The 56,473-nt window shown below is 45.6% G+C and carries 60 protein-coding genes; 38 read left to right on the top strand and 22 right to left on the bottom strand.

What is annotated here, in order from left to right:
• Positions 1-30: 30 nt before the first annotated feature.
• From ICN36_RS02985 to ICN36_RS02955, 7 genes are all read left to right on the top strand, one after another.
• Entirely contained in the window at positions 31-732 is a 702-nt protein-coding gene (locus ICN36_RS02985) for a hypothetical protein (RefSeq protein ID WP_216226935.1), read from the top strand.
• On the top strand, positions 708-1,436 hold the full coding sequence (locus ICN36_RS02980; protein WP_216226934.1) for a hypothetical protein: 729 nt from the start codon (positions 708-710) through the stop codon (positions 1,434-1,436). The genes ICN36_RS02985 and ICN36_RS02980 overlap by 25 nt, the downstream gene beginning before the upstream one ends.
• Before the next feature lie 28 nt (positions 1,437-1,464).
• Entirely contained in the window at positions 1,465-2,118 is a 654-nt protein-coding gene (gene queE, locus ICN36_RS02975; protein WP_216226933.1) for a 7-carboxy-7-deazaguanine synthase, read from the top strand.
• A 16-nt stretch (positions 2,119-2,134) separates the two neighbouring features.
• Positions 2,135-2,599: a 6-carboxytetrahydropterin synthase QueD gene (queD, locus tag ICN36_RS02970; protein WP_216151896.1), complete on the top strand. Its 465-nt coding sequence runs from the start codon at positions 2,135-2,137 to the stop codon at positions 2,597-2,599.
• Positions 2,600-3,058, top strand: a complete 459-nt coding sequence (gene tadA, locus ICN36_RS02965; protein ID WP_216226932.1) for a tRNA adenosine(34) deaminase TadA — start codon at positions 2,600-2,602, stop codon at positions 3,056-3,058.
• Entirely contained in the window at positions 3,055-3,999 is a 945-nt protein-coding gene (locus tag ICN36_RS02960; RefSeq protein WP_216226931.1) for an LD-carboxypeptidase, read from the top strand. The genes tadA and ICN36_RS02960 overlap by 4 nt, the downstream gene beginning before the upstream one ends.
• Positions 4,000-4,079: 80 nt before the next feature.
• The gene (locus ICN36_RS02955) at positions 4,080-4,646 is read left to right on the top strand and encodes a heme-binding protein (RefSeq protein WP_216226930.1); all 567 of its coding nucleotides are present in this window, start codon (positions 4,080-4,082) and stop codon (positions 4,644-4,646) included.
• On the opposite strand, the gene ICN36_RS02950 is transcribed toward ICN36_RS02955, so the two are convergent.
• Genes ICN36_RS02950 through ICN36_RS02930 form a run of 5 tightly spaced genes read right to left on the bottom strand, consistent with a single transcriptional unit; the run spans position 4,643 to position 10,200 of the window.
• On the bottom strand, positions 4,643-5,530 hold the full coding sequence (locus ICN36_RS02950) for a 23S rRNA (adenine(2030)-N(6))-methyltransferase RlmJ (RefSeq protein ID WP_216226929.1): 888 nt from the start codon (positions 5,528-5,530) through the stop codon (positions 4,643-4,645). The genes ICN36_RS02955 and ICN36_RS02950 overlap by 4 nt on opposite strands.
• Positions 5,531-5,536: 6 nt before the next feature.
• Complete coding sequence (locus tag ICN36_RS02945; protein WP_216226928.1) at positions 5,537-6,328, bottom strand: phosphatase PAP2 family protein; 792 nt, start codon at positions 6,326-6,328, stop codon at positions 5,537-5,539.
• Between the two features lie 5 nt (positions 6,329-6,333).
• Positions 6,334-7,593, bottom strand: a complete 1,260-nt coding sequence (locus ICN36_RS02940; protein WP_216226927.1) for a glycosyltransferase family 9 protein — start codon at positions 7,591-7,593, stop codon at positions 6,334-6,336.
• 17 nt (positions 7,594-7,610) lie between these two features.
• Entirely contained in the window at positions 7,611-8,654 is a 1,044-nt protein-coding gene (locus ICN36_RS02935; RefSeq protein WP_216226926.1) for a lysylphosphatidylglycerol synthase transmembrane domain-containing protein, read from the bottom strand.
• A 49-nt stretch (positions 8,655-8,703) separates the two neighbouring features.
• On the bottom strand, positions 8,704-10,200 hold the full coding sequence (locus ICN36_RS02930) for a glycosyltransferase family 39 protein (RefSeq protein WP_216226925.1): 1,497 nt from the start codon (positions 10,198-10,200) through the stop codon (positions 8,704-8,706).
• Between the two features lie 47 nt (positions 10,201-10,247).
• On the opposite strand from ICN36_RS02930, the gene ICN36_RS02925 reads away from it, so the two are divergent.
• Entirely contained in the window at positions 10,248-11,045 is a 798-nt protein-coding gene (locus tag ICN36_RS02925) for a DUF3047 domain-containing protein (protein ID WP_216226924.1), read from the top strand.
• Positions 11,046-11,059: 14 nt separating this feature from the next.
• Here ICN36_RS02925 and ICN36_RS02920 read toward each other — a convergent pair whose 3' ends face one another.
• A complete protein-coding gene (locus ICN36_RS02920) occupies positions 11,060-13,348 on the bottom strand; it encodes a cation-translocating P-type ATPase (protein WP_216226923.1) in 2,289 nt (762 codons plus the stop codon).
• A 51-nt stretch (positions 13,349-13,399) separates the two neighbouring features.
• On the opposite strand from ICN36_RS02920, the gene ICN36_RS02915 reads away from it, so the two are divergent.
• From ICN36_RS02915 to ICN36_RS02860, 12 genes are all read left to right on the top strand, one after another.
• Positions 13,400-13,600, top strand: a complete 201-nt coding sequence (locus tag ICN36_RS02915; RefSeq protein ID WP_216226922.1) for a heavy-metal-associated domain-containing protein — start codon at positions 13,400-13,402, stop codon at positions 13,598-13,600.
• Positions 13,601-13,728: 128 nt separating this feature from the next.
• Entirely contained in the window at positions 13,729-14,817 is a 1,089-nt protein-coding gene (apbC, locus tag ICN36_RS02910; RefSeq protein WP_216226921.1) for an iron-sulfur cluster carrier protein ApbC, read from the top strand.
• Between the two features lie 32 nt (positions 14,818-14,849).
• Positions 14,850-15,365 carry a DUF3305 domain-containing protein gene (locus ICN36_RS02905; RefSeq protein ID WP_370623393.1) on the top strand — a complete coding sequence of 172 codons (516 nt, stop codon included), beginning with the start codon at positions 14,850-14,852 and terminating at the stop codon, positions 15,363-15,365.
• The gene (locus ICN36_RS02900) at positions 15,365-15,961 is read left to right on the top strand and encodes a DUF3306 domain-containing protein (RefSeq protein ID WP_216226919.1); all 597 of its coding nucleotides are present in this window, start codon (positions 15,365-15,367) and stop codon (positions 15,959-15,961) included. The genes ICN36_RS02905 and ICN36_RS02900 overlap by 1 nt, the downstream gene beginning before the upstream one ends.
• 11 nt (positions 15,962-15,972) lie before the next feature.
• Entirely contained in the window at positions 15,973-18,063 is a 2,091-nt protein-coding gene (locus tag ICN36_RS02895; RefSeq protein WP_216226918.1) for a 4Fe-4S binding protein, read from the top strand.
• A complete protein-coding gene (locus ICN36_RS02890) occupies positions 18,060-18,722 on the top strand; it encodes a molecular chaperone (protein ID WP_216226917.1) in 663 nt (220 codons plus the stop codon). Before ICN36_RS02895 ends, ICN36_RS02890 begins: the two co-directional genes overlap by 4 nt.
• Before the next feature lie 115 nt (positions 18,723-18,837).
• Positions 18,838-19,059 carry a formate dehydrogenase gene (locus ICN36_RS02885; protein ID WP_216226916.1) on the top strand — a complete coding sequence of 74 codons (222 nt, stop codon included), beginning with the start codon at positions 18,838-18,840 and terminating at the stop codon, positions 19,057-19,059.
• Positions 19,060-19,126: 67 nt separating this feature from the next.
• Positions 19,127-22,105 carry a formate dehydrogenase subunit alpha gene (locus ICN36_RS02880; protein ID WP_216226915.1) on the top strand — a complete coding sequence of 993 codons (2,979 nt, stop codon included), beginning with the start codon at positions 19,127-19,129 and terminating at the stop codon, positions 22,103-22,105.
• A gap of 27 nt (positions 22,106-22,132) precedes the next feature.
• On the top strand, positions 22,133-22,789 hold the full coding sequence (fdh3B, locus tag ICN36_RS02875; protein WP_216151914.1) for a formate dehydrogenase FDH3 subunit beta: 657 nt from the start codon (positions 22,133-22,135) through the stop codon (positions 22,787-22,789).
• Entirely contained in the window at positions 22,789-23,025 is a 237-nt protein-coding gene (locus tag ICN36_RS02870) for a hypothetical protein (RefSeq protein ID WP_216226914.1), read from the top strand. Before fdh3B ends, ICN36_RS02870 begins: the two co-directional genes overlap by 1 nt.
• Positions 23,026-23,072: 47 nt before the next feature.
• The gene (locus ICN36_RS02865; protein ID WP_216226913.1) at positions 23,073-24,128 is read left to right on the top strand and encodes a formate dehydrogenase subunit gamma; all 1,056 of its coding nucleotides are present in this window, start codon (positions 23,073-23,075) and stop codon (positions 24,126-24,128) included.
• A 9-nt stretch (positions 24,129-24,137) separates the two neighbouring features.
• Positions 24,138-24,452 (top strand): hypothetical protein, encoded by a 315-nt coding sequence (locus tag ICN36_RS02860; RefSeq protein WP_216226912.1) that lies wholly within the window; start codon positions 24,138-24,140, stop codon positions 24,450-24,452.
• Here the strand turns inward: ICN36_RS02860 and ICN36_RS02855 are convergent, their stop codons facing one another.
• Both ICN36_RS02855 and ICN36_RS02850 read right to left on the bottom strand, forming a co-directional pair.
• Positions 24,453-25,160, bottom strand: coding sequence for an ATP-binding cassette domain-containing protein (locus tag ICN36_RS02855; RefSeq protein ID WP_216226911.1), 708 nt, complete (start codon positions 25,158-25,160; stop codon positions 24,453-24,455). It abuts the gene before it with no gap.
• Positions 25,153-25,848: an ABC transporter permease gene (locus ICN36_RS02850; RefSeq protein ID WP_216226910.1), complete on the bottom strand. Its 696-nt coding sequence runs from the start codon at positions 25,846-25,848 to the stop codon at positions 25,153-25,155. Before ICN36_RS02850 ends, ICN36_RS02855 begins: the two co-directional genes overlap by 8 nt.
• A gap of 66 nt (positions 25,849-25,914) precedes the next feature.
• Here ICN36_RS02850 and ICN36_RS02845 point away from each other — a divergent pair, with 66 nt between their 5' ends.
• The 3 genes from ICN36_RS02845 to cls are packed head-to-tail and all read left to right on the top strand — an operon-like array spanning position 25,915 to position 28,342.
• Complete coding sequence (locus tag ICN36_RS02845) at positions 25,915-26,115, top strand: (2Fe-2S)-binding protein (RefSeq protein ID WP_068321724.1); 201 nt, start codon at positions 25,915-25,917, stop codon at positions 26,113-26,115.
• Positions 26,115-26,867, top strand: coding sequence for an endonuclease/exonuclease/phosphatase family protein (locus tag ICN36_RS02840; RefSeq protein ID WP_216226909.1), 753 nt, complete (start codon positions 26,115-26,117; stop codon positions 26,865-26,867). Before ICN36_RS02845 ends, ICN36_RS02840 begins: the two co-directional genes overlap by 1 nt.
• Positions 26,864-28,342 (top strand): cardiolipin synthase, encoded by a 1,479-nt coding sequence (cls, locus tag ICN36_RS02835; protein ID WP_216226908.1) that lies wholly within the window; start codon positions 26,864-26,866, stop codon positions 28,340-28,342. Before ICN36_RS02840 ends, cls begins: the two co-directional genes overlap by 4 nt.
• On the opposite strand, the gene ICN36_RS02830 is transcribed toward cls, so the two are convergent.
• Together ICN36_RS02830 and ICN36_RS02825 are read right to left on the bottom strand one after the other, a co-directional pair.
• Positions 28,339-29,523, bottom strand: coding sequence for a CaiB/BaiF CoA-transferase family protein (locus tag ICN36_RS02830; RefSeq protein WP_216226907.1), 1,185 nt, complete (start codon positions 29,521-29,523; stop codon positions 28,339-28,341). The two genes, cls and ICN36_RS02830, sit on opposite strands and share 4 nt — an antisense overlap.
• 9 nt (positions 29,524-29,532) lie before the next feature.
• Entirely contained in the window at positions 29,533-30,702 is a 1,170-nt protein-coding gene (locus ICN36_RS02825; RefSeq protein WP_215392306.1) for an acyl-CoA dehydrogenase family protein, read from the bottom strand.
• A gap of 160 nt (positions 30,703-30,862) precedes the next feature.
• On the opposite strand from ICN36_RS02825, the gene ICN36_RS02820 reads away from it, so the two are divergent.
• Positions 30,863-31,366 carry a YqaA family protein gene (locus ICN36_RS02820; RefSeq protein ID WP_216226906.1) on the top strand — a complete coding sequence of 168 codons (504 nt, stop codon included), beginning with the start codon at positions 30,863-30,865 and terminating at the stop codon, positions 31,364-31,366.
• Here ICN36_RS02820 and ICN36_RS02815 read toward each other — a convergent pair.
• The 8 genes from ICN36_RS02815 to ICN36_RS02780 all read right to left on the bottom strand — a co-directional run bounded on the left by ICN36_RS02815 (position 31,363) and on the right by ICN36_RS02780 (position 38,510).
• Positions 31,363-32,067 carry an ABC transporter ATP-binding protein gene (locus ICN36_RS02815; protein ID WP_216226905.1) on the bottom strand — a complete coding sequence of 235 codons (705 nt, stop codon included), beginning with the start codon at positions 32,065-32,067 and terminating at the stop codon, positions 31,363-31,365. The two genes, ICN36_RS02820 and ICN36_RS02815, sit on opposite strands and share 4 nt — an antisense overlap.
• 14 nt (positions 32,068-32,081) lie before the next feature.
• A complete protein-coding gene (locus tag ICN36_RS02810; RefSeq protein ID WP_216226904.1) occupies positions 32,082-32,837 on the bottom strand; it encodes an ABC transporter ATP-binding protein in 756 nt (251 codons plus the stop codon).
• Positions 32,837-33,796 (bottom strand): branched-chain amino acid ABC transporter permease, encoded by a 960-nt coding sequence (locus ICN36_RS02805; RefSeq protein WP_216226903.1) that lies wholly within the window; start codon positions 33,794-33,796, stop codon positions 32,837-32,839. The genes ICN36_RS02810 and ICN36_RS02805 overlap by 1 nt, the downstream gene beginning before the upstream one ends.
• A 14-nt stretch (positions 33,797-33,810) precedes the next feature.
• A complete protein-coding gene (locus ICN36_RS02800; RefSeq protein ID WP_255531215.1) occupies positions 33,811-34,665 on the bottom strand; it encodes a branched-chain amino acid ABC transporter permease in 855 nt (284 codons plus the stop codon).
• A 117-nt stretch (positions 34,666-34,782) separates the two neighbouring features.
• Complete coding sequence (locus ICN36_RS02795) at positions 34,783-36,018, bottom strand: ABC transporter substrate-binding protein (RefSeq protein WP_255531214.1); 1,236 nt, start codon at positions 36,016-36,018, stop codon at positions 34,783-34,785.
• Positions 36,019-36,093: 75 nt separating this feature from the next.
• Positions 36,094-37,335, bottom strand: coding sequence for an FAD binding domain-containing protein (locus ICN36_RS02790; protein ID WP_216226901.1), 1,242 nt, complete (start codon positions 37,333-37,335; stop codon positions 36,094-36,096).
• 9 nt (positions 37,336-37,344) lie between these two features.
• Entirely contained in the window at positions 37,345-37,803 is a 459-nt protein-coding gene (locus ICN36_RS02785; protein WP_216226900.1) for a VOC family protein, read from the bottom strand.
• 14 nt (positions 37,804-37,817) lie between these two features.
• Positions 37,818-38,510, bottom strand: a complete 693-nt coding sequence (locus ICN36_RS02780) for a TetR/AcrR family transcriptional regulator (protein WP_216226899.1) — start codon at positions 38,508-38,510, stop codon at positions 37,818-37,820.
• Between the two features lie 112 nt (positions 38,511-38,622).
• Between ICN36_RS02780 and ICN36_RS02775 the strand changes: the two genes are divergently transcribed.
• The 8 genes from ICN36_RS02775 to ICN36_RS02740 all read left to right on the top strand — a co-directional run bounded on the left by ICN36_RS02775 (position 38,623) and on the right by ICN36_RS02740 (position 46,019).
• Entirely contained in the window at positions 38,623-39,099 is a 477-nt protein-coding gene (locus tag ICN36_RS02775) for a CoxG family protein (RefSeq protein ID WP_216226898.1), read from the top strand.
• Between the two features lie 123 nt (positions 39,100-39,222).
• On the top strand, positions 39,223-40,077 hold the full coding sequence (locus ICN36_RS02770) for a xanthine dehydrogenase family protein subunit M (protein ID WP_216226897.1): 855 nt from the start codon (positions 39,223-39,225) through the stop codon (positions 40,075-40,077).
• A 31-nt stretch (positions 40,078-40,108) separates the two neighbouring features.
• Positions 40,109-40,618, top strand: a complete 510-nt coding sequence (locus ICN36_RS02765; protein ID WP_216226896.1) for a (2Fe-2S)-binding protein — start codon at positions 40,109-40,111, stop codon at positions 40,616-40,618.
• A gap of 20 nt (positions 40,619-40,638) precedes the next feature.
• Entirely contained in the window at positions 40,639-43,035 is a 2,397-nt protein-coding gene (locus tag ICN36_RS02760; protein ID WP_216226895.1) for a xanthine dehydrogenase family protein molybdopterin-binding subunit, read from the top strand.
• 124 nt (positions 43,036-43,159) lie between these two features.
• A complete protein-coding gene (locus ICN36_RS02755) occupies positions 43,160-43,936 on the top strand; it encodes a 3-hydroxybutyrate dehydrogenase (RefSeq protein WP_216226894.1) in 777 nt (258 codons plus the stop codon).
• 140 nt (positions 43,937-44,076) lie between these two features.
• Complete coding sequence (gene sodB / locus ICN36_RS02750; protein WP_216226893.1) at positions 44,077-44,655, top strand: superoxide dismutase; 579 nt, start codon at positions 44,077-44,079, stop codon at positions 44,653-44,655.
• Positions 44,656-44,684: 29 nt separating this feature from the next.
• Entirely contained in the window at positions 44,685-45,278 is a 594-nt protein-coding gene (locus tag ICN36_RS02745) for a urate hydroxylase PuuD (RefSeq protein ID WP_216226892.1), read from the top strand.
• Between the two features lie 117 nt (positions 45,279-45,395).
• Positions 45,396-46,019, top strand: a complete 624-nt coding sequence (locus ICN36_RS02740; protein ID WP_216226891.1) for a DUF1080 domain-containing protein — start codon at positions 45,396-45,398, stop codon at positions 46,017-46,019.
• Between the two features lie 23 nt (positions 46,020-46,042).
• Here the strand turns inward: ICN36_RS02740 and ICN36_RS02735 are convergent, their stop codons facing one another.
• A complete protein-coding gene (locus ICN36_RS02735) occupies positions 46,043-46,879 on the bottom strand; it encodes a DsbA family protein (protein WP_216226890.1) in 837 nt (278 codons plus the stop codon).
• Between the two features lie 247 nt (positions 46,880-47,126).
• Between ICN36_RS02735 and ICN36_RS02730 the strand changes: the two genes are divergently transcribed.
• The 4 genes from ICN36_RS02730 to ICN36_RS02715 all read left to right on the top strand — a co-directional run bounded on the left by ICN36_RS02730 (position 47,127) and on the right by ICN36_RS02715 (position 52,016).
• Positions 47,127-49,391 carry a type II and III secretion system protein gene (locus ICN36_RS02730; RefSeq protein WP_216226889.1) on the top strand — a complete coding sequence of 755 codons (2,265 nt, stop codon included), beginning with the start codon at positions 47,127-47,129 and terminating at the stop codon, positions 49,389-49,391.
• A gap of 70 nt (positions 49,392-49,461) precedes the next feature.
• Positions 49,462-50,244 carry a hypothetical protein gene (locus ICN36_RS02725; protein ID WP_216226888.1) on the top strand — a complete coding sequence of 261 codons (783 nt, stop codon included), beginning with the start codon at positions 49,462-49,464 and terminating at the stop codon, positions 50,242-50,244.
• A gap of 90 nt (positions 50,245-50,334) precedes the next feature.
• A complete protein-coding gene (locus tag ICN36_RS02720) occupies positions 50,335-51,111 on the top strand; it encodes a hypothetical protein (protein WP_216226887.1) in 777 nt (258 codons plus the stop codon).
• Positions 51,112-51,194: 83 nt separating this feature from the next.
• Complete coding sequence (locus tag ICN36_RS02715; protein ID WP_216226886.1) at positions 51,195-52,016, top strand: hypothetical protein; 822 nt, start codon at positions 51,195-51,197, stop codon at positions 52,014-52,016.
• A gap of 80 nt (positions 52,017-52,096) precedes the next feature.
• Here the strand turns inward: ICN36_RS02715 and ICN36_RS02710 are convergent, their stop codons facing one another.
• The 3 genes from ICN36_RS02710 to ICN36_RS02700 form a co-directional block, all read right to left on the bottom strand.
• Entirely contained in the window at positions 52,097-53,266 is a 1,170-nt protein-coding gene (locus ICN36_RS02710) for an NAD(P)/FAD-dependent oxidoreductase (protein ID WP_216226885.1), read from the bottom strand.
• Positions 53,267-53,335: 69 nt separating this feature from the next.
• On the bottom strand, positions 53,336-53,503 hold the full coding sequence (locus ICN36_RS02705; protein ID WP_216226884.1) for a rubredoxin: 168 nt from the start codon (positions 53,501-53,503) through the stop codon (positions 53,336-53,338).
• A gap of 61 nt (positions 53,504-53,564) precedes the next feature.
• Positions 53,565-54,050, bottom strand: a complete 486-nt coding sequence (locus ICN36_RS02700; RefSeq protein WP_216226883.1) for a rubrerythrin family protein — start codon at positions 54,048-54,050, stop codon at positions 53,565-53,567.
• A gap of 142 nt (positions 54,051-54,192) precedes the next feature.
• On the opposite strand from ICN36_RS02700, the gene ICN36_RS02695 reads away from it, so the two are divergent.
• Positions 54,193-55,098, top strand: a complete 906-nt coding sequence (locus tag ICN36_RS02695; RefSeq protein WP_216226882.1) for a hydrogen peroxide-inducible genes activator — start codon at positions 54,193-54,195, stop codon at positions 55,096-55,098.
• An 84-nt stretch (positions 55,099-55,182) separates the two neighbouring features.
• Entirely contained in the window at positions 55,183-56,283 is a 1,101-nt protein-coding gene (locus ICN36_RS02690) for an alkene reductase (protein WP_216226881.1), read from the top strand.
• Positions 56,284-56,473 lie beyond the last annotated feature (190 nt).

Raw genomic sequence — 56,473 nt, 5'->3', positions numbered from 1 at the left:
TATGGTTCTAAATTAACGTAGGAGCAACAAATGAATTTATCGCGACGCACATTCATAGCTTCAGCGGCTTTAGCTCCAGTCGCATGTGGTGTACCGTTGGCATATCAACGAGGCACTCCAGTTGCCCAGCCAAACCCCGTTCCAACTATTAGAGATCCTCAAGTAGGGCAGGAGTGGACTTACGTTAAGCGTGATGTTTTTGATGGGAAGATTCGTGGCGTCATCACTGAGCGTGTTTCTAGTGTTGGCTCAACTATTGTGATTGAGCGCTCTGACGAAAATGGAGGTCAATTGGCCAGTGAGATACAGGGTCCTTGGGGCATAGTTCAGCTTGATACTTCTTGGCCACGCGTGCTGAGTTTTAAGCCACCCATTCCCTTGTGGCCCCTAGAGTTATCCTCCAGTTGGAGCAAGCAGTTCACCACCAAATATAGCTTGGGTGGGTATTCTGAAAATTCCTATAACTGGCAGGAGTACATGACCGCGCATGGTTGGGAGCAAATTACCGTACCTGCGGGAACCTTTTTAACGTTACGTTATCAAAACCTCATTAACTATGAGAGCGAGGATGACAATAAAGTGAACTGCATTCGCAAAGAGACTCTTTGGTTTGCTCCTAGTATCGGTCGCTGGGTGGCTCGTGAGTCTTCTGGTTCTTACATGATTCAGGGGCAACTGGGTATGCCAAATTTAGAGGATAGTTTGCAATGGCAGCTCAGCTCTTACAAGTAATGCGCACCTATGGATTTACTTATTTATTAGCATCATTTTTTTTGGTGGGGTGCATTGCTACGCAGCCCTATCCCAAGGGGATACCAGTCACTCAGCCAGTTCCAACTCCTAATGTCAGAGCGCCTAAGGTAGGGCAAGAGTGGGTATATCAAGTTCGCAATGTATTTAATCAAGAGATAGTCGATACGATTACTGAAAAAGTTGTTTCCGTGGGCAGTGAAGTGCGTATAGCGCGTTCTGGATTGAAAGCGGGATCACTTCCTGATGAAATTCAATCGCCGTGGGGCTTTGTACTGCAAGATCCCCATTGGAACCCAACTCAGAAATTTTCCAAACCTATTCCCCTCTGGCCACAACAAATGCAAGTTGGTTGGAATGGATTTTTCACTGCTCAATATCAAGTACCCACTTATCCGGATGGAAGTTACTACTGGGGTCTTGGAATGACCGCGAACCAATGGGAGCGCATAAAGACGCCTGCCGGAGAGTTTTTAGTATTGCAATTTCATAATGAAATCCCCAATTTTGTAAGTAACGATCTATTTAGGGTCGGCAATCTGCGGCAAGAGGACCTCTGGTTTGCGCCGGAGATAGGCCGATGGGTCATTCGGAGAAGTTCTGGGCGGTACATTACCTCGGGTGTGTATTGGGTAAATGCCTTCTGGGAAGATTACCTGGAGTGGGAGTTAATCTCCTGGAAATAGGCAATGCGCTTAAAATAGGTGCATTGCTATGTATACCGTAAAAGAACTATTCCCCACGCTCCAGGGCGAAGGTGCCCACGCTGGTAGGGCGGCAGTATTCTGCCGCTTTGCTGGATGCAATCTTTGGAGCGGGCGCGAAGAAGATCGTGCCTCAGCGATTTGTCAGTTTTGCGATACCGATTTTGTGGGTAGCGATGGCTCTGGTGGTGGTAAGTTTGAAACTGCGATTTCACTTGCAGATGCAATCGAGACTTCATGGCGAAGCACTTCCGCAGGACCTCAGCAGCGCTATGTGGTTTTCACTGGCGGAGAGCCGCTCTTGCAACTCGATGATGAGTTAATTGCAGCACTTCATCAGAAAGGCTTTGAAGTAGCAATTGAAACGAATGGCACCATTAAAGTTCCCAAAGGGGTGGATTGGATTTGCGTAAGCCCTAAAGCTGGTGCTGAATTGATTGTTCTCCAAGCGGATGAGTTAAAGCTCGTGATTCCACAAGCCAAGCACCAGCCATTAGAAAAGTTGATGGCGCGTTTTGAGGGAATGGATTATCGCAATCGTTTCTTACAGCCTATGGATGGCCCAAACCTTAAAAGCAATACTGAATTGGCTGTAAGCTTGTGCCAAAAGCGCCCCCTATGGAGATTGAGTCTGCAATCCCATAAACTGATTGGGATTCGGTAAATTAAATAAGCACCTAATGACAAATAAACAACCAGCCATCTCTATTACTAGACGTCTTGAGTTTGATTCAGGACATCGCATTCCAAATCATGATGGTCAGTGTCGTCATCTGCACGGACATCGTTATGCAATTGAAGTTACTCTGACTGGAGAAGTGGCGGATCATCCTGGCAAAGCCGACGATGGTATGGTGCTTGACTTTGGCGATATTAAACGCTTAACCAATCAATATATTGTGGATCTTTGGGATCACGCATTTTTGGTGGCGAAAGAGGATGAAGGTTTGGTGGCTTTCTTAGGAACTTTACCCAACCATAAGACAGTCATCATGGAGCATGTGCCCACTGTAGAGAATTTAGCAAATGCTGCCTTTACTATTTTGCAACCAGTCTTTAGTAAAGCATTTAACGGTCGCTTGGAGCTCTCCTCCATTCGTCTTTATGAGACGCCCAATTGCTGGGCTGATGTTCATTCTGCTTAAATGACCCAAGTAGAGCTTGATCAGCAATTTATGCGCATGGCAATTGAGCAAGCTCAGTTAGCGGCGCAATCAGGCGAAGTTCCCGTAGGTGCGGTATTAGTGCGCGATGGCCAAGTGATTTCTAGAGCATTTAATAAACCGATCGCCAATCATGATCCCAGTGCTCATGCTGAGATGTTGGCAATACGTGATGCTGCTCTAGCTCAGGAAAATTACCGTATCCCTGGAAGCACTCTGTACGTTACCCTTGAGCCTTGTGCAATGTGCTCGGGTGCGATGCTTCATGCCAGGATTGATCGGGTCGTATATGGCGCGCCAGACCCTAAAACAGGCGCTGCTGGCAGCGTATTAGATCTATTTTCTTCTAAGCAAATTAATCACCAGACGAGCGTCGAAGGTGGCATCATGAGTGAAGAGTGCGGTCAATTGCTACGTGATTTTTTTAAGGGGCGACGTTGAAATCCATTCACCTCATAGCCCCATCAGGGGCAAGCTTAGATAATAAAAGTCCTTTGGCTGGTATCGGCTGGCTGGAGAGGCATTCTATTGCCATCCAGAATCAGGATTGCGTTCAGCGAGTGTATGAACGATTTGCGGGTAGTGATGAAGAACGCCTTGCTGAGTTAAACAATCTTTCCAAAATAGAGTCTCAGTCCTTAGTGATGGCTATGCGTGGTGGTTATGGTCTTCATCGCCTACTTCCCGGTATTGAGTGGGATGCTATTGCAAATGCAATTCAGAATGGTTTGCAGATATGTGGCCATAGCGATTTCACAGTCTTTCAGTTGGGATTGTTGGCAAAAACAGGCGCTATTACATTGGCTGGTCCGATGCTCAACTACGACTTCGGGCGACTCGGTGATGATGGGGCAGCGGTGGTCCCAGATGAATTCATGTGGAAGCATTTCCAGGCTGCTGTACAAGATCGCGAGCTTGATTGCCAAGTGTCAGCCCCCCAATCTTTTATGGGTAAAGCAAGTTCGCATTCTCTGACGGGTCTTTTGTGGGGCGGCAATTTAACGGTAGTAGCAGGTTTAGTTGGTACGCCATACCTTCCCTCTGCCAAGCAAACACAGGGCGGCATCTTATTTTTGGAGGATGTGAATGAACATCCTTATCGAATTGAAAGAATGTTGATGCAGCTTTTGGATGCAGGCATTCTCTCCAATCAGGGTGCAATATTGCTGGGCGGTTTTTCTGCTTACCGTCTTTACGATAACGATAAAGGCTATTCGCTCGAGCGGGCGATTGAGGCTATCCGCAAACGTTTACCGCAAGAAATTCCCATCCTCACTGGCTTACCATTTGGCCATCAGGCAAATAAATTAACCTTACCTGTCGGCGCTCAAGCCCATTTGAATTTCAATCCAAGTGGATTTGAAATCAAAGCACAGTGGTAACTTTTATCAGCAATCATTTAAGCCATGTTTTCTTGAGGGGCGCGCTCATTTCAATTGCGCTCACATTTGCAGGAGCATCAATGGCAACTGAAGAACCAAAGTATTCCGTACTGGAAAAAGAGCCTCCATTTGAAGTTCGCGCTTATGCCCCCATGATTGTGGCTGAAGTGCAAGTCGATGGCGATTTAGACGATGCTTCAAGCCAGGGATTTCGCTTGATTGCAGCCTATATTTTTGGCCAAAATCAGGTGAGTGAAAAAATTGCCATGACGGCACCTGTGATGGTGGAAGATCAAAAACAAAAGAGCGCCAAGATCGCCATGACAGCTCCTGTTGGAATTGAATCTAGCGCCGGCAAATGGACTGTGTCATTCGTAATGCCTGCGGAGTACACCATGGAAACAATTCCTAAGCCAATCAATCCACAGGTGCAATTACGTCAAATTCCTGGAGTAAAAAAGGCGGTAGTCAGCTTCTCGGGTTTTTATAATCAGCAGAAAGTTGCTGAGAAAACGTTAGAGCTTGAGCAGTGGATGAAAACACGTAATCTTCAAGGTGCCGGAGCCCCGAATTTTTCACGTTACAACCCGCCTTGGACATTACCCTTCATGCGGCGTAATGAGGTCATGATTAAGCTGCGTGACTAGTTTTTCGCTTCAAAGCTTTTTAAAACAAATTGGCCGCCACCATTAATTCCTAGGGCCTTAGTCAAAATCGGCAAAGCCTGCGCGAGGTGTTTTTCTAGAGTCCATGGCGGATTAATGATGAACATACCGCTTGCCTGCAAACGACGTTCACCTGGTGCATTTTCAACACGCAATTCAGTATGTAGCCAAGAACGCTTATGAGCCGCTGCAATCTTTTTTAGACGATCAGGCAGGGCAGCTGATTCTCTTCTTGAGAGTACGGGGTACCAAACTGCATAACAGCCAGTGGCAAAGCGTTGTAGGGCCTCTTCCATGACAACTTCAAGATAGCGATAGTCTTGCTTATCCTCATAGGAAGGATCAATTAGCACTAAGCCGCGTCGACTAGGGGGTGGAACTAAACCCTTCAACCGAGCAAAACTATCCTCAGCATAAATATCGATCTGTTTAGACTGTTTCAGTTCGCCAATGTTATGACGCAGAATATCAATCTCTTTGGGATGTAGTTCAAATAATTTGAGGCGGTCTTGCGGACGTAATAAGCGAGCCAGAATAAATGGAGAGCCTGGATAGGTTGAGAGTTGCCCATCAATATTCTCGGCTTCAATGCATCCTAAATACTCTTGAATACTCTCTGGAATTGGCGTGTTAGTGCGCTTGCAAGCATCCACATATTGCATCAAGCGAAAAATGCCTCCATCAGCCTCCTTGCTTACCGTGGAGAATCCATCTTGTAGGCTGTAGATGCCAGCACCTGCATGGGTATCTACCATTGTGAGTGCGCCAGGCTTCTCTTGTAAGTAGTTCACCAAATGAATTAAGGTGAGGTGCTTAAGGATGTCCGCATGACTTCCAGCATGAAAAGCGTGTCGATAGCTAAACATCTTTAATTATTTTGCCTTGCTAGGTATCTGGGTAAATTGCGCCTTTATATAAAAGACGAGGGTAGTGGCCACAATGACAATAGATAAATATTGCAAAGGAAGGTTTAGCTCTAAGTCCATAACTTGAGTAAGGTGGGCATATATAGCCACAACACCACCAAGCGCAATCAGATGTGGCCAAATCTTTTTTGGGCCTAGTTGGGTCTCTTGTAATTGGTTTGCTAGTAAAGCTCCAAGCATTCCGCACCAGATGCCAAAGCCTGCGCCCCCTAAAATATCAGTAAGCCAGTGGGCCCCCACCGCATTGCGGGATAGGCCTACCAATAGCGCAAGTAAAAATAGTGGTAGCAGCGCTTTACGTTTATTCTTATCAGCAGAAAAATAAAAGGCACTTGCGATAGCAAATGCAGTCAGTGTATGGCCAGAGGGAAAGGCTTTATAGAGAAGTGCTTCGCCAATACGATGAAAGCTTCCATCCGTCAAAACACCAGCAGGTCTAGGTAGATCAAAAGCCCTTTTTAAAAAGGTACTCATCAATGCACCTATAGCCCCAGCAAAAATTCCTGCTGAAAGTAGGCGTGGAGCAATGATTAATAAAGGGAAGGAGAGGGCAAATAATCCCCAGCCATTGCCAAAAAAAGTTAGCCAAGCCCAAACAGTATCGGGGAGTTTTTGTGTGAAGCCATTAACAAATAAAAAACTACTACTTTGAAATTCTCCGAAGTAGATTAGAAAAGCGAGCGCAAGAGGGGCTAATGGAATGAACCAAGCAAATGCAGGAATTGCTTTGTTATTCATCCAGCTTAGCGAGCCTTCGCTTTATCAGCATCTTCTAATTGCTTAATTACTTTATCTAACACTTGTGTGACGGTAATGGCCTGCATACACACATTGTCATGACAAGGTGTTTTACGATGATTAGCAGCACTCACACAGGGTGAGCAGGCAAGGTTTGCCGTAATGGCGATGGAGTTGCCAACCGACCCATAAAGAGCTGGAGTCTCAGGCCCAAACAGAACAACGGTTCTCAATGGCGTTACTGCTGAGAAGTGACCAGGACCAGAATCATTTGTCACCATCACATCTGAAAGGGTGTAGAGCGGTGGCAACTCGCCAAAGCTGACCTGACCAGCAAAGTTCAAGGCGTTTTTAACATTAGACACAGCACGAACTTTTTCTACATATACAAATTCAGCGGGCGAGCCAGTGATCAAGATGAGATCGTTTGGATATTGCTCATGAATTGCTTGGATCAACTCAGAAAAGCGTTGTTGCGCCCAACGACGCTGTGGAAGTAAATCGCTTGCATTCGGGTTAATCAAAATCAAACGATCTTTACCATAGGTGTAATCGATGCGAGCTTCTTTGGCCATCTTCTCAATACGCTCACGGACCTTTTGTAAGGCCTCTGGATTAATGATGGCCTGCTCTAAACGCACTTCAGAATCTTTAATTTCAATCTTGCTAAAAGGCACTTCAATCTTTTGGGCAAAGGCTGCATGAATTAAAGACAGGAAATTCTTGGTAATGTGAATATGTGGGTTGTAATGCACCTTGCGGGTCAGCATGAAGCCACGCCATAATCCTTCACCGTGATAGATGTGATAGCCAACACGACGACGTGCACCGCACATACCGGTTAGTAAGGCGGTAAAGCGGGAGAATAATTCCAAGTCAATAACGGTATCTATACGATGCTTACGAGCAAGAATTAAAAAGCGTAACGTATCCTTGATTAAGCCACCTAAGCTTGATGAATCAATAGTGAAAATATTTTCTGGCTTGACGGTGTTGAGCAAAGTCAGGCTGGCGCGATTACTTTTGAATATTAAGAAAAATAATTCTGCTCCGCGTGCTTTTGCATTACGCATTGCTGGGTCAACCAAAATAGCGCTTCCCATTTCTGATAGTTCAATGAAGAGTAATTTCTTTGGAGTCTTCGGACCGCGACTGAAGATATTTTTTACACCATCAATGAGGGCGATAAATGGACTGACGATGGCGCAAAGTGGTACACCAACCCAGTGATCAATGGCGCGCATAGTGTTGACGCTAATAGTCATAGTTTTACTCTACAGAATTATTTTCGTTTTAATAAAAAATAGGCGCCAGGCAGGACTGACAAAACAGTAATTGCTCCATAGCTAATAGAAGCAAGCACTGTTAATGATGGGTTGACACCCCATAAGGCCAACACTGATGATAGGGTGGCTTCGCGCAATCCCCATCCTGAAATACTGATCGGCAGCATCAACAGCAAACTGAGTGCGGGTAGACCAATCATTAAGCCCTCAATTGGAGCATCTACTCCGTAAGCCTTCAGGCAAAACAGCAGGGTCAAAATAGTGAGGAAGTGAATACCAATCGCTAAGCATGCTTGAGCAATATTATTTGGCCAGGCAAATGCAAGCCTGATACCTGGCATTGCGTTATTCATGTTGAAACGATCTAGAAACTTCTGTAAAAGTTGTTTACTAGGATCCCAGGCCAAGATGAGCGCAATTGCTACGCCTGCTAACAACATGATTGCCATGACTGCGTAGCCAAGGTCTTGACCCCATGCGGCTAATGTAGCGCCGCCCAATATCAAGCCAATTCCGCCAAGTAAATTATTACCAGCCAAACCAAGGAGGCGGTCGACAAGCACCATCGAAAAACTTAAACGCAATTTAGGGGTAGCTTGCTCAAGATTTACTGAGTGATGAAGTTCATCATCCAGTTCTTTTGTTTCCGATAAATTACCAGTGCTGGTTAAATGCGTTGCAGTGATAGCGCGATAACTATCGCCGCCTAATGTACTTGGCAAACCTTGGTTAATCAGACCACCTGCAAAATAAAGGCCAATGTAAGAGCGAATGCGGCGTGGAAATCCTACCGCTTGCATAAACAATCCCCAGCGATAGCCACCACAAATAAAAGCAAACATCATGCTTGCTAGGGCTGCCAAGAACCAAAGGGGTTGCATCTGAATGTGACTATCAAATAATGAGTGCCAATCAATTCCACTCGTGGCTTTCCAGAGTAGGGCGATGGAAAGTAGAACGCGAATTGTGGGCCAAGCTCGTTTGAGAATGGATTTCCACCCCGATTGGGTTTTGGGGGTGGGTTGTGCTTGTGAACTCATAAGCGTAAGGATAATGCCTTGGGCGCCTAAGGTCTTGAATTTGGGGGAATTACTCCGTTCCGCTGGAGCCTTGCCAGTTGCTGCATAGGCTAAAGTCAAATTTTGATAAAACTCGGCCAAAACGCTCAATCTCTAAGCTGTCTAAGGGCTCACAAGCCTCAAAAGCCGATTTATTACCCACTGGCATAGGGTGAGGCATACCCGACCAGTTAATAAGCAGCACCTTTGCGCCTTTTGGCAGGTCTCCAAACCAAAGATCGAACTGATCTTGTCGTTGATCTAAAACAAATACCGGGGTGGGGGATGCATACCAAGCAGCGCGACTACCCAATGTCCAGTTTTGAACGGCAATACCATCGGCTTTGGTGGCTTTCGTGAGCTCCGCCGCTTTTTGACCTGCCACCTTCCAGCCGTATAAATCTGCAATCGGATTAGATTTGATTGATGCTGAATTCATTCCACCAGACAATACATAAGCAAAGCCGATACAACACAGAGCAATTTGGACAAAAAATAAAATACGAATCCATTGACGATGTTGCGTTGCCCAGGCTTTTGCTAAACCAATTCCAGCAAACGGCGCAAGGCAAAACCAGGCAGGTGAAGTCCAGTGAGGAAGCCCTCCTCCGCCGGATAAGCTGACAAATATTACGAATGGAATTAAAAAGAATCCGAAGAGCGCAAGCAATGATATTTTGGTTGCGTGCATACAGTCTTTGAGGAATATAAAAGACCCGAAGATAAAGAGAGGTCCAAAGACTAGTATTTGAATTCCAATATAGGCACCTAGTCTGCGCCAGAGCCATTGGCCGCCGCTGCCATGGGCCAGTTGGTATTTAAAGGAGATCCAGTCATTTGCCCAATTCCAATATAGGACGGGGGTGATTAACACCAAGGCAATCATTACGGCCAACCAAAAACCAACTTTAGTTACCCATGATTTTCTGGGTGTGCTTAGGAAAACAAATAACAATGCAAGCGCAGTAAAGGCGGCAGTATATTTACTAAGACCAGCTAGTCCTAATAAGATGCCGGTAATAATCCAATCACTAATGCTAAATTGATCTTTACTAAGCCAGCGTAAAGCCATCAACATCAAACCTAAACTCAAAGGTGCTAATAGAGTATCTGGTAGTAAACCAATTGCCAAAATATTCAACATAGGTGCGGCAACTACAACCAAGATTGCTAATAGGCCACATAAATTTTCTGAGGGAAGTACGCTCGTGAGATAGCCTGCGTTACGTCCGCGTATAAAGTGATGCACTTGAACTGTTACTTGGTAAACCAAATAACAAGAGAGAATCCACAGCAGCTCTGGAATGAGGCGAATAATGCCTTCTGATGAGGTGAGGGCCACTAGGGGCCACTGAATCCAGCCGACCAAAGGTGGATGATCAAAATAGCTCCAGGCTAAATGTTGGGCATACAGAGCGTAATGGGCCTCATCAACTGAGAACTCTATTGAAAAACCCAAAGCCAGATGAACTACTGCGGCAATAAAGACGCAGATCGCAGCCCAGCTAGAAGGTGATTGTTGGCGCATGACATGATTTTAGACTCACGCAGAGCATTCTTTGGGACAATTGAGTCATGTTCAAGCGAGCCTCCTTATTTTTCATCCTCAGCACAGTCCTATTTTTAGCTGGGTGTGCTGGGCTAGGTGGCGATTCCGTACAAAACGAAGCTGGTCAGCCATTTAATGCGGATCAATTACCGGCCCAAGATGAACTGCCTAAATTCTCGGCCGAGACCCCGCGAGATGGTATGCCCAACGGCTGGAATTTTTATCGCATTGCGCCATTTAAAAAGAATACGGTCTATCGCCTCGAAAACTATCAAGGCAAAACAGTACTTAGCGCAAACTCCAAAACATCCGCCTCTGGTTTGGCTGTCAAGTTACGCCCACGCCAGGCTGCAAATTTATTGCTGCAATGGGAGTGGAAGGTAATTAACCCAATTGTTAATGCTGATAACGCAGATGGTTATGCGGACGATGCGCCACTTCGATTACTAGTTGCATTTGACGGCAATAAATCTAAGTTACCCCTAAAAGAAAAGATGACTTTTGAGATGGCTAATCTCATTAGTGGACAAGAAATGCCTTATGCAACCTTGATGTATATCTGGTCAGGAAAATCACCTGTCGATACCGTCATTACGAATGCCCATACTGCTCGAATCAAAATGATTGTGGTGGATTCTGGTTGGAGCAATTTAGGTCAGTGGCAGAAGCATCAACGCGATTTAGCTGCCGACTATAAGCGTGCTTATGGCGAAGCTCCGGGGGAGATTATTGGTATCGCCTTGCTTACAGATACAGATAATACAAAGTCTGAAACACGTGCCTTTTACGGTGATATTGAATTAATTCGCAAAAATCAAAAATAATCCCTACCTATCAACTATTGATCGGTAGGATGCCAACGTTTCAGTAATAGTGCATTACTGAGAACACAGAAGCTTGATAGTGCCATGGCGCTTCCAGCAAGCATTGGCGAAAGATAGCCGAGTGCAGCTAAGGGGATGCCAGTAGCATTAAAGATAAAAGCCCAGAATAAATTTTGCTGAATCTTTTTCCAGGTCCGCTTAGAGATATCAATCGCATTGGCGACTAAATTGGGGTCACCTCTCATTAGGGTGATGCCAGCAGCTTGCATCGCTACATCGGTGCCGGTCGACATCGCCATGCCAACATCTGCAGTAGCCAGAGCAGGCGCATCGTTAACGCCATCACCCACCATCGCTACAAATTGGCGTTCACCATTTTTGGATTGAAGTTTGCGAATAATGTCAGCCTTATCGCCCGGCAATACTTGCGCAAATACTTCTTCAATACCAATCGTTTTTGCAACACGATTGGCGGCTGCAGTATTGTCACCAGAGAGCATCACTGCACGAATATGTAGGTGATGTAAAGCGCTTACTGCTTCTTTGGCATTGCCTTTGAGCTCATCTCCAAAGGCAATGATGGCAATGGGTGTTGACGGTGCTGAAGGTGCTGAGGATATTTCTTTACTCATCAATATGCTAACGGTTTGCCCTGCATCAAAACATGCTTGTGCTTCTTTCAATATTGCAGGGTGATATGGGTCATGCTCTAAGGATGCAATGCTTTGAAGAGTGAGATCTTGGCCGGCAAAGATGCCTGAACTAGGTTTGCCAGTAATGCCAATGCCAGGAAACGCTTTGCTGTCGGTTGGGGTGATCGGGCTCAACCCCTTTTGTTTGGTAGCATCCAGCAGTGCTTTTGCAAGAGGATGTTCGCTTCCGAGTTGCAGGCCTGCAGCACTTGCCAAGATGTCATCCTTGGTAACTGTGCTCGAAAGAGGAATGATTTTTAGTAATCGAGGTTTGCCAATCGTGAGTGTGCCCGTTTTATCAAACGCAACTACGTTTAAACGATGCGCCAACTCTAGAACCTGAGGATCTTTTATAAGAATGCCAAAGCGTGCTGCTACTCCAGTGCCAGCCATGATGGCTGCTGGTGTTGCAAGACCTAAAGCGCATGGACATGCAATTACAAGAACAGAGACTGCTCTCAAAATGGCAATCGATGCAGAGTCTAAATAAAGCCAGTTCGCTAATCCAGTGATGAGTGCAATCACAATCACACTCGGTACAAAAATAGCACTGACTTGATTAACTAATTTTTGTATGGGAGCCTTTTGAGTCTGCGCATCTTCCACCATGGAGATAATCTTGGAGAGAACGCTCTCGACGCCTACTGCTTGGGCCTCTATAACTAGTAGCCCTTCGCCATTGAGGGCGCCGCCGATGACTTTTTCATCAACATGTTTTTTGACGGGATCACTTTCACCGGTGAGGAGAGATTCATCAACATGACTGCTCCCAAGCAAGATCATTCCATCTACGGGGATACGTTCACCAGGTAATACCAATATGCGATCTCTTGGAAATACTTGATCAAGAGGAAGGTCGCGAAATTGGTCTAGTGGTGAGCCATCGGCAATGATGACATTTTGATTAATCACTTTGGCGTGCTCAGGCCAAAGTTTTTGTAGTGCGCGGATTGCTTCGCTAGTTTGTTGCTTTGCTCTGGCTTCCAACCATTTGCCAAGCATGACCATGCAAATGATGACTGCTGATCCTTCAAAATACAGTTCGTGACTTGCATGGGGTGATGCAATCATTTGATACACACTTAATCCATAGGCTGCACTTGTACCAAGCGCTACCAATAAATCCATATTGCCAACACCCGACATCAGAGATTTGAAGCCCGCTTTATAAAAGCGCCAACCCAAGAAGAATTGCACTGGGGTCGCAAGCAGGAGTTGCCATTTTGGTAATAGTGACCAATGAATGCCAAAAGGCATCAGGAGCATGGGCAAAAAGAGTGGGGTGGAGAGAGCAAAACCTAGAATGACTCGGCCAAGGCCGTCAGCCCCCCAAAATAATTTGGAGGGCGCTAATTCTGGAATAGCGTGTGGGCTGCTAATTTTGGCCGAATAGCCCGTTTTTTCTACTAAAGCGATGATTTCATCGATTTTGATCCCGGAATCAGCTTTTAGGCGAATTTTGGCTTGTTCGGTGGCTAAATTCACACTAGCTGCCTCAACCCCCGAAATCTTGCCTAAAGCCTTCTCGACCCTGCCAACACAGGATGCACAGGTCATGCCGCCGATATCTAGAGTAAAAAGCTCTGGATTGGTGTCTTTTTGGAGGCTCATATAGAAGATAATCTACTGCATGCAAGCCACATTTACATCAAAGGGCTTTATATGTTGAGTTTGAAAGTATCTGGTATGACCTGTGGGGGCTGTATTAATGCCGTAACTCGGGCAATTCAGGCTGAGGACCCGCAAGCAACAGTACAAGCGGATTTGGAGAGCCAGATTGTCACGCTTGAAACCACCTTAACCCCAGCTCAGGCAAGCCAGTTGATAACAGATGCGGGCTTTCCAGTATCCAATTCTGTTTAGATCGTATTGATATTGGCGTTGTTAAGCAATTTTTTGCTGACGCGGTTAATCTACCCGCTGTTCAATAAATATCGAATTTAATAATTCTAGGTTGCTATTTCTAGAATTGCACATCATAGGAGAAGGTAGTGTCAGTAACTGTAGAAGCCGCTCAAGGCTTGCTTAAAAACTTAGTTGATCCCAATACGAAGATCGACTTTGTTACTGCAAAGAATATTAAAAATCTCCGCGTAGAAGATGGCAATGTTTCTTTGGATATTGTGCTGGGCTATCCCGCTAAGAGCCAGTTTGACTCAATTCGTAAAGCGGTGATCAACGTATTGCGTGAGTTACCGGGCGTAAAAAATGTCAGCGTCAATATTTCTAGTCAAATTGTTGCACATGCAGTGCAACGTGGCGTGAAATTATTGCCTGGCGTAAAAAATATTATTGCGGTAGCCAGCGGTAAGGGCGGAGTGGGGAAGTCCACAACAGCTGTGAATCTGGCTCTAGCACTCTCGGCTGAAGGTGCGCAAGTTGGCATCTTAGATGCGGATATTTATGGACCCAGTCAACCAATGATGTTGGGTATTACTGGTCGACCAGACTCTATTGAAGAAAATACGATCGAACCAATGGAGGCTTATGGTCTGCAAGCAAGCTCGATTGGTTTCTTAATCGATGATGATGCACCGATGGTATGGCGCGGTCCGATGGTGACCTCTGCTCTTGAGCAGTTGCTTCGTCAAACCCGTTGGCGTGATTTGGATTACTTGATTGTGGATATGCCGCCCGGCACAGGTGACATCCAGCTGACTTTGGCACAAAAGGTTCCTGTGACTGGATCTGTCATAGTTACAACGCCGCAGGATATTGCATTGCTGGATGCTCGCAAAGGCCTGAAGATGTTTGAGAAGGTAGGAGTACCCATTATTGGCATTATTGAAAATATGAGTACTTACGTTTGCACTAAGTGTGGACATGAAGAGCACGTATTTGGGACTGGCGGCGGTGAAAAAATGTGTAAAGAATATGCGGTGGATTTCTTGGGCTCTTTACCGTTGAACCTTTCGATTCGTGAGCAAGCTGATGCGGGACGTCCAACGGTAGTGGCTGACCCAGATGGTGTAATTAGCGCAATCTATAAAGGCATTGCTAGACAGGTTGCCATCCATGTTGCTACTCTATCCAAAGATATGAGCAGTAAGTTTCCGAACATCGTGGTTCAAAACACCTGAGGCTCTGAACTTTTATGCGCTTTGCAGTGCTAATGCGTAAGCAAAATATTGACAACCCATGGATTTCGTATCGCTGGGTGCCTCAGGAGGTATTGCCTGATTTCGGGCAATTTAGTAGCAGTCAAAGTAACTCTATCTCGGGTCAGTTTTTGGGGCGAGATGCAGATGGTGAATCTTGGATGTTTACCGGCTATGAGCTTGACCTTTTTCTGGATGAGGCTGAGGGCTACTATCTCAATGTTTCAGCCGCAGTCCCAAGCTGGTTTGTGATGTGGCGTCTAGAAGAAGATATTGAGCGTTATATCGATGAGCAATCTATTTCCTTAGCTAAGGCTGAGACAACATTTGCAGTCCCACATCGTATTTGCGTAAGCTACCACGAGGCTGCACGCTTGCTTGATGGTGGTGAGTCAGTTGATGCAGTTCCCATGATCGACGAGCATGCTGCTTGGTTGCAGGAGTATGTCAATGAAAACTACCGACCAGAACCTAAAAAACGCCATAAGCCTGCTTCATTCAAGGGTGCCAAGCGCCCTATGGGGGAATAATGGCTGACGGATTTCTAGGGCGTTGGTCTAAGCGTAAGGCGGGGAGAGAAGTCGGCGAAGTTGAGCTGCCAGAAAAAAAACTAGAAACTCCTAAGGAAGTCACTCAAGCATCTCCTGTTGAGATTGTTTCAGAAGAGATTCCGCCACCGGTGACTTTGGATGATGTGGCCAAGATTGATCGTTTTGACCCAGATTTTTCTGCTTTTATGAAATCGGATGTAGATCCAGCCGTTCAGCAAGCAGCCCTAAAGAAAATGTTTACCGATCCTCACTTCAACATCATGGATGGATTGGATATCTATATTGATGATTACAGCAAACCAGACCCATTACCCCCTGGAATGCTAGAGAGAATGGTTCAGAGCGATATGCTCAATCTATTTAGCAAGTCGAGCGAAGATATTGCTCAGGATTCTCGGCAAAGCGTAAGCCACGCAGCCAATCCACGGCCAGAAGGTGACGCGTCAGCGGTTGAGCAGCAAAGTGATTTAACATCGCCACAACAAAAACCAGCTCCATTGGATGAAGCGCCGAATGAAGTACCGAGCGAAGTACTCGCTGAGTCATCAATTCGGCCTAAACAGAAAAAAACCTAAGAAGATAGCGCATGAGTCAAAAATTAGTCTGTAACTGCAACGGCACCATGCCCTTAGATGCAAAAGAAATGGGTGTGCCGATTCATCAATCTTTATGCAGGCAAGAGGTCGGTTCTTTTTTAAAAGCGCTAGATGGGTCTGATTCATTGGTAATTGCATGCACTCAAGAGGGTGCGCTCTTTAGTGAGTTGGCCGATCAGGCTGGAAAGCCTTTGGTTGCGCCACTGCGTTTCGTGAACATTCGAGAAGTTGCCGGCTGGACGCAAGAAGCTAAAGCATCTGGACCCAAAATTGCTGCTTTGTTAGCTTTAGCAGATATGCCTGAGGCTGAGCCTGTCCCAGTGGTGAATTACGAGAGCCAAGGAAGGTTGCTGATCGTCGGCGCTGGCTCCCAAGCCATTCCTTGGGCTGAAAAGCTTAGTCAATCTTTAGATGTTTCCGTTCTGTGTACTGAGCCTGGAGACTTGCCGCTTACTCGCAGTTACCCAGTATTTACTGGTGTAGTGACTAAGTTGGATGGTTATTTAGGTAATTTTTCAGTTAACTGGGGTCTGCAAAATCCGATTGACCCCGAGATGTGTACTCGCTGTGGTGCTTGCGTCGAAGTCTGTCCTGAAGGCGCTATCGATCTTTCCTTTCAGATTGATTTAAGTAAATGCAAATCCCATCGTGATTGCGTAACCGCTTGTGCTGGTATTGGTGCCATTTCTTTTGATCGAAAAGATCGTAAGCGTAATTCAGAATTCGATCTCATTTTAGATTTGCGCGTCGATCCAGCAATGCGCATGAGTCAAATCCCTCAGGGCTACTTTGCCCCTGGCGCAGATCCTTTAGATCAGGCGTTAGCAGTAAATCAGCTATCAGAAATGGTAGGAGAGTTTGAGAAGCCTAAATATTTTGTCTATAACGAAAAAATTTGTGCGCATGGTCGTAATGGCAAAGTTGGTTGCAACGCTTGTATCGATGTTTGTTCAACGGGTGCGATTGGTTCAATCTTTAAAAATGGCCAAGGCTCTGTAGAGGTCAATCCAAACCTTTGTATGGGTTGTGGGGCCTGCGCCACCACTTGCCCATCCGGTGCAATACGCTACAACTACCCAAGCGTTCCTCATCAGGGCAAAGAGCTGAAAACAGTTGCGAGTGTCTTTACCGCTGAAGCTAAAAAGCTTAATCAAGCAATGGCCCCAAGTTTGCTTTTGCATACCCTCAAAGCTGGCACGCAAATGATTGATGGCTTAGGTAGATCTTCACACATCATGCCAAAACGTTTTGAAGGTCTACCTTCGTTTGTCATGCCTTATGGCATTGAACACATTGCTTCAACAGGCTTGGACTTATGGCTTAGTGCTCTGACATATGGTTTTGCTGAAGTGACCTTGTTATTAAGTGGTGATGAAGATCCCTCATATCGTGCTGCACTTGAAGAGCAAGTAGATTTAGCAAATAGCATTTTGAAGGCTTATGGCTTTGATGAACGCATTCACTTGATCTTAGCGAATTCTGTTGAAGATCTATCGACAGTATCAAAAGCAATGGGCGCACTGCGTCAGCGTGGTTCGCTTACCCCTATATGCACGCCTGCAAGTATTGGCTTATCTAATCAGAAACGCGAAACACTAGAGGCGGCTCTTGAGCATTTGCAAAAACAGGCCAAGACTCCATTGCCTGAGGCAGGAGTAGTCCTTCCAAAGTCTTCCTTATTAGGCGGCCTGGCCATTAACAGAGATGCTTGTACCTTGTGCATGTCTTGTGTGAGCGGCTGCCCTGAGGGCGCGCTTTTAGACAACCCTGATGAGCCCATACTTTCGTTCATTGAAAAGCAGTGTGTTCAATGCGGCATCTGCGTGCAAACCTGTCCTGAGAAGGCCTTAACACTTGCCCCTCGCATACAAACAGTTGAGCAGCGCAAGCAGCGGACCACCCTAAATGAAACGCAGGCTTTCCATTGCATTAGCTGTGGCAAGCCTTTTGGAACGCTTAAGATGGTTGATCTCATGCTGACTAAGCTAGGAGCGCATGGCGCCTTTGCTGGTGCTGCAATGGATCGATTGAAGATGTGTAGTGATTGTCGGGTTGTAGATATGGTGAAAAAAGAAATATGAGTGAAATAGAAAAAGATGCAGCTAATGGAGCGGCGGCAGAGAATTTGGCCGCAGAAGTAGGAGATGTTGGCTTGCCAGAGGATTTAGCGCGGGCAGATTTATATGGCTTGATCGCTCGTTTTTTTCAGATGCCACCCGATCAAGAGCTTTTAGACCAAATTGCAGCAACAGCAGATCAATATGATGCTGCCGATGAGGCGCCATTGGCTAAAGTCTGGATGGACGTGGTTGAGGTTGCTAAAAATAATCCCGCCAAGGCTTGGCATGATGAGTTTGATTTGAATTTCATTAGCGTTGGCAAGCCCAACGTTGTTCTGAACGGCTCCTTTTACATGGCTGGCCATTTAAACGAGAAGCCTTTGGTCAATATTCGTAATGCTTTGGCTGAATTTGGGCTTGAGGCTGCTCAAGAGATTACAGAAACCGAGGACCATATTTCTGCTCTTTCTGAGGTGATGCGATATCTGATTGCCGGTGATGATGTTGAGATATCAAACCTTACAAATCAAAGGGTTTTTTTTAACCAACACATTCGGCCCTGGTACGACGAGTTATGTGATGCAATAGAGGGCATTCCGGAGATGCATCTGTACCACCCAATCGCCTCTCTAACTAGAGAATTCTTAGCAATCGAAGGGCAGAGCTTTGACATGATTTGATGTTGCACCGCAATATACATATCACCCTAATAACTAATAGTTACAGCAATATGTCAAAAATGCGATTTCCCATTACACTTGATTCAGATCAAGAAGACCCATATAGGAGCATGCCATGACCACCAAATCCAAAGTCGCTTTAAGCGAAGAAAATAAGCCATCGCGCCGTAAGTTCTTTATTGGTGCAGGCGCCGCTGTTGGTGCTGTCGCCGTGGTTAGCCAAACCCCAATAGGTAAGGCTGTTATCCAAGAAATTAGCGGTGCAAAAGTAGTGAAAGATGTTGGTCAAACCATGACCTCCCACATGCGCAAGTATTACGAAACCACTTTGATTTAACGATCTTTAATTTGCTTTTGTTTCAACTGGCATTCAATAAATAAAAAAACTTTTTCAGGGACAACATATGAGTCTGACTCGTAAATCCAATACCCCACAAAGCAGTCGTTCAACATCACGCCTGATTGGCAGCTTGTCACGTGGCTTAAAAGCTGCCGTGCCAACGATGGATCGCCGTTCATTCCTTAAACGTTCAGGCGTAGGAGTTGGTGCCGGTATCGCTGCTAGTCAATTAAGCTTCGTGCAAAAAGCCTCTGCTGAGCAAAGCAAGGCAATGCTTGATGGCAAAGGGAAGATTGAAGTCAAGAGATCCATCTGTACTCACTGTTCAGTAGGCTGTGCGGTTGACGCTACAGTTGAAAATGGCGTTTGGGTTCGTCAGAATGCTGTGTTTGACTCCCCAATTAATATGGGTGCCCACTGTGCTAAAGGCGCTGCCTTGCGTGAGCACGGCCACGGTGATTACCGTTTACGCTACCCAATGAAGTTAGTCGATGGAAAGTACCAGCGCATTTCTTGGGACCAAGCTTTAACTGAAATTACTGCGCAGATGAAGTCTATTCGTGAGAAATATTCTCCGGATGCGATGTTCTTTATCGGCTCATCTAAGCACAACAACGAACAGGCCTACTTACTCCGTAAGTGGGTCTCTTTCTTTGGCACAAACAATACAGACCATCAGGCTCGCATCTGTCACTCCACAACAGTAGCGGGTGTTGCAAACACCTGGGGCTATGGTGCGATGACCAATAGCTATAACGACATGATGAATTCCAAGGCTGCTTTGTACATTGGTTCAAATGCTGCCGAGGCTCACCCAGTTTCAATGTTGATGCTTTTGCACGCAAAAGAAAATGGTTGTAAGGTGATCGTGGTTGATCCGCGCTACACACGTACTGCTGCTAAATCAGACCAGTACATTCGTATTCGTTCTGGTACAGACATTCCTTTCTTGTTCGGTATGCTGTATCACATCTTTAAAAACGGCTGGGAAGATAAGAAATACATCAATGACCGTGTTTATGGCATGGAAGAGATCCGCAAAGAAGTAATGGAGAAGTGGACGCCTGCAGCAGTTGAAGAGGCTTGTGGTGTTCCTGAAGCACAGGTTTATCAAGCCGCTAAAACTATGGCAATGAATCGTCCTAGTACAGTTGTTTGGTGTATGGGTCAAACCCAGCACACCATTGGTAACGCCATCGTACGCGCTTCCTGTATTTTGCAATTGGCCTTAGGTAACATTGGCAAATCTGGCGGCGGTACAAATATTTTCCGCGGACACGATAACGTTCAAGGTGCAACTGACGTAGGTCCTAACCCAGACTCATTGCCAGGCTACTATGGCTTGGCTGCTGGTTCATGGAAACACTTCTCAACTGTTTGGGGTGTTGACTACGAATGGATTAAAGGTCGCTATGCACCTGACATGATGGAGAAATCAGGTACTACTGTTTCTCGTTGGGTGGATGCGGTTCTTGAGAAGAATGACATGATTGACCAGCAAACAAACGTTAAAGGTTTGTTCTTCTGGGGTCATGCGCCTAACTCTCAAACTCGCGGCCTTGACATGAAGCGTGCGATGGATAAGTTGGATCTTTTGGTTGTTGTAGATCCATACCCAAGTGCTACTGCTGCAATGGCTGCAATGCCTGCCGCAGAAGGTCAAGCAGTTAACAAGAATCGTAATGTTTACTTATTGCCTGCTACAACGCAGTTTGAGACCTGCGGCTCTGCTACAGCATCGAATCGCTCTTTGCAATGGCGTGAGAAGGTAATCGATCCATTGTTTGAGTCTGTTCCTGACCATGTGATCATGCAAGCATTTGCTGATCGCTTAGGTTTTGGCGAAGAGTTGTCTAAGAATTACAAGATGCTCAACTCTAAATACGCTGGTAAGCAATGGAAAGAGCCGCAAATTGAAGACATCTTGCGTGAGATTAATCGCTCATGCTGGACCATTGGCTATACCGGGCAAACTCCTGAGCGTCTCAAAGCGCACATGAGAATGGTTGCCACATTTGATCCGAAGACTCTAAAGTCTCGCGGCGGTGTTGATCCAGTCACTGGATATGACACAACAGGCGATTACTATGGCTTGCCTTGGCCTTGCTACGGTACAGCAGCAATCAAGCATCCTGGTTCACCAAATCTGTATGACACCAGCAAGAGCGTCATGGAGGGCGGTGGTAACTTCCGCGCCAACTTCGGTGTAGAGCGTGAAGGCGTCAGCTTGCTTGCTGCCGATGGTTCTTACTCTAAGGGTTCAGCTATTACAACTGGCTATCCAGAGTTCGATCACGTATTAGTGAAGAAGTTGGGCTGGTGGGATCAGTTGACCGATGACGAGAAAAAACTTGCTGAAGGCAAGAACTGGAAGACTGACTTGTCGGGTGGTATTCAGCGCGTGGTAATGAAGAACGGTTGTCATCCATTTGGTAATGCGAAAGCACGTGCAGTAGTTTGGAACTTCCCAGATGCAATTCCAACCCACCGTGAAGCGCTTTACAGTACAAATGCGCCAATGATGCGCAAGTACCCAACTTCTGCTGATAAGAAGAACTTCTGGCGCTTACCAACTCTCTATAAGACTGTTCAAGATCAAAACTTGAATCAGAAGTTATATGAGAAGTTCCCAATCATTCTGACCTCTGGTCGTTTGGTTGAGTATGAGGGTGGCGGAGATGAGACTCGTTCCAATCCATGGTTGGCAGAACTCCAACAAGAAAACTTTGTGGAGATCAACCCAAAGGCTGCAGCGGATCGCGGCATTAAGAATTGGGATTATGTTTGGGTGAAGTCACCAACAGGTGCCAAGATCAAAGTGCGCGCAATGGTTACAGAGCGTGTTGATCAAGGAACTGCTTTCGTACCATTCCACTTTGCTGGTTGGTGGCAGGGCGAGAACATTCGCAAATACTATCCAGAGGGTGCGGCTCCTGTAGTTCAGGGTGAAGCGGTCAATACTGCAACAACGTATGGTTACGACCAGGTAACGATGATGCAAGAGACTAAAACTACTATGTGTCAAATCGAAAAATTTGCCTAAGTCAAAAAATAAAGTCAGGAGAACACAATGGCAAGAATGAAATTTATTTGCGACACAGAGCGATGCATTGAATGCAACGGTTGTGTCACGGCCTGTAAAAATGATAATGAAGTGCCTTGGGGTGTTAATCGCCGCCGTGTTGTTACGGTAAACGATGGCATCATCGGTCAAGAAAAGTCAGTTTCAGTTGCATGTATGCACTGTAGTGATGCTCCTTGTATGGCGGTATGTCCAGTAGATTGTTTCTACCGTACGGATGAGGGCGTTGTGCTGCACGATAAAGATATCTGTATCGGTTGCGGCTACTGCTCTTTTGCTTGCCCATTTGGCGCACCACAGTTCTTAAGCAAGGGCGCCTTTGGTTCCCGTAGCAAAATGGATAAGTGCACATTCTGTAGCGGCGGCCCTGAAGAAAATGGCAGCGTTGCTGAGTTTGAAAAATATGGCCGTAATCGTTTGGCAGAAGGTAAGTTACCACTCTGTGCTGAGATGTGTTCAACCAAAGCATTGATCGGTGGCGATAGCGATATTATTTCTGGCATCTTTAATAATCGTGTTGCGACACGTGAGAAGAACGGCAAGTACCCAGGATCCAAAGCTTTCGGTTGGAATACTGCGTACGGTGGGCCTGATGCGCCTGCGCCTACACCAACACCTGCTGCAAAAATTCCAGGAGCTCAATAATGAAAGTGAATTTCAAAACTCTTGGCCTATGTTTTGCAACAGCTACCTTGTTGGCCGCTTGCTCTGAGCCACCGGAAATTGCTGCTAAAGCTGCTAAGCGTCCAGATGTTGCTCCTTATATGGGTGCCAATAATGGGTTTATGACTAAGAATTGGACGCCAGGTAATCAGGCGAGCTGGACTGAGTCGATTGACAATCGCAATCAAGGTCAAAACGAATACAGTCGCGTTAAGTGATCCACTAAATAACTATAAATAAAACGAAAACGTTTAAGGACATGTGTATGAAACGATCATTTTCTAAAGTTCTACGCACTTTGGTGGTGGCTGCTGGTTTGTCGCTGACTATGGCAAGTGGAATCAGTTTCGCAGAGCGCGCGCCGATGTTGCCTTTGCCTTCTCCTAGTGGAGTAGACGTGCCTCCTGCATCTGCGCCGGCAAATCCAAACGCTTTGGCTAATGGAACTCAAGCGCAAGCTCAGCCCGCAAACCCATCGATCTTCATGGCACCAAACAGCGATCCACAAAACTACGTCAGTATTCCGGATAAGCAAGCAGGTGTTTTGATACAGCGTGCCGGTCAAGAGTGGCGTCTGATTCGTAACGGCATCATTACTGTTTACGGAGGCTGGTTATTGGCGATTGCCTTCTTTGGAATTATTGCCGTGTACACCCTCAAGGGCTCAATCAAACTTCATGAGCCAATGTCAGGCATTAAAGTGAAGCGTTTTAGTGCATTGGACCGCATCACTCACTGGGTGATGGCCTTTAGCTTCCTGGCCTTAGCCTTTACTGGCTTGATGATTTTGTATGGCAAATATTTTGCTATGCCATTGATGGGCGGTGTCGCATATGGCTCTTTCTTGTTTGTTTGCAAGAATGTCCATAATTTTTCTGGCCCATTATTTACTCTTAGCATTGTGATTTTCTTTTTGCTCTTTGTCGGTAAGAATATTCCAGAAAAAGGCGATCTCAATTGGCTGTTAACTTTCGGTGGAATGTTTAGCGGCAAGCATGTGCCTGCTGGATTCTTCAATATGGGTGAGAAGTTTTGGTTCTGGTTCGGTATGACTTTCTTAGGCCTGGTAATTTCTGCCTCAGGATTTGTGCTCGATATGATTGTGCCGTTCATGCAGATTGAGTATCTGCGCGGCACCATGCAAATTGCCAACATCATTCATAGTAGCGCTGCAATCTTGATGACTACCATGGCGATGGGCCATATTTATATCGGCACAATTGGTATGCAAGGTTCAATCGATGGCATGAAGACCGGCTATGTAGATGCTACGTGGGCTAAAGAGCACCATGAGCTCTGGTATGACAAGTTAAATAAATAAGGACGAGCCATGAAAAAAATCATTGCTTTTACATTCTGCGCATTTTCCTCTGCCGCAGCTTTTGCAACTCTTCCACCCCTGACGCCAGAAGCTCAGGCAGCAGCAGATTTGGCTAAAGCAAAAACTGCTTATGTCGACAAGGTTGGCGCCTATCAGTTATGCCAGGCACAAAATCGTGTTGCAGATCGTTTCAGGGTGGCTGGTACAGCTGCACCTGCTGCATGTGTAGCTCCGCCACCATTTGTGCCGCCAGTGGTTGCGGCAGCGGCTGCTCCAGCAGCTCCAGCAGCATCAGCAACACCCGCAGCACCAGCTGCTAAGTAATTAATCACTGAGCAATTCTTGATGTAAGTAGCGTTTTGCTGCTTGTGTTTGAGGATCAGCAAAGAAGGGGCCTACGGGTCCCTTTTCTTTTATCTCGCCTTGATCAATAAAGATGATGTGCTTAGCAACTCTTTGTACTTGAGCTAGTTGGTGAGATGAAAAAATCACATTTGTCCCTTGCCGATCAAATTGACGGATCAATTCTTCCACTTGTTCTGTGGTGCTGGGGTCTAGGTTGGCGGTAGGCTCATCCAGCAAAACCAAACTGGGTTTCTGAAGAATGGCTCTGCCAAGACAGAGTTTTTGTCTTTCGCCTGCAGATAATTTATGTGCTGGGCTATTAGCTAGGTCACTTAAACCTACTTGCCCAATTACGCGGTCTATATCAGCATTCGCAATGGACGCGTCAGCATCACAAACCATTGCGATATTTTTTTTAGCCGAGGCTTTGATCATCGGTGTGTGATGTAACACTAATGCAGTCTTTGTTTTGAAGGAGTAACTCACTGTTCCGCTATCTGGCTGAATCAGTCCATCTAGAAGTTTCAGGAGTGTAGTTTTGCCAGCGCCATTCGGTCCAATACAGGCAGTGATTCTGTCTGCCGGAATAATGGCATGGGGGATATTGAGAATATTTCTGCCATTGCTCTTAACGATAATGTCTTTGAGTTCTATGAACTTTTCAAATTCTGGTGATGTATTAACCATAGCGGCGCTCCGCAATTTGGCGAACTGCAAAAGTAAATAGATTGGCGAGCAGAACAATGGTTAATAGGACGATGCCAAGGGCGAGGGCCAAAGGCAAATCACCTTTGCTAGTCTCCAAGGCAATAGCGGTAGTCATTGTTCTGGTGGAGTGATCAATATTGCCGCCAACAATCATGACGGCCCCAACCTCGGATATCGCCCTAGCTAGCCCAGCAAGGATGGCAATAGTAAGTGAGAAGCGGCAATCCCAAATTAGCCACTTTAACCGCGATAAGGGCGGCAGTCTGAGGCTCAGGAATGAATCGCGGTGTATTTTCCAGGAATCCTCCAGTATTTGTCGGCTGAGGGCAGCGATTAATGGGGTTGTGAGCAGCGTTTGAGCAACGATCATCCCCTTGACAGTAAATAGCCAGCCCCACATGCCAAGGGGCCCTGTACGAGAGAGCATGAGATAAACCAAAACACCAACAATGACCGTGGGTACCCCCATTAGGGTATTCAGGGTCACGATAATGGTCTTTTTGCCAGCAAATCGTTCTGTTGCCAGTAGGGCGCCGATTGGTAGACCCAGGAGTGTTCCAATGAGCAGTGCTGACAGGCTGACCTGCAGAGAAACCAAGACGATTCCCAATACCCCACCATCTAAATGGGTGAGCAAGGAAAGGGCGTCTTGAAAAGCTTTTAACATGCGCTTGATTCTATCAAGGCAATGGCAAAATGACTGTAATGAGATTGATTCCCCTATTTTTGACTTATGGCTGAAGTGGTTTGCCTCTGTAATGAGGTCCTCGACGTGGATTTGCGTGAGTACTTAGATGCCCACCCGATAGACTCAATTGACGAGTTGCGGGAGCAGGCGTCAATTTGCAATAAATGTATGCAGTGTCAGGAGCTAGTTGAGGGTGAAATCTATTTAGCACGCGTTCGACGACAGCGTGCAGCGGGACAGTTTTAATGAGCATCAATAAAACATCCCGTTTCACAGTATTGAGTATGAATGTACATAAAGGCTTATCGCCTTTACACAGATATTCCACTATTTATCAGTTGCGCCAAAAAATGCGCATCCAACACCCTGACCTCCTTTTCTTGCAAGAGTTACAGCAAGAGCATCGAGGAAGGATTCGGCGCTTCAGTCAATGGCCGCTAACAGAGCTGACGCACTTTCTCTCTGAAGATTTTTGGCACGATTGGCATTATGGAAAAAATGTTGAGTATCGCGATGGGCATCATGGCAATGCCATCCTTTCTAAACACCCTCAGCAAAAGGGAGATAACTACGACATATCAGCATATCGCTTTGAGAGTCGTGGGTTGCTACATAGCGTTACAAAACTGGATGGCATGGATCAACCCATTCATTGTTTTTGCGTGCACTTGGCACTCTTTGAACGGGGAAGAGAGCGCCAACTAGATGCCATCATTGGGCATATTCAGGATTTGACTCAAAATGGTCCCACGATCGTAGCGGGGGACTTTAATGATTGGCGCAATCGCGTGAGTGCACCCATGAAGGCTGCTGGTTTTGATGAAGTCTTTGAGGTGCTTACCGGTTCGCCTGCAAAAACATTCCCAAGCGTGAAGCCGTTGCTCGCTATGGACCGCATTTATGTTCGAGGAATAAAAGTACATTCAGCAGAAATTTTGCATGAATGGTTAAAACTATCAGATCATCTGGGTATAACTGCAGAATTGGAACTTAAATGAATGACTTATTAGGAATTTTTATTAATACGCAATCTGCATTCAATTTGAGATTGATTTTATTAATTCATTTTTTAATTGTCACCTACTTTATTGGTGTAATCATTTCCGTCAGAAGGCCAGCAGGAGTTGCATTTGCGTGGATTTTTATTGTGATGACTTTTCCACTATTGGGGATTTCTTTATATGTATTGATTGGTGAACGTCCAGTAGGACGTAGTTTGACGCGAAAAATTAAACGTATGAATCTAGAGTATGCGCAAATTACCCAACAGTTATGTAAAGAATTTGCGAGTGAAAGATCAAAATTACCTGTAGAGGCTAGGGCTTTAAGTATCTTGGCTGAATCAAAGAATGGCACTCCAGTTGTCGATGGAAATAAAGTTGAACTTTATACAAAGTCACTCGACATTCTTCAGTTATTTATTGATGAGATTAATCAGGCTCAAAAGACTCTGAATATGGAGTTCTATATTTGGGCTTTAGGAGGAGATGCTGATCGGGTAGGGGAAGCTGTCATTGCTGCTGCAAAACGTGGGGTAGCTTGTCGGGTTCTATTAGATTCTCTAGGTAGCAAGGATTGGTTCAAGTCGTCATGGCCAGATCGTTTCCGAAGTGCGGGTATTGAAGTGACGGAGGCATTACCGATTCAGATTGGCCGCTTCCAGTTCCGTCGGGCGGATCTGCGCTTGCATCGAAAAATATTCATCGTAGATGGCTCTGTAGTATGGACTGGCAGCATGAATTTGGTTGATCCTCGAACTTTTAAGCAGGACTCTGGGGTGGGCGAATGGGTTGATGCCATGGTGCGTGTAGAAGGTCCTGTAGCGGCACAGTTTGAATTGACTTTCTCTTTTGACTGGAGTGTTGATAATCCGAAGATCACTCACTTTAATGACCGTTCCCCTGCGCCTGCGCCTAGAGAGGGCGGGGTTATCGCGCAGGAATTTGCTTCAGGGCCGGTTTACCGTGATGACATTTTGTATCAAGTGATGCTCTCAGCTATTATTGATGCGCGTGAAGAGTTGACTATCACGACGCCTTACTTTGGTCCAGATGATGGCTTACTTCAAGCGCTTATGGCTTCCGCAAGGCGTGGTGTGAATGCCACCTTAATTGTGCCAAAACTGAATGATTCGACTTTAGTGGCGTGGAGCAGCAAAAGCTTCTATCAGGATTTAATGGCCTCTGGGGTCAAGATAGCTCAATTTAAAGGTGGCCTATTACATACCAAGAGTCTGTTGATTGATAAGCGCATTGCAATTTTTGGTTCAGTCAATTTTGATCAACGTAGCCTGCGCTTAAACTTTGAGATTAGCTTAATTGTTTATGACAACGACTTCTGCGCTAATCTCGACAAGTTAATTCAGTCCTACTTAGAGCAATCGGATTATGTTGATCCTAAAGCTTGGGCAAAAAGACCGGCATGGCATCGCTATCTTGAGAATGCGGCACATCTCACCTCGCCACTGCTTTAAATCGCTCCGCTCGCCCGCATATTTGTAATGTCAGACTCCGCTATTTCGAGTTCTTTTAGGATGGAGTCTGTGTGCTCTCCAACAGCAGGAATGGAGTCCATGCGATAGTCATAGCTGTCATTGAGACCGGGTGGTAACAGAGCTGGAATAGGACCATTGGGTGTATCTACCTCGGTCCAACGATTTCGGGCTCTAAGCTGCTCATGTTTCCAAAGACCTTCCATATCGTTGAGATGGGCGTTTGCAATTTGCGCTTTCTCAAGTCTGGCGATCAATTGTTCGGAGGTAAGCTTACTAAAGCATGCATTAATGATTTCTAAAAGTTCAATCCGTTTTTCATTACGCTTGAAGTTGCGATCAAAACGTTCATCCGTTCCAAGCGCTGGATTTTCTAATACAGTCTCACAAAACTGCACCCATTCACGTTCATTTTGAAGTCCCAGCATGACGGTTTTGCCATCTCCAGCCTTAAATGGGCCGTATGGATAAATGGTTGCATGAGATGCACCATTTCTTGGGGGTGGTTCTGCGCCTTTATAGGCGTAATACATTGGAAAGCTCATCCATTCGCTTAGCGATTCCAGCATGGAGATATCAATCACTGAGCCTTTGCCTGTTTTCCCTCTTTGCAAAAGTGCTGCCAAGATGTTGGTATAGGCATACATGCCTGCTGCAATATCTGCAATAGAATTGCCGGCCTTGCTGGGTGCTTCTGGAGTTCCGGTAACCGATAAGAATCCAGCTTCACTTTGGATGAGTAAGTCGTAAGCTTTTTTATCTCGATAGGGGCCGTTATTTCCGTAGCCTGAGATGTCACAAAGAATGAGCCTGGGATTTTCTTTTTGCAAGATCTCTGCAGTTAGTCCCATGCGAGCTGCAGCGCCAGGCGCGAGATTTTGCACTAAGACATCAGCAGTTTTTAACAAGGTCTTGAGTATTGCAATAGCAGCTGGTTGCTTGAGATCTAAGGCCAAACTTTCCTTAGATCGATTTACCCAAACAAAATGAGAGCTTAGTCCATCTACTTGTGTGTCATATCCCCTAGCAAAGTCGCCACCACCAGGACGCTCTACTTTGATTACTCTCGCACCTAAATCTGCTAATTGACGTGTACAGAAGGGCGCTGCAATTGCGTGCTCTAGAGAAATAACGGTAATCCCATCTAATGGACGAATACTCATGGCGCTCGCTTAAAAAGATCTAGGTAGACCAAGAACATGCTCGGCAATATAGGAGTAAATCAAATTCGTTGAAATCGGAGCGACTTGATAGAGACGCGTTTCTCTAAACTTACGTTCGACATCATATTCATTGGCAAAGCCAAATCCACCATGAGTCTGTAAGCAGACATTGGCAGCTTCCCAGGATGCTTTAGCTGCCAAGTATTTGGCCATATTGGCCTCAGGACCACAAGGCTGGTGGTTATCGAATAACTCACAAGCCTTAAAGCGCATCAGATTAGCGGCTTCAGTTTCAATATAGCTATCGGCAATCGGAAATTGAATACCTTGGTTTTTGCCAATAGGGCGATCAAACACTACGCGGTCATTGGCATAGCGGCGAGCGCGATCAATAAACCAATAGGCATCACCAATACATTCGGCTGCAATTAATACGCGCTCTGCATTGAGGCCATCCAGAATGTATTTAAAGCCTTGCCCTTCGGTGCCAATGAGATTCTCCGCAGGAATCTCAAGATTATCAAAGAACACTTCGTTAGTTTCATGGTTGACCATATTGGCGATTGGTCTTACTTCCATGCCCTTACCAATAGCATCAGCAAGGTTTACGATAAAGATCGACATGCCTTCCGACTTCCGTTGCACTTCACTCAGTGGAGTAGTTCGTGCCAGCAGGATCATGAGGTCAGAATGCTGTATGCGTGAAATCCAAACCTTTTGACCATTCACTACATACTTATCACCCTTTTTAACTGCAGTAGTTTTTAATTTGGTGGTATCAGTTCCGGTAGTGGGCTCGGTGACGGCCATGCTTTGGAGGCGCAACTCACCCGATGCAATTTTTGGGAGATACATTTTTTTCTGCGCTTCAGAGCCGTGACGCAATAAAGTACCCATGTTGTACATTTGTCCATGACATGAACCTGAGTTGCCACCGGAAAAGTTGATTTCCTCCATGATCACGGAGGCCTCAGCTAGGCCCAAACCAGAGCCGCCATATTCTTCTGGAATTAATGCAGCCAACCACCCAGCTTTGGTCATGGCATCTACAAAAGCTTCTGGATAGCCACGCTCGTGATCAATCTTTTGCCAATAGGCGGAATCAAAAGATCCACAGAGGTCACGCAATGCTTCACGCATTTCTTGGTACTGGTCTGGCTTAGGAATAGGGTGATTCATAAAAGTCTCAATTTATAGGTTTTATGGCGTATCTAGCGTCTCAGGCATTAGTTTAAGCAAGATTTGAAATTCATGGAGATTGTCTAAAACAAGGCAAAATAGACTGCATGAGAGCCAAAGAAATTCATTCGTATGCCAGCGCCCTAGAGGCCATTGCGTAATGGAGCATATGTTTGATCATTTTTTTACATGGTTTGAAATGCCTTCGGTTGGTTTGCCGGCGGTCTTCATTAGCGCTTTTATTTCTGCGACTTTAATACCCGCTGGTTCGGAGCCTATTCTATTTGGCTATATCACTCTGAACCCTCACTTATTTTGGGTTGCCATTATGGTTGCCACAGTTGGAAATACATTAGGTGGGATGCTCGATTGGTGGTTAGGGGTATTGGCGCGTAAGAGTTTTAAGGTGATGGATGGGCCGAGTAATAGTCGTCTTAAGCGCTGGCTAGCAGAGTGGGGACCTAAGCTCCTGCTATTGTCTTGGCTGCCTGGATTGGGCGACCCTTTGTGCCTAGCGGCAGGGTGGCTAAAGCTTCCTTGGCAGCCATGCCTTATTTATATGTTCATTGGTAAGCTATTTCGTTTCATTATGCTTACCTGGCTACTTACATTAGTCCCAGATACCTTTTGGCACCAGCTGGGACATTGGCTGCATCTGATTTAAACCGCGCAATACTTCTGCTGAATCTCATCGTTGTTTAAAAGGTTCTGCGCAGTGTCATGAAACACAATCTTGCCCTGATCCAAGATGTAAGCTCGATCAGAAATTTTGAGAGCTTGCTGCACGTTTTGCTCTACGAGAAGAATAGTTAAGCCTTGCTGTTTTAATTTAGCAAATAACTCAAACATTTCTTCAACCAAAACCGGCATGATGCCCTCTGAGGGTTCGTCGAGCAGAATGACTTTGGGTTTACCAATCATGGCCCTGGCAATCGCGAGCATTTGTTGCTCGCCACCCGACATTGAAGTGCCGTCTTGATTCAAGCGTTCTTTGAGTCTAGGGAAAGTTTCAGCGATTTCATCCACTAAGACTCCCATGTCACCAGAATTCTTCTTGGCGATTACACCCAGCTCTAAGTTTTCTTTGACAGTCAGTCCTGGAACAATACGGCGATCCTCTGGAACATAAGCGAGTCCCAAGTGAAAACGTTCATGAGCGGGTAAATCTAAGAATGAGGTGCCATCAATAGATGCTTTACCTTGACGCTTGGATAGTAGGCCCATAAGTGAGCGCAGAGTGGTCGTCTTACCTGCACCATTACGACCCATGAGGGTGACAATCTCACCTTTATTCACTTCAAGTGAGACTCCTTGCAGTACATGACTGCGGTCATACCAAGCGTTCAAATTTTCTACACGCAACATAATTTGCTTTCTCTTTAACCTTGACCTAGGTACACACGACGTACCTCAGCATTATTTTGGATTTCTTCTGGAGTGCCTTCAGCCAAGAACTCGCCGTGATGCAGAACAATGATGCGTTTACATAGACCCATAATGAGCTTCATCTTGTGCTCAACCAGAATCACCGTGCGCTCGCTGGCGAGAGTGCGAATGAGCTCCATCATGACCAGTGTTTCCTCGGGAGACATGCCCGCGGTTGGCTCATCAAGCAGTAGGAGGTTAGGGTTACAAGCCAAAGCCATAGCAATTTCTAGTGCGCGCTGTTGGCCGTGAGCAAGGTCACCAGTTTTCTTATTGCGTAAGTGCTCAAGATTGACTCTGCGGAGTAATTCATCGGCAATTTCAATTGGCTTTGGGTAGCTTTGGGCGTTACGCAAAAAGTTATAGCGTGCTGTTTCCATTTGCGCAGCTACACGGACATTCTCATGAACGCTCAGTTGCTTAAAGACGTTCGTAATCTGAAAGCTTTTAGAAATGCCAATGCGAGCAAACTCATGTTGCTGCATACCAGTAATGTCTTTGCCATTAAATAGAATTTGGCCACTTGTAGGAGGGAAGGCGCCACTTAAGACGTTAAAGAAAGTGCTTTTTCCTGCGCCATTTGGACCAATGATTGCAGTCAGTGTTCCGGGCATAAAGCTAGTGGATACATCTTGCAGTGCCTTGAACTTACCAAAGCTCTTGCTGACATGACGTGCTTCAAGAATAGGGGTGATAGTGGCGCTATTCATTATTTCGAATCCTGATTAATTTGTAGCTTGCTCAGAATGGTGCCCCAGATACCTTTAGGGAAGAACAGCACAAAGAACATAAAGACTAAGCCAACAACGGCCATCCAGTGTTTAGTGAAGGTAGTGACAACATCCTCCAGGTAAAGCATGACTGCAGCTCCAATGAATGGACCAAAGAATGTACCCATACCCCCCAGAATGCTCATCATGACTGCCTGGCCGGACTGCAAATAGTGCAGGGAATCAATCGGAACAATAGAGAGGTGCAGGGCGCGTAATGAGCCTGCTAAGCCGCAAATTGCTGCTGACAAAACAAAGACCAATAATTTGGTTCTTGCTACGTCAAATCCGCACGCTGCAGCACGTTTTTCATTCTCGCGAATCGCTTCCATTACAGCGCCTAAGGGTGAGCTCAGAATGCGCGAAATCAACCAGATTGCTATCACGACAAAGAAGAGAATGATGTAGTACTTCACCAGCGGATTTAAAAAGTCAACTGGGATGCCTAGGACGTTAAATTCATCGACTCGGACTCCACGTAAACCATTCTCGCCACCTGTAAGGCTTTCCGCCTTATAGAAGAGGTAATACACAATTTGACCAAGCGCTAGGGTCACCATAGAAAAGTAGATGCCGCGAGTGCGAATGGCAAGGTAGCCCATGATGAGGCCACCTATAGCTGCGCCCAGAATGCCAACCAGAATTGCAGCCCCCCATGGCATCCCATAGTGAACAATGCTAATGCCAGTGATGTAGCTGCCAATACCTAGGAATGCTGCGTGACCAAAGGATAGTAGCCCCATGTAACCAAACAGCAAGTTAAAGCCCATAGCGAACAAACCAAAGATCAAAATATTGATCGCTAATGCTTCGTACGGCATGATGAATGGGAAGATTGCCAGGAATAGAGTGCTGACTAGAACGCGATGACGTGCAATAAGTTGGAAGAATGAATTCATAAATATACGGAGCCTTAGCCCATCGCTCCTGCTTTACCAAATAAACCTTGTGGGCGAATTAACAGTACTACTGCCATCAAAACAAAAATGGAGAGTTCCGCTAAGTCAGGGAAGAAGAGTGAGGTCATGCTGTAAACGATGCCGACCAATAAACCGGCAACAACTGCTCCTACTGGTGAGCCCATGCCGCCAACAACAGTTACCACAAATGACTCCGCCAAAATGGGGATGCCCATTTCTGGGTTTACTGAGCGTGTTGGGGAGGCCAGGATTCCGGATAAGCCCGCAATTGCACAGCCTAATCCAAAGACTAAAAGCCACACTTTAGCAATATCAACACCAAGTACTTTCACGATCTCTTGATCAGCAGCGCCAGCCTTAATGATCAGGCCGTAGCGCGTCTTTTGAATGAAGAACCAGACACCCAAAATAATGACAGCGGTAGCAGCAATTAAGAAGAGTCGATATTTAGGGAAATAACCAATACCTACATTTACTGTTCCGCCAAGACCCTCTGGGGTAACAGAAGGGAGACCCTCAATGCCAAACGTAACGCGCATGACTTCGATCAAAACATAAGAGAGGCCAAAAGTCAGTAGCAAAGGGTAATCCAAGCCCCGTCCATAGAGCGGCCTTACCAAGAAACGTTCTGTGACTAGACCTATACCACCGGTGAGCAATGGGGTTAGCACCAAGCTAAACCAAAAGCTTCCAGTGATGCCTAAAAAGTACACACCTAAAAATGCGCCCACCATAAAGAAGGCGCCATGTGCGAAGTTCACCACATTGAGCATGCCAAAAATAAGACATAAGCCAAGGGCTAGAAGTGCATAGATACTGCCCAAGGCGATGCCTGTAAGCAATTGCATGCAAAGTAGTTCAAATGAAAGACCGGTCATAAATGTACTCAGAAAAAACTCCCCTCAACCAAATGGTGTTGGGGAGTGGATCAGGGTGAATGAGATATCCACCCTGAAATTTTTGGATTAGGCTTTGTGGCCTAGCTCTGCGCAAGAGCGCATGTTTTTCTCAGTAGTAGGTTCAATCGTCAAAATATTGAAGACGTCATACTTGTCTTTCATATTCTTGGATTTGGACTCTACGATGATGACGGTTTGCACGGCCTGATGGTCGCACTTACGATAGTACTCAGGTCCCTTGTACCAGTCGTACTTCATATTCTCCATTGCTGTGACCACTTTTAGGGTATCAGTAGACTTTGCAATCTTCACCCCAGCCAAGACGCTCTTCACGCCAGCGTAGCCTAGTGCGCCGTAGTCAGACGGTACGGAGCCGTTATACATTTTGCGGAAAGCGTCGTTAAATGCTTTTGCGGTTGGGATACGATCTTCTAGACCCCAGTAATAAGATGTGCCACCAATAATGCCTTCAAAGGCTTCTGGCCCACCAGCAAGACGTGAAGTGTAGAGAAGTACCGGTGTCACAATCTTCATGCTGGATTTAAGGCCAAAGTCAGTACATTGTTTTGCTGCATTGACTAAGTCGCGACCAAAGTTACAGAGAACCAAAATATCTGGGTTCAAAGCTTTGATGCGTGGTAGGAACGCGGAGTAATCGGATGCGCCCAATGGATGACGGATGTCAGCCAAGGTAGTGGCACCCATTTCTTTGGCTGCACGCTCAAAAGCGCGGACCATTTCGTGGCCGTAAGCGTAGTCAGCCGTGAGGAAGACAATTTTTTTGCCAAAACGAGGAATGGAGTAGCGCGCTACAGCACCAGCAGTCATGGTTGGGTTAAGTGCCTCGTGGAACGTATAAACGCTCCAGTCTTTCGCTTCGTTAATTGCATCAGATTGGCTGATGGAGTTAAACAAAACCTTACGCTCTTTACATACGGCGTTGATTGAGAGTTGTGTCGCTGCCGATAGTGAGCCAACTACAAAGTTGACTTTATCTTTTTCAATTAACTCTAAGGTGCGAGTTGCTGCTTCGCCTGGGTTAAGTTTGTCATCGCGTACCAAGAGTTCTGCTTTGCGACCATTAAATCCGCCGGCATCGTTAAATTCTTTAATGGCTAATTCGGCAGCCTTTACTTGATCCTGTGCCTCGGCAGAGAATGGACCAGTCAACGGAGTTGGAAAGCCGATCTTAATAGTGTCAGCTTGAGCGTTTGCAACATTAAGCCAAAGTGGTGTGCTTGCAGCTGCAGCTCCACCAATCAACATCTGTCGTCTTGTTTGATTCGTTACTTTTTGTTTCATGGTTGTCTCCTCCATATAAAACTTAGTTAAATAAGAATACTTTTTGTTTTTTTAAATCTTAACTGAATGCACCATTTAGTGTGCAGATTCAGGCACTGCTTTCCCTTGAGCTAATAGTTCGCTGATATCAATCGCAGTTTCCGCCATGACAGTATCGGCATTTCTTTTGAGCTTCTCGTTATCCCTATTACCCTTAGTGCCCTGGGCTTGCATATAGCGTCCTAAATATTGCGCTCTAGCCACTACCTGCTGGCCCAATTGGAGTCGTTCATCACCATAGGCGCTGAGTGCTGCAGGGGAGGCGCCAAGTGCGGCAATATGCTTTGCAATCACTATTGCCTCATCAGCTGCCTTAGTAACACCCATCCCAACATGTGGTCTACCAACAAATGCTGCATCACCCATTAATGCGATTCTGCCAAAGACAATTTGTTCGGAGCGAACGTCATAAATCGCTTGCAAGAATGGCGCTGCTGTTTTTTCAAGAATCTCAGCGTATTGAGGCGCCAGAATTTCTCGCGCTACTTTACGCATTTGTGCAATATGCTTCCAAGATACTTTTAGCGGTGGAATGCCAGTCGGATAGTAATGTCCGTTGTCATCGGTCAAGAGGTTAACTAACTCCTCATGTTCTGATGCCGGGCGATACCAAACAAAGTTATAGCGACGCTTGCCTGGGCGCGTATCGTTGCCAGAGCCGGCTACTGGGTAGCCCAGCATTTGCTCACCATTGGGTAAGCAAAAGCCAAAGCGATTAAATAGGGTATCAAGTGTGTAGTTTGATAAGCAGGCTTCATCACATACGCCGCGCCAAGCTATATAGCCAGCGTACTCGGGCTGAATCTGTGGCGCAACTTGAGCCCTTACTCCAGAACGAATGCCATCGGATGCAATCAGTAGCTCAGCATCATATTGACTGCCATCTTCACAAATTACCTGAACAGCGTTTGCATCTTGTGCAACGGACTTCACTGTCTTTCCTTGAAGGTAGCTTTCACTCGGAAAGCTTTCCTTGAGCATCTGATACAAGCGACTCCAGGATGTAAGCACTTGAGGTAATTCCATTTCACCCAGACTTTGGCCATCAGCACCTAAAGTAATGCGCTTGGTAACGGGTACGCCCAATGTCTCATCAACAGTGACTCCAGCGGCTTTTAGTGCTTGGGCCAAGGCATCATGAGTCACGATACCCGCACCGCGTCCGTCCAAGGATCCAACCGTCTTTTCTAGCAAGGTAATGTCATGGCCTTGGCGCAGCAAAATGTTTGCTGCGAACAAACCGCCAAGAGAGCCACCAACAACTAGAATTTTTGCCATCAATAGCCCCTATGCCGCTTTCGAATCTAGGGCAGTTTTTTCTGATGCTGGATAGTTCAATTCAATGACAATGCCATTAGGATCATCCAAAAATATTTGATGGAGTCCTATTACCGGTACGGTTCGCTCGCGATAGGAAATCTTTAATTCTTTTAATAGGTTAATTTTCTCTTCTAAGCCAACTGCAAAAAAAGCAATATGATCAACCGCGCCAGATCCATAAAGTGAACTAGGATCCCGCTCCCCCAAATATTTTTTTAGTCCGTTTGGATCATTCTTATCAATAGCAATGAGGTGTAAGACCGCATTTGCCCAGCTACTGTCATCGCCGTTATAAAGCCAAACACCTGGAAACGGGAACTCTGGTCTTGGGCCGACTGTTAGACCAAGTAGCTTGCTATAGAAGTTAGTAGTTTTTTCAATCTCGAGACTGCGAATAGAAAAGTGATTAAGACTTAAGTTAGACATGTTGACCTTTTAGGTTAAGCAAATAGTGATTTAGCGGAATGAAGGTAGGACTGAACACGGTCGCGAATGATTTCTTGTTCTGTATTGGGGCTCTCAGCAGCATAGATAGCTTGTCCATAGATCCAGCGTCTCATACCGATATAGAAGATCCCACCATGCAGGCCCATGAGAAATTCAAGTTCACGCTGCGTAGGTTTTGATGTATCTGATCTTCCGCAATACTTACGAGTCTCCCGAATGAGTCTTGGTAATAAGCGAGTGCGCAAGAGTTCAAAGAAGCGATCGCTGATGGAATGATCACTTAAGCCAGAGAAAATCAAGATGCGCACAAAGTCATAAGTTAGGACTGTGTTGGAGTAATCCAAATAAAAAGCATTAAATTTTTCCTCTGGAGTAAGCGAATCATCATCCAGTAGGTCTTCCCATTCCGGCTTCCACCTGGATTCAAAGACTTCTTTGTAAACCTCTTGTATCAGCGCATCTTTAGTTGGGAAGTAGTGATAGAGCAGTGTATGAGTGATGCCTAATTCTTTGGACAAATTCCTTAATTGGCCATCGATGCCATTTCTGGCAAAGAACTGAATCGCGCTATCCAATATTTGGCGTTTCCGCTCGGCGGTCCCCATTCTTTTTCTAGTGGGCGCCATTGAGCCTTCTGAAATTTCAGCAGTATTTGGGCTGGTAACGTTATCTTCAGTAAAACGCATGGGTTCTCAGGGTTTATCCGAATTTGGACTTATTGACCAAAAGTTAAATAATGGTACATTGTTGAACAATTGGTAGATAAGACTCTATTCGTACAAACCCCAAGGAGATCAAATGGAATTAAATGGCGAGCAACTCATATCGGCTCCTGTCCCTGAGGTATGGAAGGGTTTGAATGATATTGACGTGTTGGCCAAGTCCATTCCAGGCTGCGAGGAGATCAGTCGTATCTCCCCGGAAGAGATTCATGCCAAGGTTATGTTCAAGATTGGGCCTGTTAGAGCCCGTTTTGCCGGGAAATTGTTCCTCAGCGACATCGTCCCAGACCAGTCCTGTTCTATGGCCTTTGAGGGGTCAGGTGGGGCGGCAGGGTTTGCCAAAGGCAAGTCACGGGTGGAGCTAAAGCAGGCTGAAGGCGGTACTTTGGTTACTTATACGACTGAAGCCTCCATTGGCGGCAAATTAGGTCAAATTGGCGGTCGCTTGATTAGCGCATCGGCCAAAAAGATTGCAGACGACTTTTTTCAGAAGTTTGCAAAAGAATTAGGCGGGGAGACAGCAGCGTTGGAGTCAGACGCTGGTAGTAAATAAAAGAGCGGTAATAAGACTCTAGAAATAAGACTCAAAAAAACTATAAAAAGTAGGCGCAGCAAATAAGTGGTAAAAAAATAAATAGCTATCAAAGCTAAATACATTGGTGGTGGAGGAGACGTAATGAAATCTGCAGTATTTGATTATGTAAAGCCCAAGGCATTACAAGAGGCTTTGTCTTTGCTTGAGCAGGGTGGCGATGATGCCCGCTTAATTGCAGGCGGGCAAACTCTATTGGCTACATTAAATATGCGCTTGTCTGAACCTAGCGTGTTAATTGATATCACTGATATAGCTGAGCTAAAAGGCATCGCTGTTGTTGGTGACAGCCTGCGTATCGGTGCGCTGGTAACACATACCGAAATTGAAGATTCAGAGTTGGTTGCAATACATGCTCCGCTTTTAAAGGCTGCAGCGCCGCACATTGCACATCGTGCTATTCGTAATCTGGGCACATGGGGCGGCTCTTTGGCCTATGGTGATCCAGCCGCTGAATGGCCCGCTTGTAGCTTGACTTTGCGGGCGACGATGATTATTCATGGTCCTGCGGGCGAGCGCCGAATTTCAGCGCAAGATTTCTTTATTGACCTGTACACAACCTCTTTAGAGCCTGATGAAATTTTGGTTGCTACCGAGATTCCACTTGCTAATAAGCAAGAGGTTTTTTATTTTCACGAGCTTGCAAGACGTCATGGAGATTACGCGGTTGCAGGACTGGCAGCAGTAGCGCAAAAGCAGGGTGAGGTTTTGACTCACTGCGCATTCACATTCTTTTCTGTTGGCGCAACACCAGTGATGGCAACAAAAGCTCAAGAATTGGTGGACGGTCAAAAGTTAACTGAAGAAGTTATTGCTAAAGCAGTGGCTGAAGCTCGTAATGAAATTGAAGCGATTGCGGACATCACCAATAGCGCTGAAGCTAAAAAACATTTAATTGGCGTACTGCTTGAGCGCGGACTCAAGCAGATGATTGCTTAAGCTCAATCAACAAAAGAATTCGGAGATCAGGATGAGTTTGAAGAAGAAAATTTCAATGACCGTGAATGGTCGACTTGTAAATGCAGAGATTGAGCCACGCAGACATCTAGTGGATTTTTTGCGTGAAGATCTTCACCTCAAAGGCCCTCATTTGGGCTGCGAGCAGGGCGCGTGCGGGGCTTGCACCGTTAAGGTCAATGGGCAAATCATTCGAGGCTGTCTCTTTTTAGCAGTTCAAGCCGATGGTGGTGTGGTTGAAACGGTCGAAGGTCTCACCAAGGACGGCACTTTAACTGACTTACAAGAATCTTTTATGCGCCATAACGCTATGCAGTGTGGTTTCTGCTCTTCTGGCATGTTGTTGGCTGCTGCAGAGTTGATTGAGAAGCAACCCAAAGCGACGCGCGAAGAAGTGCGTGAATGGATCTCTGGCAATTATTGCCGTTGCACTGGTTACCACTCGATTGTGGATGCCATTGTCGACGTGTTAGATGCTCGGGCTAAAGGTCAAAAAATTAAACCTGTCCTTGCTAACGCTTAAGGTACTGAGGAAAACGCATTATGAATAAGCCAAGTGATTTAAAAGGAATGGTGCTTGATCCAGTTACAAACGATCAGCGTTATATCGGCCATAGCGAACCAAGACATGGGGCTCGCCGCCTGCTGGAAGGTCAGGGCACTTACATTGACGACATTCAGTTGCCACGCATGGCCCATGTGGTTTTCTGGCGCTCTCCAGTTGCGCACATGAAGATCGGCAAAATTCATACAGAGCATGCTAGCAAGATGCCTGGTGTATTGGCGGTTGTGGAAGGTGTGCAAATGGCAAAAATTTGTAAGCCCTGGGTTGCAACTTTAGGCCACTTGGTTGGCATGAAGTCGGCCCCTCAGCATGCATTAGCAATTGATCGTGCGTGTTGGCAGGGTGAGCCAGTGGTAGCGGTAGTCGCTGAAACTAGGGCACAAGCTGAAGATGCTTTACAGCATGTCGACGTTGAGTGGGAAGAGTTGCCAGCCGTAGTTTCCATGGAGACTGCTTTGGATGCAGATACTCCTGTAATTCATCCCGAGCTTGGCGACAATTTATGCTTTACCCGCAGCTTAGATATCGGTAATGTGGATGAAGTGTTTGCAACCGCAGATGTGGTTGCGCAAGCGACCTTTGGATTTGGACGCCATACCGGCGTTACGCTTGAGCCACGCTGTCAAATTGCAGATTACAACCCAGGTGATCGTCGCTTGACGGTATATCACTCACAACAAGCACCACACATGATGCAAGATTTATATTGCCGTCAGTTTGGGCTTTCAGAGTCTGATGTGCATGTGATTTGTAAAGATGTAGGCGGCTCTTTTGGTATCAAAGTTCACGCATATCCAGATGACTTCGCAACAGTTGGTCTAGCAATGATGCTTGAGCGCCCTGTAAAGTTTGTTGCTGATCGCCTGGAATCATTTACGAGTGATATTCATGCACGTGAGCATCGTATTAGAGGCCGTATTGCTGCTAATAAGGCAGGTGATATCTTGGCCTTTGAAATTGATGACTTAACTGCCATCGGTCCTTACTCTATGTTCCCTAGGACCAGCGCCATTGAGGGTAACCAGGTAGTGAACTTGGTAGGTGGCCCATACAAACATCAGAACTATCGCGCTCAATTGAATGTGGTTTTCCAGAATAAAACCCCAACTTGTCAGTATCGTGGGGTAGGTCATCCGATCGCCTGTGCAGTTACTGAAGGCTTGGTTGACTTGGCTGCTCAAAAATTACAGATGGATCCACTCGAGTTCCGTAAACATAACGTTATTCCGGATGATGCTTATCCATGCTCCGGAATTTCTGGCATTAAGTTAGAGGTGCTTTCTCATGAGCAATGCTTACGGACCATCGAAAAAATGATGGACTACTCTGCATTGCGTAAAGAGCAGGCTGAGTTGCGTAAAAAAGGCATCTACCGCGGCATTGGATTTGCAACATTAATTGAATTAACCAATCCAAGCCCCGCTTTCTATGGAGTAGGCGGCGCTCGCATTGCGTCTCAGGATGGCGCTACCGTGCGCATGGATCCAAGTGGTGTGATCTCGGTATTAATTGGTGTTGGAGAACAGGGTCAGGGTACTGAAGGTATCTACACTCAGATTGCAGCAGACGCTGTTGGTGTTTCAATTGACCAAGTGCGCGTAGTGACTGGCGACACGGATGTTACCCCTTACGGCGGCGGTACTTGGGCATCTCGAGGTGCTGGCGTAGGTGGCGAAGCGGTTCTTCTGGCTTCTCAAGCGCTGCAAGAAAATATTATTAAGCTTGCTGGCGCTATTTTGAATCGACCCGTTACAGAGCTCATTGCACGTCGCAGTCATATCTTGGATAAAGCGACTGGTGAGCAGTTGATGCCGTTTAGTGAAGTGGGAAGAGTGGGTTATTTCCGTACCGATACTTTGCCAGTTGGTTTCTCTGCTGATCTGATGGTGACACGTCACTACACACAAAAAGAATACCCATTTATCTTTACAAATGGCGTGCAAGCTTCTTATGTTGAGGTTGATCCAGAGACAGGTTTCGTCAAGTTATTAAAGCATTGGGCAGTAGAGGACTGTGGACGCGTAATCAATCCGATGCTGGTAAATGAGCAAGTACGCGGTGCAATTGTTCAGGGTATTGGTGGTGTTCTGTTTGAAGAGTGCCTCTATGATGAAAGTGGTTTGCTACGGAACGGCAGTATGGCTGACTACTTAGTACCCATGGCTAATGAGATGCCCGATATTGAAGTGGCTCACGTAGAGACTCCTACCCAATCCTCAAAATTGGGAGCCAAGGGTGCAGGTGAAGCTGGGACTGCAGGTGCGCCTGGCGCTGTTCAAAATGCGATTAATGACGCCTTAGCGCCATTTAACGCAACCGTCTTTGATCAGCCCATTACCTGCGAAAAGATCTTGCGAGCACTGAAGAAGATCTAAGTCTAGCGGTTCCTGGCTACCCCGGTGCATAGCCTTCCGGGGTCGGTCACCACATCCTGTAACATCAAGTTTTGGGGTAAATCAGCTTGTAGGCCCCTTTGGTTAACTTGATACGGTAAAAGAAATGTCCACATTAAAAGGTAAAACTGCATTAGTTACTGGCTCCACCAGTGGTATTGGCTTGGGTATGGCTATTGCATTGGCAAAGCAGGGCGTCAATATTATGGTGAATGGTTTTGGTGAAAAAGATGAAGCTATTGCCAAAATTAAAGCATGTGGAGTGGAGGTTGATTATCACGGTGCAGACATGAGTAAGCCTGCTGAAATCGAGGACCTCATCAAGCAAACAGAAAAGCGCTTTGGATCATTAGACATCCTTATTAATAATGCTGGCATTCAGTACACGGCAAATATTGAAGAGTTCCCAGCGGATAAATGGGATGCCATCATTGCTATCAATTTAAGTTCTGCCTTTCATACAACGCATCACGCATTGCCTGGCATGAAAAAACGCAACTGGGGCCGCATCATCAATATCGCTTCAGTCCATGGCTTGGTAGCATCGACACAGAAGGCAGCCTATGTTGCCGCAAAGCATGGCATTGTAGGCCTCACTAAAGTGACTGCCCTAGAAAATGCTCGTACCGGTATTACCTGTAACGCCATTTGCCCAGGCTGGGTTTTGACTCCATTAGTTCAAAAACAAGTAGATGCCCGCGCAGAGCGTGAAGGAATTTCTAATGAGGCCGCTAAGACTGCCTTGGTGTCTGAGAAGCAGCCATCTGGAGAATTTGTCACCCCAGAGCAATTGGCAGCCTTGGCAGTATTTCTGTGTGGTCCAGACGCATCTGAAGTTCGTGGCGTAGCTTGGAATATGGATGGCGGTTGGGCGGCTCAATAAATAGTATCAAGCATCGTTCAAACTCATGCCGGCAAGCTGCTTTGCCGGCATTTTTCTTGGATTAAACAAAAACCCCAGAATAGTCTATAGTTATCGAAAAATAATCTATATTTAGCTTAATGTAATTAAAAGGAATACAAATGGAACATACCTTACCCCAGTTACCATATGCACTCGATGCGTTGGCCCCATATATTTCTAAAGAAACTTTAGAGTATCACTACGGTAAGCATCATCAGACTTATGTCACTAATTTGAATAACTTAATCAAAGGCACTGAGTTTGAGAATGCATCACTTGAGGATATCGTTAAAAAATCTGCAGGCGGTGTTTTTAATAATGCTGCACAAGTTTGGAACCATACATTTTATTGGCTTGGAATGAAGCCAAATGGCGGTGGTGCACCAACTGGTCCTTTGGCTGAGGCTATTAATGCTAAGTGGGGTTCATTTGATAAGTTCAAAGAAGAATTTACGAAGTGTGCCGTAGGAACTTTTGGCTCAGGTTGGGCTTGGTTGGTAAAAAAGGCAGATGGTAGTCTCGATTTAGTTTCTACTAGCAATGCTGCAACTCCACTTACTACTGATGCCAAAGCACTGTTGACATGTGACGTATGGGAGCATGCCTACTATATTGATACTCGCAATGCGCGTCCAAAGTACTTAGAAAACTTTTGGAATTTGGTTAACTGGGATTTTGCCAGTCAAAATTTTGCTTAATTAACTTACTGAATCTCTAGGAACATTACATGACCTCTATCTTGACCTCTTTGGGACGTACCGTTTTTGCAGGCTTTGTCCTCCTTGCCCTCATTATTTTGGCTTTTGGCAACAACTTTAGCTCTGCTGAATTACCATTTATTTTCCGTTGGCTGCACGTGATGTTTGGTGTAATGTGGATTGGTTTGCTTTGGTACTTTAATTTTGTGCAAATCCCTTCCATGCCAAAGATTCCTGATGAGCAAAAACCAGCAATCGGCAAAGTGATTGCTCCTACAGCATTGTTCTGGTTCCGTTACGCAGCTTTGTTTACTGTGGTCACTGGTTTGATCGTTGCTGCATTAAATGGTTACTTGCATCAAGCCTTCACATTACAAGCGCCGTTCCGTGCAATCGGTTTGGGTATGTGGATTGCCCTGGTAATGGCCTTCAATGTTTGGTTCATTATTTGGCCAAATCAAAAGCGTGCTCTTGGCATCGTTGCTGTTGAAGCTGACGTAAAAGCTAAATCTGCTCGCGTTGCGATGTTGACATCCCGTTTGAATACAGTGCTCTCTATACCTATGTTGTTTTTGATGAGCGCTCAGTCACACAACACTACTTGGTTTGTGATTGTTTCTTAATCACTGCTAGCTGCTAAATAAAAGGCCCGCATTGCGGGCCTTTTTCTTGCTCTCTTTCTAAGCTCTGCTGTTTGGCATGGAGATGCTATACACTTATTTGAATAACTTCTGTCTTCTATGCTCAAAAATACTTTCCCGATTAAAAACTATTTCGCATATCTCAGTGTAGTGGGCGTATTTGTTTGGATGCCTATACCCGTATATTCGCAGGCCATCATTACTACTCTTGGGTCAGCATTTCCGATGACTAATGGCTCGGATCTTTCTGCATGGAAAATTAATGGCGGTAGGGATGGAAATGCAAGTTGGCAGGTTGTTAATAAAGAGATACAAGTAACGCAAGGTCAGGGCCTTTTGGTATCACGTTTAAGCGTCCCTGATTTCCAAATTGCATTTGATTATTGGGTTTCCGATAAAACGCAAGCGACAGTTTTTTTTCGTTGCGCCAACCCAGGTGACATTAATACGAACACAGCTTATGAGGTAACCTTAGTTAACCAGGCAGGTAGCTCTGGTGCTGGCTCAATTTTGTCGCTCAATAAAGTGAAGCCAACAAAGGTGGCTAATCAATGGAATCACATGCAGATTAGCGCCATCGGAAATGAGCTTTCAGTCACTTTGAATGGGATAACGCATCAGGTGCGCGACACTCGATTCGGTGCTGGACCAATCGCAATGAGCTATATGGGCGGAGAGTTGCGTTTAAAAAATATTTACGTCACCATCCCTGGCAGATGGTGACATCTATATTTGGGTTTAAAAACCTATTTTTTATTATTTAAGAGATTTTTAACTTCTTGCTTTAAAACATCCTCTGGTACTGCGCCAGCCAAAACATTAAAGGCGCCTGTTTTGTGGTTAACGAGGATGACACCGGGAGTACCGCTAATGCCCGCATTCAAGCCATCTTCTAAATCAGCGCTGACTTGCTTTGCTACTGCCTCTGACCGCAGGCAGACATCAAATTTTTCAACATTCAAACCCTGCTCTTTTGCTAATGCCAGCAAAGGATCTACACCGTTAGCGCTTGGCATGCCTTGCCCATTAGAGCGGGTAGTCTTAAAGATGCTGTCAGCGTATTTCCAGAAGGCTGCATTGCTACCTTGCTGAGCAGCGCAAACGGTAGCTACAGCTTCTTTTGTAGCCATCGGGTCATGAAAGGAAAGTGGAAAATTTCGCCATACTAGATTAACTTGATCAGGCATTGAATCAACTACTTTATTTGGTATATCTCCGAACTGTTTGCAAAATGGGCACTCAAAGTCTGAATATTCAATAATAGAAATAACCGCATCTGGCTTTCCATATATAAAGTCTTTATTTGGATCTGCTGGCCGTGCGTTTTTTGCCATTGCTGCTTTTTGAGCCTCTTCTTTTTGTTGCTTGGCTTGGGCGGCATTCATTTGTTTTTGTCTATAGCGCTCAATGCCCCTATCGATAGCGCGATCCAATGCGCCTGATTTTTCAAGGCTTTGAATTATTTGCTCGGTAGTTGGGGTGGGGTTGGATGGCTGGGAATGGGCAATATTGAGAAATAGGCCTGCCGCTAGTGTGCCAGCTAAAAGTAATGTGGATTTGAGGGTAACTGGGGACATAATCATGTGGTTTATTTGAGATATATTGAGTATATATTGCTAATTCAGTAAGGGTTCACCACTACATTCATAGCTTTCTAATTTAACTGTTTTGGCTAGAGTTGCCTGTTGATTCGCATCCTTTAACCGGGATCGAGCAGCAAAATAATCTGAGCTCTATAAGTATTTACTTTTATTATGTTTTTTACTTTTTTGAAGTTAGAATGAAGAGGGTTGAAGCCCCCCTTTTTTTATTTGCACTAAATTTATATTAATGAGCAAGCCAAAGCCCCTTTTAAAGTCTTCCCATACCATTGCTATATTGGCTTGTCTGACACTGCTTTCAGGTTGTGCTGGTACGGGCGGAAAAAGTGCGCAGGTATCTCAGCTGGGCAGCAATGGATCGAGTCAAAAAATTGCCCCTCCAAAACAAAATATTACTCATGAGCTAGTGAAGCAGGGCCTTGTGTATTTGCGCGAGGGCGATTATGAAAACGCCCAAAAAGTATTTAGTGCGGCTGTCAAAATGAGCCCAAGCAATTCTACGGTCCACCTTTTGAACGGCATTAGCTACCACTTACAGTACTTGAATAATGCGGGTGATAATAAGGAGCTGGCAGAAACTGCCTATGGACTTGCTGCCTCCTTAGACAGCACAGATACTTTGCCGCTAATTCAATTAGGCCGGCTTCATATTGATTCAAGAGAATACTCAAAAGCAAGTAGGGATTTTATTAGCGCCTATGCCATAAGCCCTTCAAGTCAGGATGCGTTGTTTGGTCTCTTGCAATCATCTCTATGGCAAAAGGACTTTAAGACTGCGCTCTGGGCTGGTGATAGTTTGAAAAAGCTCAACACAACGAATATTGATCAATTGCGATTGATGACTTTGATGTATGCAGCTGTTGGTAAAACTACAGAATCCAATATCAATTTGGATGCCTACGCAAAAGCAAATTCCGATAACCCAAAAGAGATTGCCCAATTAAAGCAACAAGTTGCTTATATAGGTACTCAGTTGAGCAATCTCAAATCCATGGATTTGGATATCGCTCAAAACCCCGCAAGCCTTAATGGTCCAGCACCTCAACAGGGCAAGATGATGAAGGTTGCTGGCGGCGTTGTTGTGGCCAAGGGTGCCAAGGGCAATAGCTCCAGTTCAACTGGCAGAAGCTCCGACTCAAGGAGTGGAGTGGCAGGCGCCTATGGTAACAATCAGAATAGCGACGATTCGAGTGACGATGGGTCGTCGGGTTCTTCGGGTTCATCGGGCTCTTCTAGTGCTCCAGGCATGCCAACTTCTCAGCCTAACGCTTCCGCTGCACCGGTTAGTAGTGGGGGTGGTGGTGGAACTTATTCTGCGGTTTCGATGTCGAATCAGCAGCAGCGTTGGTTTGATTGTGATACGAAGCCTGGTTTAGGTAAAGCGCCTGGAGGAAGTTATGGTGTTCCAGTAGGTGGGACTTCTGGGGACCAGACGCTCTATTTAGAGCCATTACCTAGCCCTTGTAATGCTAAGAAGCCTCCAAAGATGGCGTCAATTGATGCAGTATTGATACGCACAGTTGATGGGCAAAGTAGTCAGAGTGGGATTAATTTGCTTACCGGCTTAACTATGTTTGCTGGAAGCCAATCCTTTCGTAGTACAGGTTCAACGGGCGGAAGCAGTGTTAGTGGTGTAGTTCAAAATAGTGTGATTGGTATTGGTAACGCAACCAGCGCGACTATAAATAGCGTGAGTGGTCTGGTTAGTTATAGCTTGAATATTGCCAATTCAACCTCAAACAATTCTCAAGTGATTGCGAGACCTACCTTGACCGCTCTTGACCGAATACCTTCTACTTTCTACTCGGGCGCAGTAATTACAGCCGGCTTGAATGGTGGTGGGGTATCTGGGGCGCAAATTACCAATATTCCAACTGGAGTTAGCTTATCAGTGACCCCTACATTCGTGGACGAAGAATCCATGATGCTGGCTGTTAAAGTATCTCGCTCCTATGTCACCGGTACCAGCTCAAATCTCGGGGGATTTAATGCGAGCGTATCTCAAGAGCAACATGCAGTTACGGCTAATGTAAAAATTAAATATGGGGAAACGCTGATTTTAGATGGGCTATCTTCTCGACAGGTGGGCAATCAATCTGATGGGGTGCCTGTACTTCAAGATATTCCAATTATTCAATATTTGTTTAGTCAAAAAGGGCAGCAACTCTATTCGGAAAACGTGTTGGTGATGGTAACCCCAAGAAAAGTACAAACTGAAGAAGAGATTTCGAAAGCCGCTACCAATTTAGGTAAAGATCAATCCCAAACCCCCAAAGAAAAGAGCGTTTATAGAGCATTACAGCTTTATAAACAAATTTCTTCTGAATCGGATACAAATCTAGACAGCACTTTACTTGCCCTGGATCGGGATAGTAGTTACTTTAGAACTTTTGCAAGCTCAGCCTTAAATCAAAACCTAGATAGCTGGGTGACTGAGCCAAAAATCAATAAATTCTTTGATGATGCTGCAAATATGATTTACTTTACTAGGTAAGCAAGTTGCCACTTAGACTTATTAAATCCTTATTCTTAGAAGTTCCACTTAATGTGCAAAGGTTATAAAAATGTTGAAAAAAATTACACTCTCTATCATTCTGGCTGGTCTAAGTTTAATTGCTGTTGCGCAAAGTGATCCTAATTTGAGGGATAGGGTAGACCAGCGCTTGGATAATCGTTCTAGTGGAGAAATGCGGCAAAGGGCTGATGGCAACCGCAGTATCAGCAGCGACGATGGAAAAGCTAGTGGCGATGCAAGAGGTGTCGGTAAAGCCGGAATGGCAGTTTGCGCTGGTGAATTTGCCCTATGTGCCTCTTCCACCTGCAAGCCTACCGGCAGAACAATTACTGTTAAAGAAGATGGCGGCAAAACTACCAAGCAGTATCCAGAAGCAATTTGTAAATGTCCTGTAATTACTGCTCAAATTGCACAACAAAATAACTCACCCTTAGTTGGAATTGCTGGTCTGAATGAGGGAAATATGGATGGCTCTTGCCGCTCGCCTGGGACTGGAAAGATTTGGTCGTATTTCTCCACAACAATTACTACGTATCCTCAGGAGCAGCCTAATGGTGACTTTATGGCACCTACTGCATCTCAATCACAGAATTGTTCTGCCAAGGGTTCAGCTCAAGGATCTAATTGCTGGAGTTATATTTGCACCGTAGACCCAAAAGAAACAAATGGGGTTAAAACAGCTTCTTGCCGCTGTCCTTATGGCGAAGGCATATTTGGCCAAAAGGCTAAGGGTGACCGCGGCTATGTAACTTTCGCCGGTAGCACATGGAGCGATCCTAAGGCGGCATGTAAGATGCTTCCGGTTGGTTACCCAGATCAACTCTTGCAATAAGTACAAAGCCTACTACGAATTAAATGATATTGACTTCAATACAGATCACTCTTTATTGAAGTCAATTTTAATTTTGGGATCCTATCATTCATGAAGCCTCATCAAATTTCTGCTTTACTTTTATCTTTTTTATTTGTGATGTGCATAAACGCTTTTGGGGCTGACTCTTCGATGTTGGTTGCTCAAAATGACCAACGCACTGATTCTTTAAGATCAAGGATGGAAGATAGAAAAGATGACTCTTCGAGTGGGGGGCGATCCCATTCTGGAGGTTCACCCAAGTCCACAATTGACGCAAGCTCTGGTCTTACTCAGTGTCAAGGTGAGTATGCATTGTGCTTGGCATCTACTTGTAAGCCGACGGGCAGAAAAATTAAGGTTAAACGTGATGATGGAAAATCATTTCGTTTTTTCGAGGAATCAGAGTGTAAGTGTCCGGTGATTACCGCCGAAATTGCCCAACAAAATGGTACGACTCTAACGGCAACCGCAGGGGTAAATGAAGGCAATATGAATGGTTCTTGTGCTCATAGACCCGGAACTGTTTGGGCCCTCTATAACAAAGACATCGTTTTATACCCCCAAGAGAGCGCTAATCCTCCATTCTCAATGAAGCAGCAGAATATGCATCAATGTCCACAAGGTACGGTTGGATCAAATTGCTGGAATTTTGAATGCAAAGTAGACAAAGAAAAGACGAATGGTGCAAAAACAGCAACCTGTTATTGCGCTATCAATGATGGACAGTTTGGGCGCGAGGTTCGTCCTGATGACTCGTTATTTACTGCGGCGGGTGGTTATTACAACCCCTCAGCGAAAGCTTGTGGCATGTATCCAGCCAATGGATGGATACCGCCTAAACCGTAAGAAACTGATTTGTTCGTTGCGCTTTCGCAGTAGACGTATTGATTAATAGCAACTTTTAAGAAATGAATGTTTTGGAGAAACCCATGAAAAAAGTTTTATCTGCTGCAGCTATCCTGCTGAGCATTACTTGCACATCATTTTGGGGTTCTGCCAATGCAGCCTCGATCGATCCTAGCGCTAATTCTTTAATGCTTGCTCAAGTCGATACGAGGGATCGTGATATCCGAGATACAGTCGATAGGGTTGAGAATAAGCCGAATGACGTCGTTCGGGATAATCGTGCTAACGCCAGCCCAGGATATTACGCTTCCCGAACCTCTAAAGGCGTTACTAAAGCAGGATTAACTGAATGTAGTGGTGATTTTGCTTATTGTGGAGCCTCTATCTGTAAGCCTACAGGTAAGAAAATCAAAGTGAATGAAGATGGCGGAAAAACGACTAAAGAGTATGACGAGGCAATTTGCAAATGCCCAATTATCACCAAAGAAATGGCCGCCCAACAAGGCGTTACTTTGCATGGTGTTGCAGCCGTCAATGAGGGCAATATGAAGGGCTCATGTAAGCCGCCTTCAAAAGGTACGATTTGGTCATATGCCGAGATAAATTTACCTGAATGGCCACAACAAAGCGCTAATTACCAAACTTTAGCTCCGAAAGGCCTGCAATGCCCAGCCGGCAGCCAAACAGTCAATTGTTGGAATTACTTGTGCACGATTGACGCAAAGCCTGCGGCGAATGGTGTCAAATTAGCGACTTGTCGTTGTCCAATTAATGAAGGTGTTTTGGGTCATAAGGCTGGTGGCAATGAAATTTATTTCACTGCTGCAGGTGGATATTTTTCTGACCCCTCAAGTGCTTGTTCTATGTACCCCGTTTCAGGAGCAATCCCGCAACCAAGCAACTAGTTCATTTTTGTTGTTACAGTCTGCAAAAAACCCGCTACTCTAAAAAAGTAGCGGGTTTTCTTTTTATTAGCTAAATGAATTTATTCTAATATCGGCGGTAGTTCTTTAGTCAAGGAGCCACGTTGTGCTGTAGCTGCACCCATGAGTGCAAAGCCCAACAACTTTCCATCGTTGGACTCAAAGCGAGCCTCTAGACCGCCTTCAACGGGTGTTGTAATCCATTTACCTTGTGCATCTTTAGCAGGCGGCGAAACGATTGTGGCCAATGCGGGTGTTTTAACCATCACAGGCATTGCAGGGTAGGTTAATGCAGTAGTTTGTCCAATTAAGGTTGGTGCTAATGCTCTTGCTGCTTGCATGATGGGCATTACGTAAGGTAGAACCAAGCCATCAACTTCTGCACAATCCCCAATAGCATAGATGTTTTTAATATTGGTTTCGAGCTCGCGATTTACCTGAATACCAAGATCGGTCTTAATGCCAGTAGCTTTTGCTAATTCAAGCCTAGGCTTTAAACCAACGGCAGATAGAAAGACATCACAAGAAATAGCATTGCCATTTGCAAGAGTTACCTGAAGAGATTCTCCCTGGCGATCAATTGCTTGAACAGTTGTCGAGAGATGCCAGTGCACACCAGCGGCGCTTAATTTACTCTGCAGTTCAAGCGCTGCAGCTTCGGGCAAAAGTCGACCTAATGCCTGTGGGGCTAGGTCAATCACATCTACTTCGTAGCCACCCAACACAAGATCATTGGCAAATTCACAACCAATGAGACCGGCACCCAGAATAGCTATCTTCTTTTTTCCAGAGATAGCATTACGAAAACGGGCATAGTCTTCAAGATCATTGACAGTGATGACTTCGTTAGCGGCGCTACCTTGAAGCGGCAAACGAATTTGATCGGCGCCCAAAGCCATGACAAGCTTTCCATAAGACAGCTCACCTTTATTGGTTTGAATAGTTTTTGAGTCGGCATCAATTGCACTGACATCACACTCTGCTAAAACAGTTAACTCAAGTTGTGTTGCCATACCATCGGCTTGCGTTGAGATTAACTGCGCAGCTTCTTTCTTGCTAGCAAGAGCAGTAGAGAGCATAGGCTTTGAATAAAAATATCCAGGCTCTCGAGTTACCAAAGTAATTGGAACGGCTTTATCCAGTTTACGGATTTCACGAATGACGGTGTAGCCAGCCAATCCGCTGCCAATGATGACAATTGCGGATTGGGATTGAGGTGTAGTTTGATCCAAAGCTGGGCTCTCCAAATAACAAAAAAGTAAGCGGGTGAAGTAGGTTAGGTGGGTGAGGCTAAATGAGTCTTAGCTTATCTGAACCATTTCAAAGTCGGCTTTGGCAACGCCACAGTCAGGGCATTCCCAGTCTTCTGGCACATCAGCCCAAAGGGTTCCAGCAGGAATGCCATCTTCTGGGATGCCTTTGGCTTCGTCATATATATAGCCGCATACGATACATTGATACGTTTTCATTTTTATTCCTTAAATAGTGATTCGATTTTAAATTTAATTTCTAAATATTTCTGCGTCACCCTTATTGAGTGGCAAATACCTTCGCTTTTTCCAAAGCTTGTTTGTAATGATTAGCATGGCGCTCTTCAACATTTGCCAATGCTGCAAAGCGTTTTGCTGCTTTTGCCAAGACTGCCTGAAACTGCTCTGCATGCTCTTTTGACTCAGCGATTTGTTCATCAATTTCTTGTATGGCAGCAGCATTACCTTCCTCTACTGCGGTTTTACGAAAGGACGGGTACATTTCGGTGTACTCATAAGTTTCACCTTCAATAGCGATCTCTAAAGCACGTGCTGGGGTAATAGTGCCAGCAGGGTAGAGTAAGTCAAGATGGCCAAAAGCGTGCATGACTTCTTGATCGGCAGTAGCCTCGAAAATCTTTGCAGTTTCCTCGTCGCCTGCAGCGCGAGCCAATTTTGCAAAATAACGATACTTAATATGGGCCATAGATTCGCCAGCAAAGGCGGATTCTAAGTTATGAATAGTTTTGATTTCTGGACGTGCCATTTTGATTCCTTTATTTAAATATGGTTTGTTGAGTCATTTTTGCTGCTTTCTCAACCATGAATGCAGTGTGCGCCTTATTTCTTTATCAGTCCAATGAATCATTATGATAGTATTAATCTAATTATTCGATAAAGGAGTGGAAATGGCCTATCTACCGTCTTTAAGGCAACTAGGATATTTCGTTGCATTGGCAAAAGAGCTCAATTTCACACGCGCAGCCCAAGCCTGTTTCGTGGGGCAATCAACTTTAAGCGCCGGATTAAAGGAGTTGGAAGACGCTCTTGGTATCCATTTGGTCGAGCGTGATCGTCAGAATGTTTCCCTCACTCCAATTGGGTTAGAGGTGCTTGAGCGCGCCAAAGTCATCTTGGCAGCATCGGAAGATCTGGTGGAGTATGCAGGCGCAACTGGTAAGCCCATGACCGCTACGATTCGATTAGGCGTCATCCCAACCATCGCACCATTTTTATTGCCCACTGTTTTGCCAGAAGTTCGCAAACGTTTTCCAGAGCTCAAGATTACTCTTAGAGAAGATCTCACTGCTAATTTGCTTTCGAGATTGGCTGAGCATAAGTTGGATTTCGCTTTGATTGCTCTGCCATATAATGTAAATGGTCTGCTCGTTCAAGAATTATTTGATGATCATTTTTGGTTGGTTGCTAAAGAAGGGGATCCTGCTCTAAAGGGGAAAGAAGTAACTTTGCCTGCCAAAATGGCTGAGCGACTCCTATTGTTAGAGGAGGGACATTGCTTACGAGAGCATAGTTTGCAGGCGTGTAAGCATACCGACATTCGTAAAGCTGAAGGGATGGAAGCAACAAGCTTGTTGACCTTGCTACAAATGGTTGAGTCCGGCCTTGGGATCGCATTACTACCTGGAATGGCAGTCAAAAGTAGCCTATTGAATAACTCTGAATTAGTAGCGAAAGAATTAGCTGCCCCAGCCCCTAAAAGAGTTATCGCATTAGTCGCAAGGCCCTCTACCGCGCATACTCAGGAATTTAGTGCGCTGGCCAACTGCATTCGTGAGCAATTTGGGGTAGCTTAAGTACACCCATCATGTACCCTGCAAAATAAACTAATTCTTGTTACAGTCACTCATCTTATTTATTACTTAATCAAAAGGCAGCAAATGTCAGGCAAAGAAATCATGTTCACCCCAGTAAGTCTGGGATCTATTCAATTAAAAAATCGCTTAGTGATGGCGCCACTTACTAGAATGCGTGCCGTTGACGGCGATGTGCCCAGTCCTTTAGCAAAAACGTATTACGCACAACGTGCGGGTGCTGGACTCATTATTACTGAAGCTACGCAAATTTCTGCTTTGGGTAAAGGTTACCCGGCTACGCCTGGAATTTATTCTGCAGAGCAAACTGCAGCATGGAAGGAAATCGTTGCAGCAGTTCATGCTAAGGGCGGCGCAATTGTTGCTCAGCTATGGCATGTGGGTCGCATCTCCCATTCTTCTTTGCACCCAGAGCAGGGAGTGCCTGAGGCACCATCAGCAATTGCTGCAGCCGGTCAAACCTATGGCGCTGATTGGAAGTTGCATGACTACGAAACACCAAAGGCAATGAGTGCGCAAGATATTGCGCGTTTACTCAAAGAGTTTGAGCTTGCTGCGCAAAATGCAAAAGCTGCTGGCTTTGATGGCATTGAGATTCATTCGGCTAATGGCTATTTGCTCGATCAGTTCCTGCAAGACAAAACCAATCAACGTACCGATGAATATGGCGGCTCGATCGAGAATCGCCTACGCTTATTAGGTCAAGTCATTGAGACTGTAAGCAAAGTATTTCCAAGCGATAAGGTGGGAGTTCGTCTTTCACCATACGGCACTTTCAACGATATGGGGGATAGCAATCCAGTGGCATTGTTTACTGCCGCAATTGAGAAGCTCAATGGTTATAACTTAGCGTATGTGCATATGATCGAGCCACGCTCGACCAGCGCTGGCGGCGGTGATCAAGTCCTTGAAGATGCTCCTATTACTTCAGAGATGTTCCGTGCCGCTTATCAAGGAAAATTCATCACTGCTGGCGGCTACGATCAAGCAATGGGTGAGAAGGTTTTAGAGGATGGTTTGGCTGATGCAGTAGCTTACGGCCGTCTCTATATTTCTAATCCTGATTTAGCTGAGCGATTCAAGCAGGGTGCCACACTCAACCCATACAATCGCGCAACTTTTTATGGTGGGAAAGAAGTAGGTTATACAGATTACCCAACGCTCTAATACGACCCCAAAGTCTTGGGGCTTTGAATAATCAATCCCGCCCAAACAGGCGGGATTATTTTTTGGTGCGCCCGGCAGGGTGCACTTACTTGGAGGTGAAAGTCCTCTACACACCCGGTAAGGGGAAGTGTTAGCTAATGGCAAGGGCTTTGTGGGTGACTGCAAGTCTGAAGGAAGCCAAAGGCAAAGC

Source organism: Polynucleobacter sp. UK-Gri1-W3, assembly GCF_018881595.1.
Classification (GTDB): domain Bacteria; phylum Pseudomonadota; class Gammaproteobacteria; order Burkholderiales; family Burkholderiaceae; genus Polynucleobacter.
Note: the sequence above shows the minus strand (reverse complement) of the source record. Positions and strands in the feature narration are given on the sequence as shown.

Bases quoted from the DNA above. Each gene is read 5' to 3' on its own strand.
- sodB (WP_216226893.1), top strand. From the start codon at position 44,077: ATGGAACATACCTTACCCCAGTTACCATATGCACTCGATGCGTTGGCC.
- ICN36_RS02955 (WP_216226930.1), top strand. From the start codon at position 4,080: ATGGCAACTGAAGAACCAAAGTATTCCGTACTGGAAAAAGAGCCTCCA.
- ICN36_RS02850 (WP_216226910.1), bottom strand. From the start codon at position 25,848: ATGTTAAAAGCTTTTCAAGACGCCCTTTCCTTGCTCACCCATTTAGAT.
- ICN36_RS02915 (WP_216226922.1), top strand. From the start codon at position 13,400: ATGTTGAGTTTGAAAGTATCTGGTATGACCTGTGGGGGCTGTATTAAT.
- ICN36_RS02755 (WP_216226894.1), top strand. From the start codon at position 43,160: ATGTCCACATTAAAAGGTAAAACTGCATTAGTTACTGGCTCCACCAGT.
- ICN36_RS02860 (WP_216226912.1), top strand. From the start codon at position 24,138: ATGAAAAAAATCATTGCTTTTACATTCTGCGCATTTTCCTCTGCCGCA.
- ICN36_RS02920 (WP_216226923.1), bottom strand. From the start codon at position 13,348: ATGAGCCTCCAAAAAGACACCAATCCAGAGCTTTTTACTCTAGATATC.
- ICN36_RS02725 (WP_216226888.1), top strand. From the start codon at position 49,462: ATGTTGAAAAAAATTACACTCTCTATCATTCTGGCTGGTCTAAGTTTA.
- ICN36_RS02745 (WP_216226892.1), top strand. From the start codon at position 44,685: ATGACCTCTATCTTGACCTCTTTGGGACGTACCGTTTTTGCAGGCTTT.
- ICN36_RS02900 (WP_216226919.1), top strand. From the start codon at position 15,365: ATGGCTGACGGATTTCTAGGGCGTTGGTCTAAGCGTAAGGCGGGGAGA.
- queD (WP_216151896.1), top strand. From the start codon at position 2,135: ATGACAAATAAACAACCAGCCATCTCTATTACTAGACGTCTTGAGTTT.
- ICN36_RS02805 (WP_216226903.1), bottom strand. From the start codon at position 33,796: ATGAATTCATTCTTCCAACTTATTGCACGTCATCGCGTTCTAGTCAGC.
- ICN36_RS02730 (WP_216226889.1), top strand. From the start codon at position 47,127: ATGAGCAAGCCAAAGCCCCTTTTAAAGTCTTCCCATACCATTGCTATA.
- ICN36_RS02985 (WP_216226935.1), top strand. From the start codon at position 31: ATGAATTTATCGCGACGCACATTCATAGCTTCAGCGGCTTTAGCTCCA.
- ICN36_RS02695 (WP_216226882.1), top strand. From the start codon at position 54,193: ATGGCCTATCTACCGTCTTTAAGGCAACTAGGATATTTCGTTGCATTG.
- ICN36_RS02925 (WP_216226924.1), top strand. From the start codon at position 10,248: ATGTTCAAGCGAGCCTCCTTATTTTTCATCCTCAGCACAGTCCTATTT.
- ICN36_RS02765 (WP_216226896.1), top strand. From the start codon at position 40,109: ATGAGTTTGAAGAAGAAAATTTCAATGACCGTGAATGGTCGACTTGTA.
- ICN36_RS02880 (WP_216226915.1), top strand. From the start codon at position 19,127: ATGAGTCTGACTCGTAAATCCAATACCCCACAAAGCAGTCGTTCAACA.
- ICN36_RS02700 (WP_216226883.1), bottom strand. From the start codon at position 54,050: ATGGCACGTCCAGAAATCAAAACTATTCATAACTTAGAATCCGCCTTT.
- ICN36_RS02980 (WP_216226934.1), top strand. From the start codon at position 708: ATGGCAGCTCAGCTCTTACAAGTAATGCGCACCTATGGATTTACTTAT.
- fdh3B (WP_216151914.1), top strand. From the start codon at position 22,133: ATGGCAAGAATGAAATTTATTTGCGACACAGAGCGATGCATTGAATGC.
- ICN36_RS02945 (WP_216226928.1), bottom strand. From the start codon at position 6,328: ATGAATAACAAAGCAATTCCTGCATTTGCTTGGTTCATTCCATTAGCC.
- ICN36_RS02840 (WP_216226909.1), top strand. From the start codon at position 26,115: ATGAGCATCAATAAAACATCCCGTTTCACAGTATTGAGTATGAATGTA.
- ICN36_RS02820 (WP_216226906.1), top strand. From the start codon at position 30,863: ATGGAGCATATGTTTGATCATTTTTTTACATGGTTTGAAATGCCTTCG.
- ICN36_RS02930 (WP_216226925.1), bottom strand. From the start codon at position 10,200: ATGCGCCAACAATCACCTTCTAGCTGGGCTGCGATCTGCGTCTTTATT.
- ICN36_RS02705 (WP_216226884.1), bottom strand. From the start codon at position 53,503: ATGAAAACGTATCAATGTATCGTATGCGGCTATATATATGACGAAGCC.
- ICN36_RS02735 (WP_216226890.1), bottom strand. From the start codon at position 46,879: ATGATTATGTCCCCAGTTACCCTCAAATCCACATTACTTTTAGCTGGC.
- ICN36_RS02690 (WP_216226881.1), top strand. From the start codon at position 55,183: ATGTCAGGCAAAGAAATCATGTTCACCCCAGTAAGTCTGGGATCTATT.
- ICN36_RS02795 (WP_255531214.1), bottom strand. From the start codon at position 36,018: ATGAAACAAAAAGTAACGAATCAAACAAGACGACAGATGTTGATTGGT.
- ICN36_RS02855 (WP_216226911.1), bottom strand. From the start codon at position 25,160: ATGGTTAATACATCACCAGAATTTGAAAAGTTCATAGAACTCAAAGAC.
- ICN36_RS02865 (WP_216226913.1), top strand. From the start codon at position 23,073: ATGAAACGATCATTTTCTAAAGTTCTACGCACTTTGGTGGTGGCTGCT.
- cls (WP_216226908.1), top strand. From the start codon at position 26,864: ATGAATGACTTATTAGGAATTTTTATTAATACGCAATCTGCATTCAAT.
- ICN36_RS02815 (WP_216226905.1), bottom strand. From the start codon at position 32,067: ATGTTGCGTGTAGAAAATTTGAACGCTTGGTATGACCGCAGTCATGTA.
- tadA (WP_216226932.1), top strand. From the start codon at position 2,600: ATGACCCAAGTAGAGCTTGATCAGCAATTTATGCGCATGGCAATTGAG.
- ICN36_RS02720 (WP_216226887.1), top strand. From the start codon at position 50,335: ATGAAGCCTCATCAAATTTCTGCTTTACTTTTATCTTTTTTATTTGTG.
- ICN36_RS02790 (WP_216226901.1), bottom strand. From the start codon at position 37,335: ATGGCAAAAATTCTAGTTGTTGGTGGCTCTCTTGGCGGTTTGTTCGCA.
- ICN36_RS02715 (WP_216226886.1), top strand. From the start codon at position 51,195: ATGAAAAAAGTTTTATCTGCTGCAGCTATCCTGCTGAGCATTACTTGC.
- ICN36_RS02935 (WP_216226926.1), bottom strand. From the start codon at position 8,654: ATGAGTTCACAAGCACAACCCACCCCCAAAACCCAATCGGGGTGGAAA.
- ICN36_RS02770 (WP_216226897.1), top strand. From the start codon at position 39,223: ATGAAATCTGCAGTATTTGATTATGTAAAGCCCAAGGCATTACAAGAG.
- queE (WP_216226933.1), top strand. From the start codon at position 1,465: ATGTATACCGTAAAAGAACTATTCCCCACGCTCCAGGGCGAAGGTGCC.
- ICN36_RS02810 (WP_216226904.1), bottom strand. From the start codon at position 32,837: ATGAATAGCGCCACTATCACCCCTATTCTTGAAGCACGTCATGTCAGC.
- ICN36_RS02870 (WP_216226914.1), top strand. From the start codon at position 22,789: ATGAAAGTGAATTTCAAAACTCTTGGCCTATGTTTTGCAACAGCTACC.
- ICN36_RS02950 (WP_216226929.1), bottom strand. From the start codon at position 5,530: ATGTTTAGCTATCGACACGCTTTTCATGCTGGAAGTCATGCGGACATC.
- ICN36_RS02885 (WP_216226916.1), top strand. From the start codon at position 18,838: ATGACCACCAAATCCAAAGTCGCTTTAAGCGAAGAAAATAAGCCATCG.
- ICN36_RS02825 (WP_215392306.1), bottom strand. From the start codon at position 30,702: ATGAATCACCCTATTCCTAAGCCAGACCAGTACCAAGAAATGCGTGAA.
- ICN36_RS02800 (WP_255531215.1), bottom strand. From the start codon at position 34,665: ATGCAATTGCTTACAGGCATCGCCTTGGGCAGTATCTATGCACTTCTA.
- ICN36_RS02775 (WP_216226898.1), top strand. From the start codon at position 38,623: ATGGAATTAAATGGCGAGCAACTCATATCGGCTCCTGTCCCTGAGGTA.
- ICN36_RS02830 (WP_216226907.1), bottom strand. From the start codon at position 29,523: ATGAGTATTCGTCCATTAGATGGGATTACCGTTATTTCTCTAGAGCAC.
- ICN36_RS02780 (WP_216226899.1), bottom strand. From the start codon at position 38,510: ATGCGTTTTACTGAAGATAACGTTACCAGCCCAAATACTGCTGAAATT.
- ICN36_RS02890 (WP_216226917.1), top strand. From the start codon at position 18,060: ATGAGTGAAATAGAAAAAGATGCAGCTAATGGAGCGGCGGCAGAGAAT.
- ICN36_RS02740 (WP_216226891.1), top strand. From the start codon at position 45,396: ATGCTCAAAAATACTTTCCCGATTAAAAACTATTTCGCATATCTCAGT.
- ICN36_RS02940 (WP_216226927.1), bottom strand. From the start codon at position 7,593: ATGACTATTAGCGTCAACACTATGCGCGCCATTGATCACTGGGTTGGT.
- ICN36_RS02845 (WP_068321724.1), top strand. From the start codon at position 25,915: ATGGCTGAAGTGGTTTGCCTCTGTAATGAGGTCCTCGACGTGGATTTG.
- ICN36_RS02895 (WP_216226918.1), top strand. From the start codon at position 15,973: ATGAGTCAAAAATTAGTCTGTAACTGCAACGGCACCATGCCCTTAGAT.
- ICN36_RS02760 (WP_216226895.1), top strand. From the start codon at position 40,639: ATGAATAAGCCAAGTGATTTAAAAGGAATGGTGCTTGATCCAGTTACA.
- ICN36_RS02785 (WP_216226900.1), bottom strand. From the start codon at position 37,803: ATGTCTAACTTAAGTCTTAATCACTTTTCTATTCGCAGTCTCGAGATT.
- ICN36_RS02905 (WP_370623393.1), top strand. From the start codon at position 14,850: ATGCGTAAGCAAAATATTGACAACCCATGGATTTCGTATCGCTGGGTG.